The organism is Pseudomonas sp. M1 (assembly GCF_022760135.1).
GTDB classification, from domain to species: Bacteria; Pseudomonadota; Gammaproteobacteria; order Pseudomonadales; family Pseudomonadaceae; genus Pseudomonas; species Pseudomonas citronellolis.
Map to the genome: position 1 here is coordinate 4,994,733 of NZ_CP094343.1, position 55,553 is coordinate 5,050,285.

Sequence of the window (55,553 nt, forward strand, 5' to 3'; positions counted from 1 at the left end):
GCGTCGATGGCCGCCAGCATGGCTTCCAGGTCATGCCCCCAGTCTTTCGCCGGCACCGCCCTGCCCTCGGCGCCGACGGCCTGGGTGGAGATCGGGTAGACGGCGAAGGCGTACTGGCTGAACACGGCGTTCAGGCCCGGCGCCAGGTAGGCGCGGGCGACTAGGTCGAGGATGTCGTTGGAGCCGTTGCCGAGGGTCACCTGGGCAGTGGTCACTCCGCAGCGGGCGGCCAGCTTGCTCTTCAGCTCGAAGCCGTTGCCGTCGGGATAGCGGGTCATTTCCGCCAGTTCGCCGCGGATCGCTTCCAGCACCTTGGCGCTGGGGCCCAGCGGGTTTTCGTTGCTGGCCAGCTTGACGATCTTCGCCGGGTCCAGGTTCAGCTCACGGGCCAGTTCGTCCACCGGCTTGCCCGGCACGTAGGGCGAGAGTTTCTGTACGCCCGGCTGGGCCAGGGCGAGGAAGTCGCAAGACATTTTTTCAGCTCCGCTGGAGCTGAAAGCCGAAAGCTGGAGGCTTGAAGCTGGAAGCGACCGCGCGACTCCAACTTCCAGCTTCGGGCTTCCGGCTTCCAGCCGCTTGTTAGAGTACCGCCTTGGGATAGGAGCCCAGCACCTTCAGCGCCACGGCTTCGCTGTTGATCTTCTCCAGCACGTCCTTGATCAGCGGGTCCTTGTGGTGGCCGACGAAGTCGATGAAGAACACGTAGGTCCACTTGCCGCTGCGCGACGGGCGGGTCTCGATGCGCGTCAGGTCGATGCCGTTGGTGTGGAACGGCACCAGCAGTTCGTGCAGCGCGCCGGGCTTGTTGCGCATGGAGACGATGATCGAGGTCTTGTCGTCGCCGGTCGGCGGCACTTCCTGGTTGCCGATGATGAGGAAGCGCGTGGAGTTGTCCGGGCGGTCCTCGATCTTCTCGTGCAGCTTGTCCAGGCCGTACAGGCTGGCCGCCATGTCGCCGGCGATGGCCGCGCTGTTCCACTCGCTCTTCACCCGCTTGGCGGCGTCGGCGTTGCTCGGCACCGCCACGCGCTCGACGTTCGGGTAGTGCGCGTCCAGCCACTTGCGGCACTGGGCCAGGGACTGGGCGTGGGAATAGATGCGGGTGATGCTGTCGGTCTTGGTGTTCTCGCCCACCAGCAGGTGGTGGTGGATGCGCAGCTCGACCTCGCCGCAGATCACCATGTCGTGCTCGAGGAAGCTGTCCAGGGTGTGGTTGACCGCGCCCTCGGTGGAGTTCTCCACCGGCACCACGCCGAAGTTCACCGCGCCGGCGGCCACTTCGCGGAACACTTCGTCGATGGCCGCCATCGGCGTGCTGATCACCGCATGGCCGAAGTGCTTGAGCGCCGCGGCCTGGGTGAAGGTGCCCTCGGGGCCGAGGTAGGCGACCTTGAGCGGCTGCTCCAGGGCCAGGCAGGAGGACATGATCTCGCGGAACAGCCGCGCCACTTCCTCGTTGCCCAGCGGCCCCTTGTTCAGTTCCATGATGTGCTTGAGCACCCAGGCCTCGCGCTCGGGCCGGTAGAACACCGGCTTCTCGCCCTCGGCCAGGGACTGCATCTTCACCCGCGCCACGTCGGTGGCGCAGCGGGCGCGTTCGCTGATCAGCTCGAGGATCTTCTCGTCGAGGCTGTCGATGCGTACGCGCAAAGCCTTGAGCTGGTCAGCGTCGCTCATCAGCCGTGCTCCTTCTCGAACTCGGCCATGTAGGCTACCAGGGCCTCGATGGCGTCCAGGCCCAGGGCGTTGTAGATGGAGGCGCGCATGCCGCCCACCGAACGGTGGCCCTTGAGGTTGAGCAGGCCACGGGCGTCGGCGCCGGCGAGGAAGGCCTTGTCGAGCTTCTCGTCGGCCAGGCGGAAGGGCACGTTCATCCAGGAACGGGCGCTGGGCTGGATCGGGTTGGTGTAGAAGTCGCTGGCGTCGATGAAGGAGTACAGCAGGTCCTTCTTGGCGCGGTTGCGCTGCTCCATGGCCTCGACGCCGCCCTGCTCCTTCAGCCACTGGAAGACCAGGCCGGAGAGGTACCAGGAATAGGTGGCCGGGGTGTTGTACATGGAGCCGTTGTCGGCGGCGACCTTGTAGTTGAGCATGGTCGGGCAGATGCTGCGGGCGCGGCCGAGCAGGTCTTCGCGGACGATGACCACTACCAGGCCGGAAGGGCCGATGTTCTTCTGCGCGCCGGCGTAGATCAGGCCGAACTTCGACACGTCGACCGGGCGCGAGAGGATGTCCGAGGACATGTCCACCACCAGCGGCACGTCGCCGACCTGCGGAATCCAGTCGAACTCCAGGCCGCCGATGGTCTCGTTGGACGCGTAGTGCAGGTAGGCTGCGTTCGGCGTCAGGTTCCACTCGTTCTGCCCGGGAATGGCGAAGTAGTCGTACTTGGAGGCGCTGGCGACCACGTTGACGTTGCCGAAGCGGCGCGCTTCCTCGATGGCCTTCTTCGACCAGATGCCGGTTTCCACGTAGTCGGCCACGCCGTCTTCGGGCAGCAGGTTCAGCGGGATCTCGGCGAACTGCTGGCTGGCGCCGCCCTGGAGGAACAGCACCTTGTAGTTCGACGGCACGCCCATCAGGTCGCGCAGGTCCTGCTCGGCCTTCTCGGCGATGGCCACGTAGTCGTCGCTGCGGTGGCTCATCTCCATGACCGACAGGCCCTTGCCCTGCCAGTCGAGCAGCTCTTCGCGGGCGCGCTCCAGCACCTCGGTGGGAAGCGCAGCTGGACCTGCGCAGAAGTTATAGGCTCGCTTGCTCACATCCACTCTCGCTAATCAGTCTTCGCTGGCCTGCGGCGCTTCCTCGGCCGCGGCTTCGCCTGCTTCTTGATTCTCGTCGAACGCTTCGTCGTCCACGACCTCGCCCTCGACCACGGTCGGCTCCTGCACCCGCTCCAGGCCCACCAGGGTCTCGTCGGCGGCCAGCTTGATGAGGATCACGCCCTGGGTGTTGCGGCCCGCGCCGCGGACTTCGTCGACGCGGGTGCGGACCAGGGTGCCCTGGTCGGAAATCAGCATGATCTCCTCGCCGTCCAGCACCTGCACGGCGCCCACCAGCTTGCCGTTGCGCTCGTTGATGACCATGGCGATCACGCCCTGGCCGCCACGGCCGCGACGCGGGTAGTCGGCCAGCGGGGTGCGCTTGCCGTAACCGCGTTCGGAGGCGGTGAGGATCTGCGCCTCGCGGCATTCGGGGATCAGCATGGAGATGATGCGCTGGTCTTCGGCCAGGCGCATGCCGCGCACGCCACGGGCGTTACGGCCCATGATGCGCACCTTGCTTTCCTTGAAGCGGATCACCTTGCCGGCGTCGGAGAACATCATCACGTCCTTCGAGCCGTCGGTGATGGCGGCGGCGATCAGCGAGTCGCCCTCCTCCAGCTTCAGCGCGATCAGGCCGTTGGAGCGCGGCTTGGTGAACTGGATCAGCGGGGTCTTCTTCACGGTGCCCTTCATGGTGGCCATGAAGATGTACGCGCCGGTCGGCTCGTCCTGGCTGAAGTCGGCGTCGTCGCCCTCTTCGGCCTCTTCGGCTTCCACCACTTCGGCGACCTGCTCGGCGACCACGTCGTCGTCATCGCCTTCCTCGCCGGCGAACTGGGCGCGCACGGCTTCCAGGTCGATCTGCAGCATGGCGGTGATGCGCTCGCCCTCGTCCAGCGGCAGCAGGTTGACCAGCGGACGGCCGCGCGCGGTGCGCGAGGCTTCCGGGATCTCGAAGGTGCGCAGCCAGTAGACCTTGCCCTTGCTGGAGAACAGCAGCAGGGTGGCGTGGCTGTTGGCCACCAGCAGGTGTTCGATGTAGTCCTCGTCCTTCACTCCGCTCGCCGACTTGCCCTTGCCGCCGCGGCGCTGGGCCTCGTAGGCGGCCAGCGGCTGCGACTTGGCGTAGCCGCCGTGGGAGATGGTCACCACGCGCTCTTCCTCGGTGATGAGGTCGGCGATGGTCAGGTCCACCTGGGAGGCGACTATCTCGGTGCGGCGGGCGTCGCCGAACTCGGCCTTGACCTTCTCCAGCTCCTCGCGGATGACTTCCATCAGGCGCTGCGGGTTGGTCAGGATGCGGATCAGCTCGCCGATCAGGGTGAGGATTTCCTGATATTCGGACAGGAGCTTCTCGTGCTCCAGGCCGGTCAGGCGGTGCAGGCGCAGTTCCAGGATGGCCTGGGCCTGCTCCGGCGACAGGTAGTACTTGCCCTCGCGCAGGCCGTACTGCGGGTCCAGGTCTTCCGGACGGCAGGCATCGGCGCCGGCGCGCTCGACCATGGCTTCCACCGCGCTGGATTCCCAGGGGGTGGCGATCAGGCGTTCCTTGGCCTCGGCCGGGGTCGGCGAGGTCTTGATCAGCTCGATCACCGGGTCGATGTTCGACAGCGCGACCGCCTGGCCTTCGAGGATGTGGCCGCGCTCGCGGGCCTTGCGCAGCTCGTAGACGGTCCGCCGGGTCACCACTTCGCGGCGGTGGCGGATGAAGACTTCGAGCATGTCCTTGAGGTTCAGCGTGCGCGGCTGGCCGTCGACCAGGGCCACCACGTTGATGCCGAACACGCTCTGCAGCTGGGTCTGGGCGTAGAGGTTGTTCAGCACCACCTCGCCGACTTCGCCGCGGCGCAGCTCGATGACCACGCGCATGCCGTCCTTGTCGGACTCGTCGCGCAGTTCGGTGATGCCCTCGATCTTCTTCTCTTTCACCAGCTCGGCGATCTTCTCGATCAGCCGCGCCTTGTTCAACTGGTAGGGCAGCTCGGTGATGATGATCTGCTGGCGGTTGCCGCCCTTCTCCATGTCCTCGATATCGGCGCGGGCACGGATGTAGATGCGCCCGCGGCCGGTACGATAGGCCTCGATGATGCCGGCGCGGCCGTTGATGATGCCGGCGGTCGGGAAGTCGGGACCGGGGATGTACTGCATCAGCTCGTCGACGGACAGCTCGGGGTTGTCCATCAGCGCCAGGCAACCGTCGATCACCTCGCCCAGGTTGTGCGGCGGGATGTTGGTGGCCATGCCCACGGCGATGCCGCTGGAACCGTTGACCAGCAGGTTGGGGATCTTGGTCGGCATGACCGCCGGGATCTGCTCGGTGCCGTCGTAGTTGGGCACCCAGTCGACGGTTTCCTTGTCCAGGTCCGCCAGCAGCTCGTGGGCCAGCTTGGCCATGCGCACTTCGGTGTAGCGCATGGCCGCGGCGTTGTCGCCGTCCACCGAACCGAAGTTGCCCTGGCCGTCCACCAGCATGTAGCGCAGCGAGAACGGCTGGGCCATGCGCACGATGGTGTCGTACACCGCGGTGTCGCCGTGCGGGTGGTACTTACCGATCACGTCGCCGACCACACGGGCGGATTTCTTGTAGGGCTTGTTCCAGTCGTTGCCCAGTTCGCTCATGGCGTACAGGACGCGGCGGTGCACGGGCTTGAGGCCATCGCGTGCATCGGGCAGGGCACGACCGACGATCACGCTCATGGCGTAATCGAGGTAGGACTGTCGGAGTTCGTCTTCGATGTTGACCGGGAGGATTTCTTTGGCCAGTTCGCCCATGAGAAGCCTGGTTCCTTTTGCAGATGGAACTCCGCCTCGCCCGTCCCGAGCCCGGCGGAGTGCGACAGCGCCATCAGAACGCCATCGACTCACAACAAATCAACGACTTAGGTCAATGATCCGCGCAATCGACGGGGCCAGAAAAAGGCCCCACTGAGAACCGTCGGAGCTTACCACAAGCCAGGGGGAACACCTATCCCCGCCGGGCGCCCTCAATGCAGGCGCTTGCGGCTCATCAACTGGGCCATGCGCTCGGTGTCCGGACGCTCGACCACGCCGCGTTCGGTCACGATGGCATCGATCAGGTCGGCCGGGGTCACGTCGAACACTGGATTGTAGGCATCCACCTCGGCCGCCATCCGCTTGCCGCCGATTTCCAGGAGTTCGCGGCCGTTGCGCTCTTCGATGGGGATGTCCTCGCCGCTCTCCAGGTTCATGTCGATGGTCGAGCTGGGCGCCACCACCATGAAGCGCACGCCGTGGTGCATGGCGTTGATCGCCAGCTGGTAGGTGCCGATCTTGTTCGCCACGTCGCCGTTGGCGGTGATGCGGTCGGCGCCGACGATGACCCAGGTGATGCTCTGGGTCTTCATCAGGTGCGCCGCCGCGGCGTCGACATTCAGGGTGACCGGCACGCCCTCGTTGGCCAGCTCCCAGGCGGTCAGGCGCGCGCCCTGCAGCCAGGGGCGCGTCTCATCGGCGTAGATGCGCTCGACCAGGCCCTCCAGGTGCGCCGCGCGGATCACCCCCAGGGCGGTGCCGAAGCCGCCGGTGGCCAGGGCGCCGGTATTGCAGTGGGTGAGGATCTTCTGCGGGCCGGAGTGCTGCTTGCGGATCAGCTCGACGCCGAGCTGGGCCATGGTCAGGTTGGCCTCGCGGTCGCTCTCGTGGATGGCGATGGCCTCGGCTTCCAGCACCTGCAGCGGGTCGTCGCCCGGCTTCAGGCGTTCGAGGCGCTCGCGCATGCGGTTCAGCGCCCAGAACAGGTTGACCGCCGTGGGCCGCGATTCGGCCAGCACGCGGAAGTCGTCCTCCAGGGCCTCGCGCCAGGCGCCGCCGTTGTTCAGGCGGGCCTGCAGGCCCAGCACCAGGCCGTAGGCCGCGGCGATGCCGATGGCCGGAGCGCCGCGCACCACCATCTGGCGGATGGCCTCGGCAACGCCGGCGGCGCTGTCGTAGCTCAGCCAGGTTTCCTCCAGCGGCAGCAGGCGCTGGTCGAGCAGACGAAGGGTGCCCTTGCGCCAATCAATGGCCGTGACCCGCTCGGCCGCCAACAGTCGCTCACGCATGGAACACCTCGTTCTTCTATCAGGTCCGGGCGCGCCGGGCGGCGCGCCGATATCGAGCCCGGCCAGGGCCGGGAAAACCCGCGAGTATAACGAGCCGCAGGCCAAGGTGCTCGGGTATACTGCCGGCCACCCGTTCCCGCGCCGCAGGAAGCGCCCCATGCCCGACGCCAAAGCCCCTCTCGACCTGCTTCTGCTGCCGACCTGGATAGTCCCGGTGGAACCCGCCGGCGTGGTCCTGCGCGACCATGCGCTGGGCATCCGCGACGGCCGCATCGCCCTGCTCGCTCCGCGTGCCGAGGCCCTGCGCCAGCCGGCGGCGGAAACCCGCGAGCTGCCGGGCATGCTGCTCGCCCCGGGCCTGGTCAACGCCCACGGACACGCTGCCATGAGCCTGTTCCGCGGCCTGGCCGACGACCTGCCGCTGATGACCTGGCTGCAGGAGCACATCTGGCCGGCCGAGGCGAAATGGGTGGACGAGGACTTCGTGCGCACCGGCAGCGAGCTGGCCATCGCCGAGCAGATCAAGGGCGGCATCAGCTGCTTCTCGGACATGTACTTCCACCCCCGGGTGACCTGCGAGGCGGTGCACGACAGCGGCATCCGCGCCCAGGTGTGCGTGCCGGTGCTGGACTTCCCCATGCCCGGCGCCCGTGACGCCCAGGAGGCGATCCGCCAGGGCGTGGCGCTGCACGACGACCTCAAGCACCACCCGCGCATCCGCGTGGCCTTCGGCCCGCACGCCCCCTACACGGTCGGCGACGACAAGCTGGAGAACGTGCTGATGCTGGCCGAGGAACTCGACGCCGGCATCCAGATGCACGTCCACGAGACCGCCTTCGAGGTCCAGCAGGCCCTGGAGAAGAGCGCCGAGCGCCCGCTGGCCCGGCTGCACCGCCTGGGCCTGCTGGGGCCGCGCTTCCAGGCCGTGCACATGACCCAGGTGAGCGACGAGGACCTGGAGCTGCTGGTGGAAACCAACAGCTCGGTGATCCACTGCCCGGAATCCAACCTCAAGCTGGCCAGCGGCTTCTGCCCGGTGGAACGCCTGTGGCAGGCCGGGGTCAACGTCGCCATAGGCACCGACGGCGCGGCCAGCAACAACGACCTCGACCTGCTCGGCGAGACGCGCACCGCCGCCCTGCTGGCCAAGGCGGTAGCCGGCCAGGCCACCGCCCTGGACGCCCACCGCGCGCTGCGCATGGCCACCCTGAACGGCGCCCGCGCCCTGGGCCTGGAGCAGGAAATCGGCTCTCTGGAGCTGGGCAAATCCGCGGACCTGGTGGCCTTCGACCTCTCCGGGCTGGCCCAGCAGCCGGTCTACGAGCCGGTTTCGCAACTGATCTACGCCAGCGGCCGCGACTGCGTGCGCCACCTGTGGGTCAGCGGCAAGCAGCTGCTGGACGCCGGCCGCCTGACGCGCCTGGACGAGGGCCGCCTGGCCGCCGAGGTCGGCGCCTGGGGCCGGCGCATCGCCGGCGCCTGAACACTGCCGGGCGCGGCTGCGACAATCTGTCATGCCGCGCCCATCCGCCGCGCGAAGCTGGCATCATAGTCGGCCTGCGCGCCACGATTTCCCATGATTTGCAACGAAGGTACGCCATGAGCAACGTCGACCACGCCGAGATCGCCAAATTCGAGGCACTGGCCCATCGCTGGTGGGACCGCGAGAGCGAGTTCAAGCCGCTGCACGACATCAACCCGCTGCGCGTCAACTGGATCGACGAGCGCGCCAGCCTGGCCGGCAAGAAGGTGCTGGACGTCGGCTGCGGCGGCGGCATCCTCAGCGAGGCCATGGCCCAGCGCGGCGCCACCGTCATGGGCATCGACATGGGCGAGGCGCCGCTGGCGGTGGCCCAGCTGCACCAGCTGGAATCCGGGGTGCCGGTGGAATACCGGCGCATCACCGCCGAACAGCTGGCCGAGGAAATGCCCGGGCAGTTCGACGTGATCACCTGCCTGGAGATGCTCGAGCACGTGCCCGACCCGGCCTCGGTGATCCGCGCCTGCCACAAGATGGTCAAGCCCGGCGGCCAGGTGTTCTTCTCCACCATCAACCGCAACCCCAAGGCCTACCTGTTCGCCATCGTCGGCGCCGAGTACGTCATGCGCCTGCTGCCGCGCGGCACCCACGACTTCAAGAAGTTCATCCGCCCCTCCGAGCTGGGCGCCTGGTCGCGCGATGCGGGCCTGGCGGTCAAGGACATCATCGGCCTGACCTACAACCCGCTGACCAGGCACTACAAGCTGGCCGACGACGTCGACGTCAACTACATGATCCAGACCCTGCGCGAGGAATGACGGCGATGCAGCTCAGAGCGGTTCTCTTCGACATGGACGGCACCCTGCTGGACACCGCGCCGGACTTCATCGCCGTCTGCCAGGCCATGCTCGCCGCCCACGGCCGCCCGCCGATCGACGCCCAGCGCATCGCCGACGTGGTCTCCGGCGGCGCCCGCGCCATGGTCGCCGCGACCTTCGACATGGACCCCGAAGCCCCTGGCTTCGAGACGCTGCGCCAGGAATTCCTCGACCGCTACCAGGACCACTGCGCGGTCTACAGCCGCCTGTACGACGGCATGCCGGAGCTGCTGGAAAGCATCGAGCGGGCCAACCTCATCTGGGGCGTGGTGACCAACAAGCCGGTGCGCTTCGCCGAGCCGATCATGCAGCAGCTGGGCCTGGCCGAGCGCTCGGCGGTGCTGGTCTGCCCGGACCACGTGACCAACAGCAAGCCCGACCCGGAGCCGCTGCTGCTGGCCTGTAGCCAACTGGGCATCGACCCGGCGCAGGTGCTGTTCATCGGCGACGACCTGCGCGACATCGAATCCGGCCGCGCCGCCGGCACCAAGACCGCGGCGGTGCGCTACGGCTACATCCACCCCGAGGACAACCCCGCGCACTGGGGCGCCGACGTGATCGTCGACCACCCGCGCGACCTGCTGGCGGTGCTCGACCGCGCGCTTTGTTCCTGTTGAGCTTGAAGCTGGAAGCCTGAAGCCGGAAGCGCTCCGCCGCTCGACTTCAAGCTTCCGGCTTCAGGCTTCCAGCGCTCCCAAGGAGTTTCCATGTTCGACTATTCCGCCCGCCCCGACCTGCTCAAGGACCGGGTGATCCTGGTCACCGGCGCCGGCCGCGGCATCGGCGCCGCCGCCGCGCGGGCCTATGCCGCCCACGGCGCAACCGTGCTGCTGCTGGGCAAGAGCGAAGAAAACCTCAACCAGACCTACGACCAGATCGAGGCCGCCGGCCACCCGCAACCGGTGGTCATCCCCTTCAACCTGGAAACCGCCCAGCCGCACCAGTACGACGAGCTGGCGGCGACCATCGAGAAGGAATGCGGCAAGCTCGACGGCCTGCTGCACAACGCCTCCATCCTCGGCCTGCGCTCGCCCATCGAGCAGATCTCCGGGGAAAACTTCATGCGCGTCATGCAGGTCAACGTCAACGCGGTGTTCATGCTGACCCACGCCATGCTGCCGCTGCTCAAGCTGGCCAGCGACGCCTCGGTGATCTTCACCTCCAGCGGCGTCGGGCGTAAGGGCCGCGCCTACTGGGGCGCCTACGCGGTGTCCAAGTTCGCCACCGAGGGCCTGATGCAGGTGATGGCCGACGAGTGCGACGGCACCAACGCCGTCCGCGCCAACAGCGTCAACCCCGGCGCCACCCGCACCAGCATGCGCGCCATGGCCTACCCGGGCGAGAACCCGGCGAACAACCCGGCGCCGGACGAGATCATGCCGGTCTACCTGTACCTGATGGGCCCGGACAGCATCGGCGTCAACGGCCAGGCCTTCGACGCCCAGGCCTGACCGGCGCGGGGCGGCGCGACAGCCGCCCCGCCGGTTTTCCGACTACGCCCGAGGAAATCCCCCACGCATTCCTCGGAAAGTTCGCCATCATTTTGACATCCCACCCTCCGGAGCACTCCCAGCCTACGGAACCAAGCCCGCGCCAGACGGTCCCTTGAGCCGTCAGAACAGAACTTTTCGCGGGTTGGCACGAAAATAGCTCAGCCCTCACTGTCGCCGTTTTGCGCCAGAGGTCGCCACGCGTCATGGCCCCGCCCAAGCAGTCCAACACCATCGATTTCGATACCGCCAAGCTCCAGCGCCTGAGCCAGGTCGAGAGCGGCCGCCCGCGCGGCCGGCGCCCGGCCAGCCTGACGGACGTGCGCCGGCAGCTCGCCGTGCAGTTGCAGACCAGCCTCGAGATCGAACGCGTCCTGGGCCTGTTCTTCCAGGAGATCCAGGCGCTGCTGCCGCTGGACTACCTGAGCTACCAGAACGGCAGCGCCGACCTGCGCCTGGAGTTCGGTGAAGCGGCCAGCCACGGCGCCACCTACAACCTCAACCATGCCGGGGAATACCTGGGCGAGCTGGCCTTCCGCCGCCGCCGCCCCTTCGACGAAACCGAGCTGGGCCAGCTGGAAAGCCTGATCGCCAGCCTGCTCTACCCGCTGCGCAACGCCCTGCTCTACCGCGCGGCCATCCAGGCCGCCCTGCGCGACGCGCTGACCGGCACCGGCAACCGCATCGCCATGGACCAGGCCCTGGGCCGCGAGGTCGAGCTGGCGCGGCGCAGCCTGCAGCCGCTGTCGGTGCTGATGCTCGACCTGGACCACTTCAAGCGCATCAACGACCAGTATGGCCACAGCCACGGCGACGAAGCCCTGCGCTGCGTGGCCAGGGCGATCAAGGCCAGCCTGCGCAACGTCGACATGGTCTTCCGCTTCGGCGGCGAGGAATTCCTCGTGCTGCTGTCCAACACGCCCAGCAGCAGCGCCGCCCAGGTCGGCGAAAGGCTGCGGCATGCCATCCAGGAGCTGGACTTTGCCGTCGATGGCAAGCCGGTGCCGCTGTCCGTCAGCCTCGGCTGCGCCACCCTGATCGCCGGCGAGCGCGTCGACGACCTGCTGCACCGGGCCGACGCCGCGCTCTACGCAGCCAAGCGCGACGGCCGCAACCGCCTGGCCTGCGCTGGCTGAGCGGACTTTCCGGAAGGCGAAAAAAAGGGCTCCGCGGAGCCCTTTTTTCATGCCTGACGCTTAGCGCTTGAAGCCCGGACGCATGCCGTCGCCGGCCGGCTGCGGGCGGCGCTTGTTCAACGGCTTGCGCGCCACCGGCTTGGACGGGCGCTCGTCACGCTCGGCGCTCGGCTTGGCCGGACGCGAACGCGGCGCTTCGCCGGCCGGGGCCTTGCCACGGCCTTCCGGACGCGGCGCGCGGGCCGGGCGCTCGGAATCCTGGCGCGGACCACGGGCCGGACGCTCGGAATCCTGGCGCGGACCGCGAGCCGGGCGATCGGAATCCTGACGCGGGCCACGGGCCGGACGGTCCGAATCCTGGCGCGGGCCACGAGCCGGACGATCCGAGTCCTGGCGCGGACCACGAGCCGGACGGTCGGCATCCTGGCGCGGACCACGGGCCGGGCGATCCGAATCCTGGCGCGGACCACGAACCGGACGATCAGAGTCCTGACGCGGCCCTCGGGCGGGACGCTCGCCGGCCACCGGACGCGGACCACGGGCCGGGCGCTCGCCGCCGAAGGATTCCTTGCGCTGGCGGTTGCCGCGACCGGCATCCGGGCGCTCGCTGCGCGCCAGCGGCTTGGCCAGCTTGCGCTGCTGGCGTTCGAGCTTGTCCTTGGCCTTGGTGGTCATCTCCGGCAGTTTCACCGGCTTCAGGCCAACCTCCTCGCTGAGGATATCCAGTTCGCGCTGGTCCATCTCGCGGTAGCGGCCCATGGTCAGCTCGGAGGTGAGGAACACCGGGCCGAAGCGCACGCGCTTCAGGCGGCTCACCACCACGCCCTGGGATTCCCACAGGCGGCGCACTTCGCGGTTGCGGCCTTCCATCACCACCACGTGGTACCAGTGGTTGAAGCCTTCGCCGCCGGGCGCCTGCTGGATGTCGCTGAACTTGGCCGGGCCGTCTTCGAGCATCACGCCGGCTTTCAGGCGCTCGATCATCTCTTCGTCGACTTCGCCGCGCACGCGCACGGCGTACTCGCGGTCCATCTCGTAGGACGGGTGCATCAGGCGGTTGGCCAGCTCGCCGTCGGTGGTGAACAGCAGCAGGCCGGTGGTGTTGATGTCCAGGCGGCCGACGTTGATCCAGCGGCCGCTGCGCAGGCGCGGCAGGCGGTCGAACACGGTCGGGCGGCCTTCCGGGTCGTCGCGGGTGCAGACCTCGCCCTCGGGCTTGTTGTAGATCAGCACGCGGCGCACGTGCTCTTCGGCCTGCTCGCGGCGGATCAGGTGCTCGTCGACGGCGATGGCGTCGTGGCCTTCCACGCGCTGGCCGAGGCTGGCGACCACGCCGTTGACCTTGACCCGGCCTTCCTCGATCCAGGCCTCGACGTCACGGCGCGAGCCGACGCCCAGACGGGCCAGGACCTTCTGCAGCTTCTCGCCGGCGGGGGAAATTTCGGTGGTTTCGTGCGTGTCGTTCATCTGGGCACCTCCCGGTGTGTCATGCAACGAAGAAAAAGGTCGCGCATCATACGCGCTTGGGCGCGGCAAAGCACCGTCCGTGATCGGGAAAGCCTAGCCGCTTTTGCCATTTGCGCCGCTTTCAGGGGGAAACCGAGTTGAGCGACGAATCCGCCTTCACCGGCGCCAAGCTGGCGCTGTTCCACGACGGCCACCTGGTGGTCTACCTGCGCGACGAGAAACCCGGTATCCCCTTCCCCGGCTGCTGGGACTTTCCCGGCGGTGGCCGCGAAGGCCAGGAAACCCCGGCCGAATGCGCGTTGCGCGAGTTGGAGGAGGAGTTCGCCATCCGCCTGGGCCAGGAGCGCATCGAATGGCAGCGCCGCTACCGCGCCACCCACGGCCCGGCGCCCTGGGCCTGGTTCCTGGTGGCGCGGCTGCGGGCGGCGGAGTTCGCAGCGATCCGCTTCGGCGACGAGGGGCAGTATTGGCGGCTGATGGCGGTGGAGGAGTACCTCGGGCTGGATGAGGGGGAAGCGGTGCCCTATCTGCAGGAGCGGTTGCGGGATTATCTGGAGGGGATTGTTTCGTAGGAGCGAGCTTGCTCGCGAACGGGGTTTCCCGGTGGCGTAGGTGCCGGGTTTAAGAGCACCCTCTCCCCAGCCCTCTCCCTGAAGGGAGAGGGGGCCGTTCGGCGTGCTTGGGAAGTCAGGCGTCAGCCGGAAACCACAGGACCACTCGGGGACCTCAGCAGGCAGAGGACAGTCCCCTCTCCCTTCAGGGAGAGGGTTAGGGAGAGGGAGCGGAGTCAAACCCCACGTCGGTACAACCGACGAGTACCGTTCGCGAGCAAGCTCGCTCCTACGAAGAGCCCCCCCATAAAAAAACCCGGCACAAGGCCGGGCACGTCCGATCGTGGGACAGCTCAGTGTGATTCGAGCAGCGCCAGGGCCTCGCGCGACAGGCGCTCGACCTCAGCCCAGTCTCCGCTGGCGACGGCGGCCTTGGGCAGCATCCAGGTGCCCCCCACGCACATCACGTTGTCCAGGCGGTAGTAGTCGTTCAGGTTGTCCGGTCCTACCCCGCCGGTGGGGCAGAAGCGCACTTCCGGGAAGGGGCCGGCGAAGGCCTTGAGCGCTTCCACGCCGCCGCACACCTTGGCCGGGAACAGCTTGAAGCGGCGCAGGCCGTGGCGGTAGGCGGCCATGATCTCGGAGGCGGTGGCCACGCCGGGCAGCAGCGGCACCGGGCGGCTCACCGCGTGCTGCAGCAGTTCCTCGGTGCAGCCGGGAGTGACGATGAACTGCGCGCCGGCCTCTTCCGCCTGGCGGAAGGTTTGCGGGTCCAGCACGGTGCCGGCGCCCACGCACAATTCCGGGCGCTGTTCGGCCAGGGTGCGGATGGCGGTCAGGCCCAGCGGGGTGCGCAGGGTCACTTCCAGCACGGTGATGCCGCCGGCGGCCAGGGCGTCGGCCATGGGCAGGATGTCCTGCTCGCGATCGATGGTGATCACCGGCAGGATGCGGGCGCGCTCGGCGAGGGCGTCGATGCGCTGGATGTGGGATTCGAGACTCATGTTGCGGTAACTCCGTGCCTCAGGGGCACCAGTGGATCGACAGGGGAGCGCGGAGGAAGGCGCTCACCGGCATGCTTGCTTCGTCTTCGGCGGCCAGCGCGGCCTTCAGGGTGGCCAGCTTGGCCTCACCCTGGATCGCCAGCAGTTGCACCCGCGAGGCGGCCAGCAGCGCGCGGCTGAGGGTCAGGCGCTGGTGCGGCACGCTCGGCGCCCAGGCCGGCAGGCAATGGCGTGCGCCGGCCGGGTCGAGGGCCTCGGCCAGGCCGGGGCTGGCCGGGAACAGCGAGGCGGTGTGGCCGTCGTTGCCCATGCCCAGCACCAGCACGTCGATGGGCAGGGCCAGCTCGGCGACCTGGCGGTCGGCGATGGCCGCTGCTTCCTCCAGGCTCGGCGCCGAGTGATACAGGCCGCAGAACAGCGCCTTGGCCGCCGCGCCCTTGAGCAGGTGGCGGCGCACCAGGCCGGCATTGCTGTCCGGGTGGACTTCCGGCACCCAGCGCTCGTCGGCGAGGGTCACGGTCACCTTGTCCCAGTCGAGGACTTCGCCGCTCAGGGCTTCTAGGAAAGCCACCGGGCTGCGTCCGCCGGACACCGCCAGCAGCGCGCGGCCGCGCTCGGCGATGGCCCCGCGCAGTTGTTCGGCCACATTGGCGGCCAGGCCGCGGGCCTGCGCCACCGGGCTTTCCCAGGCCGTCCAGCGCACGCCGGCCGGCAGTTTCAGATCAATGGTCGCCATACCAGTCCTTCCCGTCTCTCGCGATCAGCGCCACGGCCGCCTGGGGTCCCCAGGTGCCGGCGGCGTAGGGTTTGGGGGCGTCGCCCAGGCGTTCCCAGCCGGCGATCAGGTGGTCGCACCACTTCCAGGCGAACTCCACTTCGTCCTTGCGCACGAACAGGTACTGGTTGCCCTGCATCACTTCCAGCAGCAGCCGCTCGTAGGCATCCGGCACGCGCGCGGCCTGGTACGCCTCGGAGAAGCTCAGCTGCAGCGGCCCGGTGCGCAGTTGCATGCCCTTGCCCAGGCCCTGGTCCTTGGTCATCACCTGCAGGGAGATGCCCTCGTCCGGCTGCAGGCGGATGATCAGGCGGTTGCTGATCAGCGAGCGCTGCTCCGGGGCGAAGATGTAGTGCGGCGGGTTCTTGAAGTGGATGACGATCTGCGACAGCTTCTGCGGCATGCGCTTGCCGGTGCGCAGGTAGAAGGGCACGCCGGACCAGCGCCAGTTGCGGATGTCCACGCGCAGGGCGACGAAGGTCTCGGCGCCGCTCATGCGGTTGGCGTGTTCCTCTTCCAGGTAGCCGGGCACCGCCTTGCCGTCGATGAAGCCGGCGGTGTACTGGCCGCGCACTACGCGGCCGGCCAGTTGCTCCGGCGGGATCGGCTCCAGCGCGCGCAGCACCTTGACCTTCTCGTCGCGGATGCTGTCGGCGGAGAGGTCGCTGGGCGGGTCCATGGCGATCAGGCAGAGCAGTTGCAGCAGGTGGTTCTGCACCATGTCGCGCAGCTGGCCGGCCTGGTCGAAGTAGCCCCAGCGGCCTTCGATGCCGACCTTCTCGGCCACGGTGATTTCCACGTGGGAGATGTGGTTCTGGTTCCACTGCGTCTCGAACAGGCTGTTGGCGAAGCGCAGGGCGATGAGGTTCTGCACCGTTTCCTTGCCCAGGTAGTGGTCGATCCGGTAGATGCGGTTCTCCGGGAAGAACCTGGCCACCGCCTCGTTGACCTCGCGGGACGACGCCAGGTCGTGGCCGATGGGCTTCTCCAGCACCACCCGGGTGCGCTCGGCCAGGCCGAGGGCGGCGAGGTTCTCGCAGATGCCGCCGTAGACCGCGGCCGGGGTAGCGAAATAGGCCACCAGCGGCAGGCCGGCGGGCACCGCGTCGCGCAACGCCGGGTAGGACGCGGCGTCGAGGAAGTCCATGCTCAGGTAGCTCAGGCGCTGCTGGAAGCGCGCCCAGACGGCGTCGTCCCATTCACGCGCCGGCACGGCCAGGCGCAGGCGCTTCTCGACGGTGGCCAGGTGGGCGGCGGGGTCGCCCTCGTCGCGGGCCAGGGCGAGGATGCGAGTGTCGCCGTGGAGCAGGCCTTCACGGTCGAGCTGGTAGAGGGCGGGGATCAGCTTGCGCAGGGCGAGGTCGCCCAGCGCGCCGAACAGCGCCAGGGTGCAAGGCAGAACGCGGACATCAGGCATTTGTTGTTACCAAACAGATTTTGAGGAACATTTGCCGAATACACCGAGCCATTAAGGCAAAAATGTAGTAATTAAACAACATATTTTTCCCAAGATGCGGTCCTGTTGGTCGTCTGCCGACCTGACGTTAGGATAGCGCCGCTGGCCGCAGGTACGTCCCCGGCCGTCGATTGCCCCGCCGGGGCCACCAAGGAGAACGGATGAAGAACCTGCTGGAGCAGATCCAGACGCGCCTGGAAGACTTGAACAAGGCCGAACGCAAGGTCGCCGAGGTGATACTGCAGAACCCGCAGCAGGCCACCCGCTTCAGCATCGCCGCGCTGGCCCAGGCCGCGAGCGTCAGCGAACCGACGGTGAACCGCTTCTGCCGTTCCTTCGGCATGAGCGGCTACCCGGAGCTGAAGATCCAGCTGGCGCAGAGCCTGGCCAGCGGCGCGGCCTTCGTCACCCAGGCGGTGGCCGAGGACGACGGCCCCGAGGCGTACACGCGGAAAATCTTCGGCAGCACCATCGCTTCGCTGGACGCCGCCTACAAGCTGATCGACCCGCGCGCGGTGGACCGCGCCGTGGACCTGCTGATCCAGGCCCGGCAAATCCACTTCTTCGGCCTAGGCGCCTCCAGCTCGGTGGCGCTGGATGCGCAGCACAAGTTCTTCCGCTTCAACCTGGCGGTGTCGGCGCAGAGCGACGTGCTGATGCAGCGGATGATCGCCTCGGTGGCGCACACCGGCGACCTGTTCGTGGTGATTTCCTACACCGGCCGCACCCGCGAGCTGGTGGAGGTGGCGCGCCTGGCGCGGGACAACGGCGCCTCGGTGCTCGGCCTGACCGCGGCCGATTCGCCGCTGGCCAAGGTCTGCACCCTGACCCTGGACATCCCGCTGCCGGAAGACACCGACATCTACATGCCGATGACCTCGCGGATCATCCAGCTGACGGTGCTCGACGTGCTGGCCACCGGCGTGACCCTGCGCCGCGGCGTGGACTTCCAGCCGCACCTGCGCAGGATCAAGGAGAGCCTGGTGCCGACACGCTACCAGCTGGACGAGGAAGACTGACGCCCGAGGGAGAGGCCTCTGTAGGAGCGAGCTTGCTCGCGAACGAACCCCGCAGCGGAGTCTGTTCGCGAGCAAGCTCGCTCCTACGAAAAGCGTTGTGCAGGTCCGCGGCTCAGACCAACCCGGCCTTCAACCGCAGGCGCATGCGCTCGCCCTGGGCCAGGATCAGGCCGCCGGGGCGGTAGCCGGCGGCGCCGATGCACAGGAAGCGGTCGGCCTCGCCCGGCTCCACCTGCTCCACCGCGCGGCTGCCAGGGTGCCAGATGACGCTGCCGGCGGCGGCGTTCTTGTCGATGCGCAGGCGGCGCTGCCAGCCGGCGTCTTCCAGCACCAGCGCACCGGTGTTGTACAGCACCTGCTTGACCGCGCCCCGCGGCGTCCAGGTATTGGGCAGCGGCGCAGCCGGGCGCTGGCCGCCCTCCAGCTCCATGCCGTGGACCACGCTGCGGCGCAGCGAGCCGATGCGCCAGTAGGGTTGCAGGGCGAAGCTGAACAGGCAGTCGCTGTCGTCCTCGTGGTAGCTGGACAGTTCCATCTCCAGCTCGCGGCCCAGGCGCGCGTCCAGGCGCACGTGCCAGTCCTCGATGTCCAGTTGCCAGCTCACCTGCACCAGGCTCTCGTCGGCGTGGGCGTCGAGCAGGCGCCATTCGCGCTGGCGGGCCCAGCCGTGGGGCGGCCAGTCGGGCTCGCTGGGATGGCTGCCGAACCACGGCCAGCACACCGGGATGCCGCCGCGGATGGGCGCCGTGCTCAGCGCCGGCCACTGGCTGGAACACCACAGCATGGAGCGCTCGCCCTGGGGCCGGAAGTGCAGCAGTTGCGCGCCCTGGCGGCTGAAGACCGCCTGGCACAGGGGATGATCGATCAGCAGCAGGTCGCGGCGCTGGAAGCGCACCCAGTCGAAGGGGCGCTTGGCACGCATGGAATGGAAGAAGCGCTGCAGCGGATGCTCGAGCATTGTCCGGAGGTCCTGAATCAATCCCTTCCCGGACGCTCCCGGGGCATGACATCTATGTAGTTTTACTACACGTTGGTGAAAAAAGCGCAGATTCTACCTGAAAAGCATAGAACCCCAGTCACATGTCCGGATTTTTTCGTCCTGGGCCGGTCACGTAGGGCGGATAACGCCTACGGCGTTATCCGCCGTCTGGCCTCGCTGCCCGGCGGCTACCAGGTTGACCTGGGCGCTGGCCGTGGCCCGGCGTATCGGCGGATAACCGCGAACGGTTATGCGCCCCACGAACAAAAAGCCCGCCCCGATATCGGCGGGCGGGCCAAGTACAGCAGCACCTCAGGAGCGTGTCGTTTGGCGTATCAGAAGCTGGACTGGATCTTCAGGCCGGCGACCAGGGCGTTGTCCACCTCGTAGACGCCGCCGGGATGCTTGATGTACTGCAGGTTCGGCCGCACCGTCAGCCAGTTGGTGACATGCACGCCGTAGTACAGCTCGGCGTCGTATTCGCTGTGCTGCACCGGCTGGAACAGCGGGTTGTCGTAGTCGTCGATGCCGGAGACTTCGTTGATCTGCTTCTGGTGTTTGGTCACGTCATCGTTGATGTGGATGCGCGCCACCGCCAGGCCGATATCGTCTTTGGGCCGCGCGTCGAACAGGCCTTTGTAGACCATGCCGACCTGCTGGTAGTTGTCGATGCTGTTGGTCGCCTGGTCATGCACGGTGAAGTTGGCGAACAGGCTCAGGCCACGCGAGGCGTCGCCGTCGTGCGCGGTGACCTGCTGCTGCGCCACCACCCACCAGCCGTGCTTGCTGCCGTGGGACTTGAAGGCGTTGCCGGTCAGCGCCTGGGGCTGGCCATCGACGTCCTCGTAGACGTCGTCGGCCTTGGCGGTGCTGTAGTAGTAGCCCAGGCGGTATTCGCCCGGCAGCCCGCCGACCTTCGGCGACCACACCAGCTCCACCGGCAGGATCGCGCCCTTGGTGCCGCTGCCGCTGAGCTTGAAGCCGTTGCCGGTCTCCAGGTTCGAGGGGTTCTGCTCGTAGGCGCCGACCTGCACGAAGAACTCGGGGCTCAGGTTGTACTTCACCCGCAGCGCCCACTGCGCCACCGGCCAGTTGTACCAGATGCCGCCCACCCAGTTGCCCACCTGGGAGCCGCAGAAGGCCAGGTTCTGGAAATCACAGGGGAAGCTGTTGAAGTCCTCGCCCTCGCCGAACTGGCCGACCTTGATGTCCAGGGCGTCGTCGAGGAAGGTCTGCTTGTACCACATCTGCGTCAGCCGCCAGGTCTGGCCGCGGCCCCAGACTTCCTGCACCGAGCTGAGCTGGCCGGCGCGCGGGTCGCTGATACGGTCGTTGGAGAGGTTGTTGCCGCTGCGCTCGGTCACCGTCAGCTGGAACTCGGCGCCGTGCCAGCCGAGGATCTTCTGCAGGTCCAGGTGGGCGCCCAGCGCCCACTGGTCGGTGTAGCGCGCGGTCTTGTCGTCGTTGTAGCCGCCGTGCAGGTTGCCCGCGGCCTCGCCGACGTAGTCCAGCTTGAAGTCGTAGCCCTTCTCCAGCAGCTCGCTGCGGGTGCCGCCCCAATCCCCCAGGCCCCACTTCGAATCGGCGGAGAAGGCCTCGTCGGCGCAGGCCAGGCCATTCAGGCCGACGGCGCCCAGGGCGAGCAGGCAGCCCAGGGCGGGCCGGATCTTGTTGTTCTTATGCATTGCTGACGTCCTCGTTGGTGAAATGCCTTGCGGCGTTCAGTGCTTGTGCCGGGCCAGCGGGGTGACCTTGGCCTCCCCCGCCCCGCCCGGCGCCTTGCGCAGGCGCTCGCCGCTGCCCGCGTCGAACAGCAGTACCCGCGCCGGGTCCAGGCGCAGTTGCAGGGTCGAGCCCAGGGCCGGCGCGGCGTCCGGGGCCAGGCGGCAGCAGACCTTGGCGCCGTTGAGGGTGACGAAGGCCAGGGTGTCCGGGCCGGTAGGCTCCAGCACTTCGACCTCGGCGCGCACGTCCACCAGGCCGTTGCCGTTCTCGGCCACGCCGATCTGTTCCGGACGCACGCCGAGGATCAGCTCGCGGCCTTCGGCCACTTCGGCGTCCAGCTCCAGCGGCAGCTCGCAGCGGTCCTGGCCGCTGTCCAGCAGGCCGACCAGGCGGCTGCCCTGGCGCTGCACGCGCAGCGGGATGAAGTTCATCGGCGGCGAGCCAATGAAGCTGGCGACGAACAGGTTGGCCGGGTCGTTGTAGATCTGCTGCGGGGTGCCGAACTGCTGGACGATGCCGTCCTTCATCACCGCCACCTTGTCGCCGAGGGTCATGGCCTCGATCTGGTCGTGGGTGACGTAGACCGTGGTGGTCTTCAGGCGCTGGTGCATCAGCTTGATCTCGGTGCGCATCTCCACCCGCAGCTTGGCGTCGAGGTTCGACAGCGGCTCGTCGAACAGGTAGATCTTCGGCCGCCGCGCCAGCGCCCGGCCCATGGCCACGCGCTGCTGCTGGCCGCCGGAGAGCTGCGAGGGCTTGCGCTGCAGCAGGTGCTCGATCTGCAGCAGCTTGGCCACCCGCGCCACCTCTTCGTCGATGGCCGCCTGGGGCAGCTTGCGGATCTTCAGGCCGAAGGCGATGTTCTCGCGCACCGTCATGGTCGGGTACAGCGCGTAGGACTGGAACACCATGGCGATGTCGCGGTCCTTCGGGCTCATGCCGCTGATGTCGCGGCCATCCACCAGGATGGCGCCGCCGCTGATGTCCTCCAGGCCGGCGATGCAGTTCATCAGCGTGGACTTGCCGCAGCCGGAGGGGCCGACCAGGATCAGGAACTCGCCGGACTCGATCGCCAGGTCGATGGACTTCAGGGTGTCCGCCAGGCCGCTGCCGTAGGACTTGTGCAGGTTGCGCAGTTCGAGTGTTGCCATGTCCGATTACCCCTTGACCGCGCCGGCGGTCAGGCCGCGCACGAAATACTTTCCAGCCAGTACGTAGACGATCAGCGTCGGCAGCGCGGCGATCATCGCCGCGGCCATGTCGACGTTGTATTCCTTGACCCCGGTGCTGATGTTCACCAGGTTGTTCAGCGCCACCGTGATCGGCTGGGCGTCGCCGCTGGCGAACACCACGCCGAAGAGGAAGTCGTTCCAGATCTGGGTGAACTGCCAGATCAGGCAGACCATGACGATGGGCGTGGACATCGGCAGGAGGATGCGCGTGAAGATGGTGAAGAAGCCGGCGCCGTCGAGCCGCGCGGCCTTCACCAGGGCATCCGGGATGGCCACGAAGTAGTTGCGGAAGAACAGCGTGGTGAAGGCCAGGCCGTAGATGCAGTGGACCATCACCAGGCCCGTGGTGGTGTTGGCCAGGCCCAGCTTGCCGAGGGTGAAGGACATCGGCAGGAGGATCACCTGGAACGGCAGGAAGCAGCCGAACAGCAGCGCGCCGAAGAACAGCTGCGAGCCGCGGAAGCGCCACATGGACAGCACGTAGCCGTTCAGCGCGCCGATGAAGGTGGAGATGAGCACGCCGGGGACGGTGATCTTCACCGAGTTCCAGAAGAAGTCGCCCACCGCGCCCCAGGCCTTCGCCCAGCCGATCAGGGTGAACACTTCCGGCAGCGCCAGCAGGTTGCTGTTGCGGATGTCCTCGGGGCTCTTGAAGCTGGTCAGCAGCATCACCAGCAGCGGGATCAGGTACAGCGCCACGGCGCCCCAGAGGGTGGCGTGGACCGCCAGGCGGCCGAGGCTGGGCTTGAAGGTCGCGTCACGCATGGCGCTTGCCTCGCAGTTCGGAATACAGGTAGGGCACGACTATGGCCAGCACCGCGCCGAGCATCAGCATCGCGCTCGCCGCGCCCAGGCCCATCTGGCCGCGGGTGAAGGTGTGGGCGTACATGAACATCGCCGGCAGGTCGGAGGAGTAGCCGGGGCCGCCGGCGGTCATGGCGGCGACCAGGTCGAAGCTCTTGATGGCGATGTGCGCGAGGATCATCAGCGCGCTGAAGAACACCGGGCGCAGGCTCGGCAGGACGATGCGCAGGTAGATGGTCGGCAGGCTCGCGCCGTCCACCTGGGCGGCGCGCACGATGGCCGGATCGACGCCGCGCAGGCCGGCGAGGAACAGCGCCATGACGAAGCCCGAGGCCTGCCACACGGCGGCGATCACCAGGCAGTAGACGACGCGCTGCGGGTCCACCAGCCAGTCGAAGCGAAAGCCCGTCCAGCCCCAGTCGCGCAGCAGCTTGTCCAGGCCCAGGCCGGGGTTGAGCAGCCACTTCCAGGCGGTGCCGGTGACGATCATCGACAGCGCCATGGGGTACAGGTAGACGGTGCGGATGAAGCCCTCGCGGCGGATGCGCTGGTCCAGCAGCACGGCGAGCAGCACCCCGAGCAGCAGGCAGATGGCGATGAACAGGCCGCCGAACAGCAGCAGGTTGCGGCTGGCCACCCACCAGCGGTCGTTGTCCCACAGGCGCAGGTACTGGCCGAGCCCGGCCCAGCTGTAGCTGGGCATGAAGCGCGAATTGGTGAAGGACAGCAGCAGCGTCCAGCCGATGTAGCCGTACACGCAGACCAGCACCACGAGCATGCTCGGGGCCAGCACCAGTTTCGGCAGCCAGAGCTGCAGGCCGTCGAGCAGCGAGGCGCGCGGGGCCGCCGCGGGGGTGAAGGTGGGGTTTTCTGTCGCCATGGGTCTTCCCGGGTGCGAGTGAAGCCGTCCGGGCCATGGCGATGGCCCGGAGTGGGTCGGCTAGGAGTGGGGCGGCGCCTGGCGGAAGGCGCCGCGCGGCTTACTGCGCCGCCGCCTCGATGGCCGCGTAGAGCTGCTGGGCAGCCTTCTGCGGGTCCGCGGCGGGGTCGTTGAAGAAGTTGGTCACCACGTCGAAGATGGCGCCCTGCACGTAGCTGGAGGCGGCCATGCTGTGGGCCATGCTCGGCACCAGGGTGCCGGCCGCGGAGGCCGCCTTGAAGTCCTTCATCGACTGCTGGGCGCAGGCGTCGAAGGGCGCCATGTCGGCGTCCAGGCGCACTGGGATGGAGCCCTTGGCCAGGTTGAAGTCCTTCTGGAACGCCGGGTCGAGCACCGCGCGGGCCAGGTCTTCCTGGGCCTTGCGGTTCTCGGCGTTGCTCAACTTGAACATCACCAGGGAGTCGATGTTGTAGTCGAAGTCCTTCTGCGTGCCGGGGAACGGCAGGCACTGGTAGTCCTTGCCGGCGACCTTGTTGGCGGCGGTGAACTCGCTCTTGGCCCAGTCGCCCATGATCTGCATGCCGGCCTTGCCGTTGATGACCATGCTGGTGGCGACGTTCCACTCGCGCCCGGCGGCGTCGGCGTCGATGTAGCCGCGCAGTTTCTTCAGCGCGCTGAACACCTCGACCATCTGCGGCCCGGTGAGGGTGGCCTTGTCCTGCTCGACGAAGGCCTTGCGGTAGCCGTCCGGGCCCATCTTGCTGAGCACCAGGTTCTCGAACAGGGTGCCGTCCTGCCAGGGCTGGCTGCCATGGGCCAGGGCCACGAAGCCGGCGGCCTTGAGCTTGTCGGCGGCGGCGAAGAACTCGTCGAGGGTGGTCGGCGGCGTGGCGCCGGCCTTCTTGAAGACCTCGGGGTTGATGTACAGCCAGTTCACCCGGTGCACGTTGACCGGCACGGCGACGTAGTCGCCCTGGTACTTCATGACCTGCGCCACCTGCGGCGGCAGCAGTTGGTCCCACTTGCCCTCGGCGGCGACCTGGTTGAGGTCGGCGAGCAGGCCGAGCTGGCCCCACTCCTGGATGTCCGGCCCCTTGATCTGCGCGGCGGCCGGCGGGTTGCCGGACACGGCGCGGGTCTTCAGCACGGTCATGGCGGCCTCGCCACCGCCGCCGGCGACGGCGAAGTCCTTCCAGGTGTGGCCCTTGGCCTGGACGAGTTTCTTCAGGGTTTCGGCGGCGCGCGCTTCGCCGGGGGAAGTCCACCAGTGCAGGACTTCGACTTCGCCGGCATGGGCCGGGGTGGCGAGATAGAGCGAGGACAGACAGACAGCGGCGGAAAGGCGGCGGAGCGCATTCATGGGGAAGGACCTGTTCTTGTTATTCGGGGCAAGTCTGCGCTTGCGGTAGTCCGAGTCTATCCAAGGCATTTCCTGCTCCGGGTAACGAAGGGATGGAGGATTGTCACGGGGTGGTGACATTTGGGGGTTGGTTGGGTTGGGGTTGAAGAGCCAAGAGCCCCTCTCCCTAACCCTCTCCCTGAAGGGAGAGGGGACTGGTTCTGAGTGGCTGTATGTCCTGAGTCATCCTGATAGTCGAATGTTGCCGGCGAGCGCCATCGCCTCGCTTCACTCCGAGCTGCCCCCTCTCCCGTCAAGGAGAGGGGCTGGTCCTGAGGGGCTATATGTTCGGCGTCATCCTGATAGCAAGGTGTTGCCGGCTAACTCCATGATTGCAGCCCGCGCCGAACGGCCCCCTCTCCCTTCAGGGAGAGGGATGGGGAGAGGGTTGCGGACTCGAATCGAGCGCCAAGCGTATCGCCTCCAGCACCGAATCCATCCTCAACAACACGTCATGGTTCCAGAACCGTAGCACCTGGAAACCTCGGGCGCTTAGCCAGGCATCTCGCTCCAGATCGGAAGCAGAGCCCAGGTGCTGGCCGCCGTCCAGTTCGATCACCAGCATTCTTTCCAGGCAGATGAAGTCGACAATGTAGTGGCCTACCACTTTCTGGCGCTTGAACTTCAAATCCATGAAGCGGTGGCCGCGGAGTTGTTGCCAGAGGGCCCGCTCAGCGTCGGTCTGGTCCTTGCGGAGTTGGCGGGAGAAGTCTCGGTATGACGGCATCCTTGATCTCCTTTTTTGTGAGATCAGGGAAGTTACTCGGCCTTGGTTGAAGAGCCCCTCTCCCCAACCCTCTCCCTGAAGGGAGAGGGGGCTGTCCTCTGCAAGGCGCAATCATGGAGCACGCCGGAACCTTCTGAGCTGAGGAAAGGAAGCGTCTTTACTCGACCACCAACCTGGGCAACCGCAACGTCACCCGCAGCCCCCCTTCCCGCCTGTTCTGCAAACTCACCTCCCCGCCATGGGTATGCGCGATATTCCTGGCGATCCCCAACCCCAACCCATAGCCCTGCCCCCGCTGCGACAGGCGCACCCGCGGTTCGAACACCTGCTCCAGGCGCTGTTCCGGCACCCCGGGCCCCTCGTCGTCGACGTGCACGACCAGCGCTTCCAGGCCGTCCTCGACCTGTACCTGCGCGCGTTCGCCGTACTTCAGGGCGTTGTCCAGCAGGTTGCCGATGCAGCGGCGCAGGGCCAGGGGCTTGCCGGGATAGGGTTCGCCCGCCTCCCCCAGCAGCTTCACGCGGCCGTCGGCCAGGTAGGGGCCGGCTACGTGCTGCAGCAGCTGGTTGACGTCCACCGGCTCGATGTTCTCGTGGATGTCGGTGTCCTTCACGCATTGCAGGGCGCCCTTGACCAGCAGTTCCAGCTCGTCGAGGTCCTGGTTGAGCTTGTCGCGCTGCGGCTCGTCGTCGAGCAGTTCGACGCGCAGGCGCAGGCGGGTGATGGGCGTACGCAGATCGTGGGAGATGGCGCTGAACAGCTGGCCGCGCTCGCTGAGGTAGCGGTCGATGCTCTCGCGCATGGTGTTGAAGGCGCGGCTGACTTCCACCAGCTCGCGGGCGCCGCGCTCTTCCAGCGGCGCCGCCGGGCTGCCCAGGGCGACTTCGCGGGCGGCGCGGGCCAGGCGTTTCAAGGGGCGGCTCTGCTGGTGCACCAGCAGGCCGGCGAAGAGCAGCAGCAACAGGCTGGTCAGGCCGATGGAGAGCAGTTGCTGCGGCTGCAGCGCCTCCGGCTCCAGGCTGACGTAGGGAGCCGGCATCAGGCTGGCGATGTAGAGCCATTCGTTCTCGCCGATGCGGATCTGCGTCACCAGCACCGGCGGGTTCACCGGCTCCAGGGTCAGCGCGTAGTGGGCCCAGGAGCGCGGCAGTTCCTCCAGCTTCAGCTGGCTGTTGAACAGGCGCAGGTCGTCCGGGGCGACGAACTCCACTTCCAGCTCCACGTCCTTGCCCAGCTTCTGCTGCAGCACGTCGCGGACGATGTCCAGCACCGCCTGCTTGTTCGGCGTGTCCGGCAGGCTCTGCATCTGCAGCGGGCGCTCGTTGAGCGAGACGAAGAAGCGCGTGCCGCCCATGCTGCGCAGCTGGTCCAGCACCAGCGGGCGGTAGCCGATGGGCAGCGAGCGGAAGTAGCTGACGCTGGCGGCCATGGAATAGGCCAGGCTGCGCGAGCTGGTGAGCAGGCCCTCGCGCTGGCTGGAGCGCAGGTGCGAGAGCCAGAACAGGCTGGACAGGCCCTGGGCGACGAGGATCGCCAGCAGCGTCAGCAGCAGCATGCGCCCCAGCAGCGAGCGCGGGACCAGCGGCCAGCGCCGCCGCTCGCCCATCACAGCCCCAGGTGCGGGCGGACCTGCGCCGCCAGCAGGTAGCCGCTGCCGCGCACGGTCTGGATCAGCCGCGGCGCCTTGCCGGTGTCGCGCAGGCGCTGGCGCAGGCGGCTGACCGCCATGTCGACGATGCGCTCCAGCGGCATCACCTCGCGGCCGCGGGTGGCGTTGGCGATGGTGTCGCGGTCGAGGATCTGCTGCGGGTGGTCGAGGAACAGCTTGAGCAGGGCGAAGTCGGCGCCGCTGAGGAAGAACTCCTCGCCGTCCTCGTGGAACAGCCGGTGGCTGACCGTGTCCAGGCGCCAGTCGTCGAAGGCCAGCACCTCGCCGCCGCGCACCTGGGTGAACTGCGCGCGGCGCAGCAGGGCCTTGATCCGCGCCAGCAGCTCGCGCGGGCTGAAGGGCTTGCCCAGGTAGTCGTCGGCACCCAGCTCCAGGCCGATCACCCGGTCGGTTTCGTCGGAACTGGCGGTGAGCATGATCACCGGCATGCAGGCCAGGCGCTGGTGCGAGCGGATCCAGCGGCACAGGCTGAAGCCGTCCTCGTCGGGCAGCATCACGTCGAGGATGGCCAGGGCGGCCTCATCTGCCAGCAAGGCCTGGCGGAAGGCCGCGCCGTCGGCGGCGCTGCGCACCTGGAAGCCGGCGCGGCTCAGGTAGGTTTCCAGCAGCTCGCGGATTTCCTGGTCGTCATCCACCAGCAGGATGGATTTGGCGGGTGCGTTCACGGGGCATCCCTTGTTGTTGTTCCAGTGGTTGCCGTTCTGGTTCAGGCTTTTGCCTGCAGCGCCTGCTCCAGGGCCACGCCGGCGCCGAACAGGCCCGGATGGCTGGCGGTCATCACCCATACCGGCACCTGGCTCAGGTAGGGGCCGCTGGTCTTGCCGCGGGTGCAGAAGGCCTCGGCGAAACCGCTGCGCTGGAAGCGTTCGAGGAAGCGCGGGACTATGCCGCCGGTGATGTACACGCCGCCCAGGGCGCCGACCGTCATCACCGCGTTGCCGGCGACCCGCGCCAGCCACACGAAGAAGTGCTCCAGCACCGCGTCGCAGTAGGCGTCGCCGGCCAGGGCGCGTTCGCCGATCTGCGCCGCGGAGAGCGCCAGCGGCTCGATGCCGTCGACCTTGCAGCTGGCCTGGTAGATGTTCTCCAGGCCGCTGCCGGAGAGCGCGCGCTCGGCCGAGACGTGGCCGTACTTCTCGCGCAGCTGCTGCCAGATGGCGAAGTCGCGCTCGCCGGTCACCGGCAGGTCGACGTGGCCGCCCTCGCAGGGCAGCACGTCCCAGCCGCCGCCGGGCAGCGGCACCAGGCTGCCGACGCCCAGGCCGGTGCCGGGGCCGATGATCAGCTTGGCGCGGCCCGGCAGGGCCTGGCCGTCGCGCACCTGCACCAGGTCCTCGCCGCCCAGGCGCGAGGCGGCCCAGGCCATGGTGCTGAAGTCGTTGACCAGCAGCAGGTGGTTCAGGCCCAGCTCGGCGCGGAAGGCCTCGCGCCTGATGACCCAGTGGTTGTTGGTGAAGCGGAAGTCCGCCTCGCCCACGGGACCTGCGCAGGCCAGGCAGACGCTGTGGATGGCGCCGAGCGGCTGGCCGACGCGCTGCAGGTACTCCAGCACGGCGTCTTCCGGGCGCGGGTAGTCGGCGCAGGCCAGCACCTCGATGGCCTCCAGGCGCTGCTCGCGCCAGAGGGCGAAGCGGGCGTTGGTCCCGCCGATATCGCCGACCAGCGCGATGCCGGTCGGTGCTTGGGATTTGTTGTTGGAATTCATCGCAAGCTCGGGCAACTGAAAGGTTTGAGCGGGTTCCGGGAGGCGAATGCTCCGCCAAGCATAGCCCCTACCGCAAGCTGTCCAGCTCGGCGGTGAAGGCGCAGGCGCCCTGCTCCGCGGAGCTGAACGACTGGCGCATGAAGGCGAACAGCTCGCGGCCCATGCCGCTGCCGTCGTCCTCGGGCAGCGGCGCCAGCGGGCGGGCCTGCCATTCGGCAGCATCGACCAGCACGCGCAGCTCGCCGGTGGTGCCGTCGACGCGCACCACATCGCCATCGCGCAGGCGCGCCAGCGGGCCGCCGGCGCTGGCTTCCGGGGATACGTGGATCGCCGCCGGCACCTTGCCGGAGGCGCCGGACATGCGCCCGTCGGTGACCAGCGCCACCTTGAAGCCGCGGTCCTGCAGCACGCCGAGGAAGGGCGTGAGCTTGTGCAGTTCGGGCATGCCGTTGAAGCGCGGGCCCTGGAAGCGCACCACGGCGACCAGGTCGCGCTCCAGCTCGCCGGCCTTGAAGGCCGCGGCCAGGCTGGCCTGGTCGTGGAAGATGCGCACCGGCGCCTCGACCACCTGGTGTTCGGCGGCCACGGCGGAAACCTTCATCACGCCGCGGCCGAGGTTGCCTTCCATCAGGCGCAGGCCGCCCTCGGCGGAGAACGGGCGCGACAGCGGGCGCAGGATGTCCTCGTCCAGGCTGTCGGCCGGGCCTTCGCGCCAGACCAGCTTGCCACCGTCGAGGAAAGGCTCCTGCAGGTAGCGGCGCAGGCCCTTGCCGACCACGGTCTGCACGTCTTCGTGGAGCAGCCCGCCGTCGAGCAACTGGCGGATCAGGAAGGACATGCCGCCGGCGGCCTGGAAGTGGTTGATGTCGGCCTGGCCGTTGGGATAGATGCGCGCCAGCAGCGGCACTATCTCGGAGAGTTCGGCCATGTCCTGCCAGCTCAGCTGGATGCCGGCGGCTTGGGCGATGGCCAGCAGGTGCAGGGTGTGGTTGGTGGAGCCGCCGGTGGCCAGCAGGGCCACCACCGAATTGACGATGGCGCGCTCGTCGATGACCTCGGCCATGGGCACGTACTGGCCGTTTTCCGGGGTCAGGCGGCTGGCCTGGCGCGCGGCCTCGCGGGTCAGCTCGTCGCGCAGCGGGGTGTTCGGGTTGACGAAGGAGGCGCCCGGCAGGTGCAGGCCCATCACTTCCACCAGCAGTTGGTTGGTGTTGGCGGTGCCATAGAAGGTGCAGGTGCCCGGCGCGTGGTAGGAGGCCATCTCCGAGGCCAGCAACTGCTCGCGGCTGGCCTTGCCCTCGGCGTAGAGCTGGCGCACCGCGGCCTTCTCCTTGTTGGAAATGCCGGTGGGCATGGGCCCGGCGGGGACGAACACCACCGGCAGGTGGCCGAAGCGCAGCGCGCCGATCAGCAGGCCGGGGACGATCTTGTCGCACACGCCCAGGCACAGCGCGGCGTCGAACATGTTGTGGGACAGCGCGATGGCGGTGCCCATGGCGATCACGTCGCGGCTGGCCAGGGACAGCTCCATGCCCGGCTCGCCCTGGGTCACGCCGTCGCACATGGCCGGCACGCCGCCGGCGAACTGGCCCACCGAGCCGATCTCGCGCAGGGCGTCCTTGATCAGCGCCGGGAAGCGCTCCAGCGGCTGGTGCGCCGAGAGCATATCGTTATAGGCAGAGACGATGCCGACGTTGGCCTGGTTCATCAGGCGCAGCGCCTGCTTGTCGTGCTCGCCGCAGGCGGCCACGCCGTGGGCCAGGTTGCCGCAGGGCAGCGTGCCGCGGTGCGGGCCCTTGGTGGCGGCGGCCTTGACCATGGCGAGGTAGCGCTGGCGGGTGGCGGCGCTGCGTTCCTGGATGCGACGGGTGACTTCGAGCACGCGCGGGTGCATGGCAGCATTCTCCTGCAGACTAACGATTGTTGTTTTTACAACATAATCATCGATTAAAGGATATTTACTTTTGTTTGACGAAAAAATTTAATGGTTTTTACCACAAAAACACAAAAGAGACGACCTCCATGACCATTCGCCTGGCGATCAACGGGTTCGGCCGCATCGGCCGCAACGCCCTCCGCGCCCTTTATACTGCCGACTACCGCCAACAGCTCGAAGTGGTGGCCATCAACGACCTCGGCGACGCCGCCATCAACGCCCACCTGCTGCAGTACGACAGCGTCCACGGGCGCTTCCCCGGGCAGGTCGAGCACGACGACGACAGCCTGACGGTGAACGGCGACCGCATCGCCGTCACCGCCCTGCGCGACCCGGCGCAGTTGCCCTGGAAAGGTTTGGACGTCGATATCGTCCTGGAGTGCAGCGGACATTTCACCCTGCGCGACAAGGCCGCCGCGCACCTGGCCGCCGGCGCGCGCAAGGTGATCGTCTCGGCGCCGGGGGCCGGCGTCGACGCCACCATCGTCCATGGCGTCAACCACGAGCTGCTGCGCGCCTCGCACCAGATCATCTCCAATGCCTCCTGCACCACCAACTGCCTGGCCCCGGTGGCCCAGGTGCTGCACCGCGAGCTGGGCATCGAACAGGGCCTGATGACCACCATACACGCCTACACCAACGACCAGAGCCTGTCCGACGTGTACCACGGCGACCTCTACCGCGCGCGCTCGGCCACCCAGTCGATGATCCCCACGCGCACCGGCGCCGCCGAGGCGGTGGGCCTGGTGCTGCCGGAGCTGGCCGGCAAGCTCACCGGCCTTGCGGTGCGGGTGCCGGTGATCAACGTCTCGCTGGTGGACCTGACCGTGCAGGTCGGCCGCGACACCACGGTCGAGGAGGTCAACCAGTTGTTCAGGATAGCCAGCCAGGGCTCGCCCATCCTCGGCTACAACAGCCAGCCGCTGGTCTCGGTGGACTTCAACCACGACCCGCGCTCGGCCATCTTCGACGCCAACCACACCAAGGTCAGCGGCCGGCTGCTGAAGGTCATGGCCTGGTACGACAACGAATGGGGCTTCTCCAACCGCATGCTGGACAACGCCCTGGCGCTGTGGCGGGCGCCGGCCTGAGGCGCGGCGGTGAACGCGGTTATCCGCCGTTGGCCCGGAACACCGTTGCGTCGGCCAACGACGGGGCCCCTGTAGGAGCGGGCCCTGCCCGCGATTCGCGCGCAGGGCGCGCTCCTACAAATGGGTCCGGAGGTGGGCATGACGTAGGAGCAACTGTCTTGCCGGCTACACCGCGAGGCTCTTCGTAGGAGCGGATCTTATCCGCGAACCGCGCCGATATGCCCGGCTATCGCGGACAAGGTCCGCTCCTACGCCCGAGCATCCCCGTAGGGCAGATAACCGCTGGCCTAGCGGTATTTGCGCCGCCCCTGCGCCTGCAGCACCAGCAGGCGCATGTCGGCTTCGGCCAGCACCGCCAGGCGTTCGGGCTTGTCGAGTTTCTTCCAGGCCTTGACCTCGGCGCGGCTGCGGCCGCAGCCGCGGCAGATGCCGTCGTCGAATTCGCAGACCTTGATGCAGGGATCTTTCACGGGGCCTCCCGATGGGTCGCGCACACCTCCACCATGGGGATATGCCGGGCCTACTTGAAGGCACAGGCGACGAAAGGTCCAACGCAGAAAAGACATCGCCCCGATTGGCCGGGCCAATCGGGGCGATATCGTGGTTCGGCACGCCGGCTCAGAGCAGGGTGAACTGGCTTTCCTTCACGTCGTCCGAGTCCAGGCCGATCATCACCTTGAACTCGCCCGGTTCCGAGGCGTAGCGCAGGTTGCTGTCGTAGAAGCGCAGGTCTTCCTCGCGGATCGGGAATTCCACCACCTTCGACTCGCCCGGCTGCAGCATGACCTTGCGGAAGCCCTTGAGCTCTTTCACCGGGCGGCTGATGGAAGCCACCTCGTCGCGCAGGTACAGCTGCACCACGGTCTCGCCGGCGCGCTTGCCGGTGTTCTTCACCGTCACCCGCGCCTTGAGGGTGTCGCCCTTGTGCATCCGCGGGCTGGACAGCTGCACGTCGGAAACGCTGAAGCGGGTGTAGCTCAGGCCGTAGCCGAAGGGGTACAGCGGGCCGTTCTGCGAGTCGAAGTAGCGCGAGGTGTACTTGTTCGGGTGCTCGTGGTCGAACGGGCGGCCGGTGTTGAGGTGGTTGTAGTAGATCGGGATCTGCCCCACCGAGCGCGGGAAGGTCATCGGCAGCTTGCCCGAGGGGTTGTAGTCGCCGAACAGCACGTCGGCGATGGCATTGCCGCCCTCGGTGCCGCTGAACCAGGTCTCCAGCACCGCGTTGGCGTTCGCGGTTTCCCAGCGCAGGTCCAGCGGGCGGCCGTTCATCAGCACCAGCACCAGCGGCTTGCCGGTGGCCTTCAGCGCCTTGAGCAGGTCGTACTGGCTCTGGGCGATGTGCAGGTTGGTCTTGCTCGACGCCTCGTGGGCCATGCCCTGGGCCTCGCCGATCGCCGCCACGATGACGTCGGCCTGCCTGGCCTTGGCCACCGCCTCGTCGATCATTGCCTGCGGGCTGCGCGGGTCGATCTTCACGTCCTCGTTGTATTCGTTGAGGTACTTGATGATCTCTTCGTCGTTGGTGACGTTGGCGCCCTTGGCATACAGCAGTGCAGCCTTGCCGCGGGTGGCATGGCCCATGCCTTCGAGCAGCGTCACCGCCTGGAAAGCCTTGCCGGCGGCGGACCAGCTGCCCATGACGTCGCGCTTGCTGTCGGCCAGCGGGCCGACCAGGGCGATGGTGCCGCCGCGCTTGAGCGGCAGCACGTCGCCTTCGTTCTTCAGCAGCACCATCCCGCGGCGCGCCACGTCGCGGGCCTCGGCGCGGTGCAGGCGGCTCTCGGCGTCGGTGTCGAGCGGGTCGGCGCCCTGCAGATAGCGGTACGGGTCCTTGAACAGGCCCATGTCCCACTTGGCCGCCAGCACGTCGCGGCAGGCGCGGTCGATGTCGGCCTGGCTGATGGCGCCGGCCTTGAGCAGCTCCGGCAGTTCCTTGCCGTAGAGGTCGTCGTTCATGTTCATCTCGACGCCCGCGGTCATCGCCAGGCGCGCGGCCTCGCGCGGTTCGCCGGCGACGCCGTGCTTGATCAGCTCCATGACCGCGCCGTGGTCGCTGAGCAGCACGCCCTTGTAGCCCCATTGCTTGCGCAGCACGTCCTGCAGCAGCCACTTGTTGGCGGTGGCCGGCACGCCGTTGACGCTGTTCAGCGAGACCATCACCGCGCCGGCGCCGGCGTCGATGGCCGCGCGGTACGGCGGCAGGTAGTCCTGGAACATGCGCGGCAGGCTCATGTCCACGGTGTTGTAGTCGCGCCCGCCCTCGCCGGCGCCGTACAGGGCGAAGTGCTTGACCCCGGCCATGATGGTGCCCGGCTGGTCCAGGCCCTTGCCCTGGTAGGCCTTGACCACGGTTTCGGCGATGCGGCTGACCAGGTAGGTGTCCTCGCCGAAGCCCTCGGACACGCGCCCCCAGCGCGGGTCGCGGGCGATGTCGACGGTGGGCGAGTAGGTCAGGTTGAGGCCGTCGGCGCTGGCCTCCAGGGCGGCGATGCGCGCGCTGGTGGCGACCGCGTCCATGTCCCAGCTGGCGGCCAGGCCCAGGCCGATGGGGAACACGGTGCGATGGCCATGGACCACGTCGTAGGCGAAGAACAGCGGGATCTTCAGGCGGCTGTGCATGGCCGCGTCCTGCAGGTCGCGGATGCCCGGGCGGACCACGGTGTTGAAGATGGCGCCGGTGGTGCCGGCCTTGATCTCTTCCAGCAACACCGGCTTGGGATGGTCGGGGCCGACGCTGACCAGGCGCAGCTGGCCGATCTTCTCGTCCTGCGTCATCTGCTGCATCAGCTGGCTGATGAAGGCGTCCTTGGACTGCCCCGGCAGCGGAACCGCCGGCCCCTCGGCAGCGAGCAGGGAGACGCTGTTCAACCCCAGCAGGAGGCCGAGGCAGAGGTGTGTTCTCTTCATTATGTATGCGCACTCAGTGGCCCGCGCCAGGGCGGCGGCCGACTGTTGAATGTTGGAAGGTTCGATGACGGCCATGCCCGGCGCTGTTCCGGCGGCTCCCCCAGGTGCTGCCGCCGGCGCCCGTGCGGCGCGGCACATAAGGTCGTCCCGCGCGCGGCGGAAGTCAACGGTTGAAAGCTTTCAGGGGCGGCGCCCCGACTTTCGGATGCGCGAATCAGTGGTCGCGTTCCCTGGCCATGGCCTCGAGTTCCTCACGCATGGCCTCGGCCAGGGCGCGCTCCTCGTCGTATTCGTCGGCCTCGGGCACTGGCGCGGCGGGCTCTGCGGCGGGTTCCGGGGCAGCCTCGACGGCATCGTCGGGCGCTGTCGGCAAGGCTTCTTCGGCCGCTGCGGGGTCGTCCGTAGCCTCGTCTTCGGCGACCGGCGGCGGTTCGATCAGGTCGTCGAAGTCGGTCTTCAGGCCCTGCTCCATTTCGTCCAGCTCGGCCAGCAGGCTGCGGAAGCTGGTTTCCTCGGGCTTCTCCTCCGGCGCCGCGGGCTCCGGCTCTTCGCCGGCTTCGCGCAGCGCCTGGTCGGCCAGGGCCTGGATCGACGCCGGCACGTAGTCCTCGTCGAGGATCGGGCTGGGCAGGTGGACCGGCACCAGTTGCACGTCTTCCGGCTCGGCTTCCATCTCGCGCAGCTCGGCCAGCGGCGGCAGTTCTTCCAGGCTCTTGAGGTTGAAGTAGTCGAGGAAGGCGCGGGTGGTGGCGAGCATCGCCGGGCGCCCCGGCACCTCGCGGTAGCCGACGATGCGGATCCACTCGCGCTCCATCAGCGTCTTGATGATCTGGGTGTTCACCGCCACGCCGCGGATTTCCTCGATCTCGCCGCGGGTGATGGGCTGGCGGTAGGCGATCAGCGCCAGGGTTTCCAGCAGCGCGCGGGAGTAGCGCTGCGGGCGCTCCTCCCACAGCCGGCCGACCCAGGGCGAGAGCGGCTCGCGGATCTGCAGGCGGTAGCCGCTGGCCACTTCCTTGAGCTCGAAGGCACGCCCGGCGCAGGACAGCGACAGGATCGCCAGGGCATCGCGGAACTGCTGCGGCTCCGGGCGCTCGGCCTCCTCGAACAGCTCGCCGAGGCGTTCCAGCGACAGCGGCCGGCCGGCGGCCAGCAGGATGCCTTCGAGCAGGGTCGCCAGTTCGTGGGGGTCGGAGAGGTTCATCGGGTCGCTCGGTTCGGGTTGCGGGAATCGCCGGTCTGGCGGGAAAACTACTCAATGCGCGGCGCCAGGGCAACGCCGGGGGCTCAGAGCGGCTCGTCGTCCAGCTCGGCCGGGTCAGCTGTCTCGTCGAAGCCGCCGTCCTCGAAGGTCGGCTCCGGCGCCGGTGCCTCGGTCTCCTCGAACACGCCTTCGTCGCCCTCCTCCAGGGCCTCGACCGGTGCCGCGCCCTCCTCCACCTCGATGCGGGCGCGCACGTGGATGGGCGCGAAGGCCTGGTTCTGCACCAGCTCCACCAACTGTTCCTTGACCAGCTCCAGCACCGCCATGAAGGTCACCACCACGCCCAGGCGGCCTTCCTCGATGCGGAACAGCTCGATGAAGGGCACGAAGCCGGCGTCCTTGAGGCGTTCGAGGATTTCGCTCATGCGCTCGCGGGTGGAGAGCATCTCGCGGGTCACCTGGTGGCTCTCGAACAGGTCGGCGCGGCGCAGCACCTCGGCCATGCACAGCATCAGCTCCTGCATGTCCACCTGCGGCAGCAGCTTGCGCGCCTTGGCCTCCGGCGCCGCCACGGTCGGCACCACGTAGTCGCGGCCCTGGCGCGGCAGGCCGTCGAGGTCTTCGGCGGCCTGCTTGAAGCGCTCGTATTCCTGCAGGCGGCGGATCAGCTCGGCGCGCGGGTCTTCCTCGTCCTCCTCGGTCTCGGCCGAGCGCGGCAGCAACATGCGCGACTTGATCTCGGCGAGCATGGCGGCCATCACCAGGTACTCGGCGGCCAGCTCCAGGCGCACCGACTTCATCAGCTCGACGTAGGTCATGTACTGGCGGGTGATTTCCGCCACCGGGATGTCGAGGACGTCGATGTTCTGCTTGCGGATCAGGTACAGCAGCAGGTCGAGCGGGCCTTCGAAAGCTTCGAGGAAGACTTCCAGGGCGTCCGGCGGGATGTACAGGTCCTGGGGCAGCTCGGTGACCGCCTCGCCATAGACGAGCGCCAGCTGCACCGGTTCGCGATATTCGGTGGGGCTGGGCGGGGTTTGCGGCTCGTTCAGGTCGCTCATCGGCCTCTCGTCGGGCGGGGCGGGCTCAGGGCGGCATTATCCCTGCTTTTCAGCGGCGATGGTGAGGGAATTGGACGGAATGGCACCCACCCACACCATCCCCTGTAGGAGCGCGCCCTGCGCGCGATTTCGCGGGCAGGGCCCGCTCCTACAGGCTGCCGTGAAGCACGGTATTCCTCCCCCGTAGGAGCGGACCTTGTCCGCGATAGCCGGAACCTCCGGCGTGATTCGCGGATGAGATCCGCTCCTATGCGGCCCCACCCAGGCCATTCCCCTGTAATTGGATGGACTCACCCTCACCGAGGCGTCGAGGCGCCACGGTGGCGGTCTAAGAAGCCACCGACAGTGAGGGTGAGTCCATGAAAAAGCATACGACGATGAATAAGCCGGTGTCTGCAACCGATGTATCGGTGTGCACGACAGTCGCCGTGGATCTGGCGAAAAAGGTCTTCCAGGTGGCGGGGGAAGACGCCCAGGGTCAACTGGCATACGAACAGCGAATCAAGTCGCGTGAAGCGTTTCAGGTGTTTCTGCAGAAGCTGCCGGAGGGCGTGACGGTGCTGATGGAGACCGGTCCTGGAGCACAAGCCTGGGCCCGGCTGCTGCAGGCGCAGGGCAACCCGGTGCGTATCCTGCCGGCCCAGCGGGTGGCCGAGCACCGGAGCGGAGCGAAGAATGATCGCAATGATGCCCACGCCATTCTGCGGGCGGGCCGGGATAGCAGTATTGCGTCGGTGCCGGTGAAGAGCGTCGCGTTACTGGCGATGCAGGCCTGGCACCGTGTCCGGCGGGGCTATGTGCGGCGGCGCACCGCCATGGGTAATCAGATCCGCGGGCTGCTGCTGGAGCAGGGTATCGCCCTGGCGCAGGGGGATGTGGGCTTGAAGCAAGGTGTCACCCGGGTGCTGGAAGACGCCCGCCAGCCGTTGCCGGATCTGCTGCGCGAGCTGATCGACGAGATGCTGAACGAATGGCAACGGCTGGGCGAGCGTATCGCCGCGCTGACCGGGCGCCTGGAAGCCTGTGCCGCCGCCGACCCGACAGCGAAACGGCTGATGACGGTACGTGGTATCGGTCCGATCACGGCCACGGCCTTGCTGGCCAAACAGGTCGAGCCGGAGCGTTTCGCCAATGCGCGTCAGTTCGCTGCCTACTTCGGCATCGTGCCCGACCAGCACAGCAGCGGGCAGAAGGTAAGGCTGGGCAAGATGACCAAACGTGGCGACGCCTATGTGCGCAGCCTGATGGTCGTGGGCTCGCATGCGGTGTTGAAGCAACTGCGGCCCGATTCCGAACACCCGGACGATCGGCGCCTGCAGCGCTGGCTACAACGTCTGGGGCGCAAGGGCGCGGCAGTACGACTGGCCAACCGCAACCTGCGTATCGCCTGGGTGCTGCTGTGCAGCGAACAGACCTACCAGCGCAAGCCGAATGCTTGCCGGGAGATGGAAATGAGCCACTGATCAACGAGTTCCCGCCAACGGGGCGCCAAGTCGCTCCAACCCTTGCTGAAGAACATTGACCCCTGGTCAGACCGTCGCGGATCGATGCCTACGCTCCTACCGGCCTTCGAGGCCTCTTTGTAATCGGCATTCCGCGGGCTTACCCAATGTTGGCCAGAAGCCCGACGTGGCTTCCTCGAACAGGCCTAATACATAGATGCAGTCGGGTTTTCATGTTCAAAAGCGGGTTGACGGTGGGGGTGAGTCCATACATAGGAGCGAGCTTGCTCGCGAACCGCATGGCACCGCGTTTGTTCGCGAGCAAGCTCGCTCCTACGAAAAGCCATGCTCGCCTGCAACGCAGCCGGGCCACCTAGCGGTACACCAGCCCCATGGCCTGGCGCACTTCCACCAGAGTCTCGCGCGCCGCTTCGCGGGCGTGTTCGGCGCCCTCGGCGAGGATGCTGCGCACCAGCTCGGGGTTGTCCTCGTAGTCCTGGGCGCGCTCGCGGATCGGCGCCAGTTCCTGGTTGATCGACTCGATCAGCGGCCGTTTGCAGTCCAGGCAGCCGATGCCGGCGCTGCTGCAGCCCTCCTGCACCCACTGGCGGCAGGCGTCGTCGGAGTAGATCAGGTGCCACTGCCACACCGGGCAGCGCTGCGGGTCGCCCGGGTCGTTGCGCCGCACCCGCGCCGGGTCGGTGGGCATGCGCGCGATCTTCTCCTCCACCTCCGCCGGGCTTTCGCGCAGGCCGATGGTGTTGTCGTGGGACTTGGACATCTTCTGCCCGTCCAGCCCCGGCATGCGCGAGGTGCTGCCGACCAGCGTCTGCGGCTCGGGCAGCAGCACGCGGCTGCTGCCCTCCAGGTAGCCGAACAGCCGCTCGCGGTCGCCGAGGGTCAGGTTCTGCTGCTCCTTGAGCAGCGCCCGCGCGGTTTCCAGGGCATCTTCGTCGCCCTGCTCCTGCCAGGCCTTGCGCAGGCTGCCGTAGAGCTTCGAGGTCTTCTTGCCCAGGCGCGCGACGGCGGCCTGGGCCTTGTCCTCGAAGTCCACCTCGCCGCCGTAGAGGTGGTTGAAGCGCCGCGCCACCTCGCGGGCGAACTCGACGTGGGCCAGCTGGTCCGAGCCCACCGGCACCAGGCCGGCGCGGTAGACCAGGATGTCCGCCGCCTGCAGCAGCGGGTAGCCGAGGAAGCCGTAGGTCGACAGGTCCTTGTGGCCGAGCTTTTCCTGCAGCTCCTTGTAGGTCGGCACCCGCTCCAGCCAGGGCAGCGGGCAGATCATCGACAGCAGCAGGTGCAGCTCGGCGTGCTCGGGCACCTGGGACTGGATGAAGAGGGTCGAGGCGCTGGGGCTGACGCCCACCGCCAGCCAGTCCACGGCCATGTCGCGGACGTGCTGGCGGATCGGCCCGACGTCGTCGTATTCGGTGGTCAGGGCATGCCAGTCGACGATGGAGAAGAAGCATTCGTACTCGTGCTGCAGGCGCACCCAGTTCCGCAGCACGCCGTGCAGGTGGCCCAGGTGCAGGCGCCCGGTAGGGCGCATGCCGGACAGCACACGGCGCTGGGATTCGACATTGCTCAAGCGCGGGACCTCGGCAAGGGCGGCAGTATGGAAGAGCGCTTCAGGCGTAGGCCTCGAAGGGGGCCGGGTCGCCGCAGCCGACGCGGATCACCTCCGGCTCCTCGCCGGTGAGGTTGATCACCGTGGAAGCCTCGACGCCGCCGTAGCCGCCGTCCAGCACCAGGTCCACCTGGTGCTCCAGCGCGCCGCGCATCTCATAGGGGTCGCTCATCGGCTCGGTCTCGCCGGGCATGATCAGGCTCACGCTCATCAGCGGCTCGCCCAGCTCCTGCAGCAGCGCCTGGGCGATCGGGCAGGCCGGCACGCGCAGGCCGATGGTGCGGCGCTTGGGGTGCAGCAGCATGCGCGGCACCTCGCGGGTAGCGTCGAGGATGAAGGTGTAGGGCCCCGGCGTGTGGGCCTTGAGCAGGCGGAACAGACGGGTGTCGACCTTGGCGTACAGGCCCAGTTCGGACAGGTCGCGGCACACCAGGGTGAAGTTGTGCTTGTCGTCGAGCTTGCGCAGCCGGCGGATGCGCTCCACCGCGCCCTTCTCGCCCAGGCGGCAGCCCAGGGCGTAGGAGGAATCGGTGGGATAGGCGATCACCCCGCCCTGGCGGACGATCTCCACCGCCTGCTTGATCAGGCGTGGCTGGGGGTTTTCAGGATGGACCTGGAAGAACTGGCTCATGAAGTCTCCTCGAGGGCCCGGGCCGCGCCGGCGAAGCGCGTCCACAAGGGCGGAAGGTCGTCCGGCACGGGCCGGTACAGCCCCAGCTCCGACCAGTCGCTGGGGCCGTGGAAATCGCTGCCGGCGCTGACCAGCAGGCCGAATTCGCGGGCCAGGATGCTCAGCACGCCGACCTGCTCGGCCGGCTGCAGGCCGTTGACCACTTCGATGGCATGGCCGCCGGCGTCGATGAAGTCGGCGATCAGCTTGCGCCGCTTGGTGCGGGTGAAATCGTACTGGTAGGGGTGCGCCAGGCTGACCCAGGCCCCCGCCGCGCGCAGGGTGCCGACCGCCTCGGCGAGGCTCGGCCAGTGCTGCTTGACGTCGCCCAGCTTGCCGGCGCCCAGCCACTTGCGGAAGGCTTCGGCGCGCTCGGCGACATGGCCGGCGCGCACCAGGAACTCGGCGAAGTGCGGCCGCGCCGGGGCGTTTTCGCTGTCGCCCAGCTCGCGCTGGATGGCCCGCGCGCCCTCGAAGGCGCCGGGCATGCCCTTGGCTTCCAGGCGCCGGCCGATCTCCTCGGCGCGCGCCCAGCGCCCGCGGTGCAGGTCGTCCAGGGCGCGAACCAGCGGCTCGGCGGCACTGTCGAAGGCGTAACCCAGGACGTGGATGGTCGCCCCGCCCCAGGTGCAGGACAGCTCCACGCCGTTGACCAGGGTCACCCCCAGTTCCTCGGCGGCGGCGCGCGCCTCGGGCAGGCCCTCCAGGGTATCGTGGTCGCTCAGGGCGAGCAGGCGCACGCCGCGCTGGTGCGCGCGGGCCACCACGGCAGCGGGCGGCAGCTGGCCGTCGGAGGCGGTGCTATGGCAATGCAGGTCGACACGCATGGGCATACCGGGACGGGTTTTACTTCTGTATAGACGCTGCGCGGCGGCGATTCACGGCGTGCGAGCGCAACGGCACGAGACGGGTGACTATTTCAGTTCTTCCGCAGGTTGGTATTATGCCGCCACAACTGGGCTCTGGCTGCCGTAATGAAGCAATTCATCGATTTCATCCCCCTCATCCTGTTCTTCATCGTCTACAAGCTGGACCCGCGCACGGTCGAACTCGCCGGACACTCCTTCAGCCTGGGCGGCATCTACAGCGCCACCGCGGTGCTGATCGCCTCCTCGGTGGTGGTCTACGGCGCGCTGCTGATCAAGCAGCGCAAGCTGGACAAGGGCCAGTGGCTGACCCTGGCCGCCTGCCTGGTGTTCGGCGGCATGACCCTGGCCTTCCACAGCGAGACCTTCCTCAAGTGGAAGGCCCCGGTGGTCAACTGGCTGTTCGCCCTGGGCTTCCTCGGCAGCACCCTGGTGGGCGACCGCCGGCCGCTGATCCAGCGCATCATGGGCCATGCCGTGCACCTGCCGGAACCGATCTGGCAGCGCCTGAACCTGGCCTGGGTGCTGTTCTTCGTGTTCTGCGGCTGCGTCCAGCTGTTCGTCGCCTTCACCTTCGAGCGTTTCTGGGTGGACTTCAAGGTCTTCGGCAGCCTGGGCATGACCCTGCTCTTCCTGATCGGCCAGGGCGTGTTCCTGGCCCGCCACATGCACGACGCCCCAACCGGCGAAAAGCCCAAGGACTGACATGCTCTACGCAATCATCGCCCGCGACATCACCGCTTCCCAAGAACGCCGCCTGGCCGCGCGGCCGGCGCACCTGGCCCGCCTCGAGCTGCTCAAGGACGAGGGCCGCCTGGTCCTGGCCGGGCCGCACCCGGCCATCGACAGCCCCGACCCGGGCGCGGCCGGCTTCACCGGCAGCCTGATCGTCGCCGAGTTCGAGTCGCTGGCCGCCGCCCAGGCCTGGGCCGATGCCGACCCGTACCGCGCCGCCGGCGTCTATGCCGAAGTCGTGGTCAAGCCGTTCAAGAAAGTCCTGCCGTAAACCGGCGAGCGGCGGCGTACGGACAACGCCGCATGGCCGGACACACAGGCCCGGCCCCGCGACCGGACAGCGCCCGGAGCGCGGTGCCCGGCGGCTCATCAGCGTACAAGGAGTTCCGATGTCCCGACGTCATCTGCTGCCCCTGCTGTTCTGCCTGAGCCTGCCGCTCGCCGCCCACGGCGAGGAGCCCGCCACCGACCCCGGCGCCGGGCCAGCCCCCTCCGCCACGCCGGCCCCGGCCAGCGACGACCTCGCCCAACTGCAACAGCGCCTGGACGAGAGCGAGAAGCAGCGCACCGACCTCGCCGCCCAGCTGCAAGGGGCGGAAAGCGCCGTGGTGGGCCGCCTGCGCCAGGAAAACCAGCGCCTGAAGCTGCAACTGCGCGAGCTGCAGGCCCAACAACCGCCGCGCCTGCTCAGCGACGAGCAGACCTGGTTCGCGACCGGCGGCGCCGTCGCCCTGGTCGCCTTCGTCCTCGGCGCCCTGAGCCGCGGCCGTCGCCGCCGGCGGCGCGAATGGATCAACTGAAAGAAGCCCGAGCAATGAGTGAGCTGCTGCTGATCGACGACGACCGTGAACTGTGCGAACTGCTGTGCACCTGGCTGACCCAGGAAGGCTTCAGCGTGCGTGCCAGCCACGATGGCGGCGCGGCCCGTAGCGCCCTGGCCAGCCGCACGCCGGACGCCGTGGTGCTGGACGTGATGCTGCCCGACGGCAGCGGCCTGGAGCTGCTCAAGCAGCTGCGCAGCGAGCACCCCGACCTGCCGGTGCTGATGCTCTCCGCCCGCGGCGAGCCGCTGGACCGCATCCTCGGCCTGGAGCTGGGCGCCGACGACTACCTGGCCAAGCCGTGCGATCCGCGCGAACTGACCGCGCGCCTGCGCGCCGTGCTGCGCCGCAGCCACCCGGCGCAGCCCAGCGCCCAGGTCGAACTCGGCGACCTGAGCCTGAACCTGGCCCGCGGCGTGGCCAGCGTCGCCAGCCAGGAGGTCAGCCTGACGCTGTCCGAGAGCCGCATCCTCGAAGCGCTGCTGCGCCAGCCCGGCGAGCCGCTGGACAAGCAGGCCCTGGCGCAGATCGCCCTGGGCCGCAAGCTGACGCTCTACGACCGCAGCCTGGACATGCACGTGAGCAACCTGCGCAAGAAACTCGGCGCGCACCCGGACGGGCGTCCGCGCATCCTCGCCCTGCGCGGGCGCGGCTACTTCTACGCGCCCTGAGCGAACGGCCGGGAACCCCGCCCCAGAGCGGTAGACGCAATCTTTACCGAAGCTTTACCCGGCCCTGACCGCCCTTGACCTTGCCATCCCTAGACTGGGCACATCCGGTTCAGAAACCGGTCCACGAAAGGAGAAGATTCATGCGCAAGACCCTCACCGCCCTGATGTTCGCCGCCGCCCTGCCGACCCTGGCCATGGCTGCCACGCCGGTCCCGACCGATACTCCGCCGCCGCCCGCCCATATGATGGGCGGCCACATGAAGGACGGCCACGGCCCGCGCGGCGGCTGGAACGGCCCCTTCAAGGCCCTGAACCTGAGCCCCGAGCAGCGCCAGCAGGTCGGCAAGCTGATGGGCGACTCGATGAAGAGCCGCCACGACATCACCGACAAATACCTGAGCAAACTCTCGGCCGCCGACCAGAAGGCCATGCAGGACGAGCTCAAGGCCAGCCACGACAAGACGCAGAAGGACATCCGCGCGCTCCTGACGCCCGAACAGCAGAAGAAGTTCGACGAGCTGAAGAAAGAGCGCGAGCAGCGCAAGGCCGAATGGGCCGAGTTCCAGCAATGGAAAGCGCAGAAGGATGGCAAGACCAACTGATAGCGCCAGCCACCCGGGCGCCGGGCTCACCCCCGGCGCCTCGGCGTGCCCGCGCCCCTGACCCGAAACGGACATGCGACTGAACCGAAAGACCATGCGCTCGCTCTTCTGGCGAATCCTCGCCGCCTTCTGGCTCGCCCTGCTGCTGGTTGCCGGCCTGTCCATCCTGCTCGGTCGCGCGCTGAACCAGGACACCTGGATCATCGCCCGCTACCCCGGCATGCACGACCTCGCCCAGCAATGGACGCGGCTCTACGAGAACCAGGGCCCCGCCGCCGCCCAGCAGTTGCTGGAGCAACGCCGCCGCGACTACGACCTGTCGGTGCAGGTGCTCGACGAAAGCGGTCAGCGCCTGGTCGACGGCACCTACCTGCCGCGCCCGCCACGGCGCAACAACGACGAAGGTTTCGACCGCCGGAACCTGCCGCGCTTCCCCTGGCGCCAGCTCAGCCAGGAATACACCAGCGCGGAAAGCGACCACACCTACCTGTTCATCTACCGGATTCCCCACGGCGCGCTGGAAGCCTGGCACCGCGGCAGCCTGCTGTGGCCGCTCAGCGCGCTGGGCATCGCCCTGGTGGTGCTGACCATCTTCAGCCTGCTGGTGACGCTTTCCATCACCCGCCCGCTCAATCGCCTGCGCCGCGCCGTGCACGACCTCGGCCAGACCGCCTACCAGCAGGACAGCCTGGCGCGCCTGGCCCGCCGCGGCGACGAGCTGGGCGTGCTGGCCCGCGACTTCAACCGCATGGGCGCGCGCCTGCAACGGCTGATCAGCAGCCAGCGCCAGCTGCTGCGCGACGTTTCCCACGAACTGCGCTCGCCGCTGGCGCGCCTGCGCATCGCCCTGGCCCTGGCCGAGCGCGCCAGCCCCGAACAGCGCGCCAGCATGTGGCCGCGCCTGGAGCAGGAGTGCGACCGCCTGGAAGCGCTGATCGCCGAAATCCTCGCCCTCGCCCGCCTGGACGCCGAGCCCGGGCCGACCAGCCGCGTCGAACTGCTGCCGCTGCTCGAACGCCTGCGCGAGGACGCCCAGCTGCTTTCCCCGGAACAGCACATCCAGCTGCGGGTTCCCGCCGACCTGGCCCTGGATGGCTGGCCCGACATGCTCGAACGGGCGCTGGACAACCTGCTGCGCAACGCCCTGCGCTTCAACCCGACGGACAAGCCGCTGGAAGTCGAAGCCGACAGCGACGGCGCCGTGCTGCGCGTGCGCGTGCGCGACCATGGCCCGGGGGCCGACGCCGAGCACCTGGCGCAACTGGGCGAACCCTTCTTCCGCGCGCCCAACCAGGACAGCCCCGGCCACGGCCTGGGCCTGGCCATCGCCCGCCGCGCGGTGGAGCGCCACGCCGGCCGCCTGCGCCTGGCCAATCATCCCGACGGCGGTTTCGTCGCCACCCTGGAAATACCGCTGGCGCGCCACGCTGCCTGACCTCGGAGCCCGATCATGAACCTAGCCGCCGAATACCTGCCGTCCCCCACTCCGGCCCTGCCGTTGGCGGCCGCCGGCCTGCCGCGCGAGCGCCCGCGGGACGAGCCGCAGAGCCTGGTGCTGGCGGTGGAACTGGGGCTGCTGGCGCAGCGCTGGCGGCGCCGCTGGCCGGAACTGCGCCTGAGCCTGCCGCGCGGCGGCACCTGGCCGCTGCACAGCTGGCCGCAGGCGCTGCACGAAGCCCTGGATGAATTGCTGGATACCGCGGTGGAATGGCAGCAGGACGCCGCCATCGTGCTGGAACCGCGCCTGGAGCGCGGCCTGCTGCGCCTGGATCTGGGCGGCACCGACGAACAGGCCCGGCGCTGGCTGCCCCGGGCCCTGCGCGCCGCCCAGCGCCTGGCCGCCTGGCAGGGCGGCCGGCTGCTCTGGCGGGCCGGCGGGGCGCGCTGGAAAGTCCGCCTGAGCCTGCCGCTCAGCCCCGCCAGGCGCTGACGAAGGCCGCAGGGTCCAGCGGCGCCGGCTGGCGCAGCTCACCCATGGGCGTGCCCAGGTAGATGAAGCCGACGATGCGCTCGTTGGCCGCCAGGCCCAGGCCCTGGTGCACGACTGGATCGAAAGCCATGGCGCCGGTGCGCCACATGGCCCCCAGCCCCTCGACGAACGCCGCCTGGACGATGCCGTAGGCGGCACAGCCGGCGGCCAGCATCTGCTCGATCTCCGGCACCTTGGGGTGCTCCTGCAGGCGCGCGATGGCCACCACCAGGGTCGGCGCGCGCAACGGCATGGCGCGGGCCTTGGCCAGCGCCTCGGGGCTGGCGTCGGGTTGCTCGGCGCTCAACGCGCGGGCGAACAACTCACCCAGCTGCTGGCGCGCCTCGCCTTCCACCGTGAGGAAGCGCCACGGGCGCAACTGCCCATGGTCCGGCGCGCGCAAGGCAACGCGGAACAGCCGCTCGAGCTGCCCGGCAGTGGGCGCCGGCTCGCCCAGGCGGGCATGGGATACACGGTTGACCAGCGCTTCGTAGGCCTCCATGGGCTACCTCCTGTACACACAAGGACGGCCATTGTAGTCGCAAAGGCTTCTCATCTGCCTGCTCACCTGCAGCCAGGGTGCTTCGTATCCGTGTAGGAGCGAGCTTGCTCGCGAAGGGGGCTTGCCGGCGACTCCCGTGTTTCGGATTGACGCCCTTCCCTCTCCCCAACCCTCTCCCTGAAGGGAGAGGGGGCTTGTCCGTGCCGAGAGAAGGAATGGTTTCAGCCGGAGGCCTTCGGAATTGCCGGCTGACTCAGGACTGTCAAAACGCACCGAACGGTCCCCTCTCCCTTCAGGGAGAGGGTTAGGGAGAGGGGCTCTCGGGATAAACACCAGCGCTCGCCGATGAGCCCCCTTCGCGAGCAAGCTCGCTCCTACAGGGAGCCCAAAGTCATGCGCCCACAGTCAAGCCACCCGCTCCGGCGACGGCGTGATGATCGGCTGCAACGGCGGCGTCAGCGGCGGCAGGCCGTAGGCGGCGCGGGCCGTGTCGCAGTTGGGGTTGTGCTGGCCGTCGACCCAGGAGGCCTCGAACTCCCGGCAGGTGCTGGATCGCTGCTCGTAGACCGTGCAGCGCACGCCGCAGCCGACCTCGCCCAGCAACCCCACGCAGCGCACCGGCTTGGCCTCGGTGCCGCGCATGGCGGCATGGTACGGGCCGACCTGCACCACCAGGTCGTCGGGTACGTTGCCGCCGGCGGAACGGCACTCGCCCCAGTAGAAGGACACACGGAAATGCGCGCAGCAGGCGCCACAGTTCAAACACGGATTGTCGATGGACATGATGTGCGAATGCACCAGAAGAAACCGGCGAGCGCCGGCGGGCAGCGCAGAATTCTAGCGATTGCGCAGCCGTTGTGAAGAGCCCTCCGGCGCGCTGCGCATCGCGCCGAGGGCAGGTACAATGGAGGGTTCATGTCCATCGAGTCCGCTTCATGGCGCTGCCGACACTACGCACCCTCGGATACATCATCGGCCTGTTCCTGATCACCCTGGCGGTGGCCATGCTGGTGCCCATGGCCACCCTGCTCTACTACCACCGCCCGCAGGAACTCTCGCCCTACATCTGGTCGAGCCTGATCACCTTCAGCGCCGGCCTCGGCCTGGTCCTGCCCGGCCGCCCCGAGCAGGCCCACCTGCGCCCGCGGGACATGTACATGCTCACGGTCTCCAGTTGGGTGATCGTCTGCTTCTTCTCCGCCCTGCCCTTCATCATCGCCCGCCACATGAGCGTCACCGACGCCTTCTTCGAGAGCATGTCGGGCATCACCGCCACCGGCTCGACGGTGCTTTCCGGGCTGGACAACATGTCGCCGGGCATCCTCATCTGGCGCTCGATGCTGCACTGGCTGGGCGGCATCGGCTTCATCGGCATGGCGGTGGCGATCCTGCCGATGCTGCGCATCGGCGGCATGCGCCTGTTCCAGACCGAATCCTCGGACCGCAGCGACAAGGTCATGCCGCGCTCGCACATGGTCGCCAAGTACATAGTCGCGGTGTATGTCAGCATCACCATCCTCGGCACCCTGGGCCTGTGGTGGGCCGGCATGGGCCTGTTCGATTCGCTCAACCACGCCATGTCGGCGATCTCCACCGGCGGTTTCTCCACCTCCGACCAGTCCCTGGCCAAGTGGCACCAGCCGGCGGTGCACTGGGTGGCGGTGGTGATCATGATCCTCGGCAGCCTGCCCTTCGCCCTCTACGTCGCCACCCTGCGCGGCCATCGCAAGGCGCTGCTCAAGGACAGCCAGGTGCACGGCTTCATCGGCCTGCTGGTATTCACCTGGCTGGTGATGGGCACCTGGTACGCCTTCAATTCCGACCTGTCCTGGCAGGACGCCTTGCGCATCGTCGCGGTGAACGTCACCTCGGTGGTCACCACCACCGGCTTCGCCCTGGGCGACTACAGCCTGTGGGGCCACTTCTCGATCATGGTGTTCTTCTACCTGGGCTTCATCGGCGGCTGCTCCGGCTCCACCGCCGGCGGTTTGAAGATCTTCCGCTTCCAGGTCGCCTACATCCTGCTCAAGGCCAGCCTGTACCAGCTCATCCACCCGCGCGCGGTGCTGCGCCAGAGCTACAACGGCCACCGCCTGGACGAGGAGATCGTGCGTTCGATCCTGACCTTCTCGTTCTTCTTCGGCGCCACCGTCGGCGGCCTGGGCCTGGCCCTGACCTTCCTCGGCCTGGACTGGATGACCGCGCTGACCGGCGCCGCCAGCACCGTCTCCGGCGTCGGCCCGGGCATGGGCCCGGTGATCGGCCCCTCGGGCAACTTCTCGTCCCTGCCGGATGCCGCCAAGTGGCTGCTGTGCGCCGGCATGCTCGCCGGGCGCCTGGAGATCCTCACCGTGCTGGTGCTGTTCACCCCGGCCTTCTGGCGCCACTGAGGCGCGTCAGCCGAGGATGCCGGCGGCGATGTTGATGCTCAGGCCGAGGATCGCCGTGTTGTACAGGAAGCAGATGATCGACTGCGCCAGGGCCACCCGGCGCAGCGCCGGCGAGGCGATGGCCACGTCCGAGGTCTGCACGGCGACGCTGAGGGTGAAGGAGAAGTAGGCGAAGTCCCAGTAGTCCGGCTGCCGCCCGCGGTCGGGGAACTGCAGCGGCGCCTCGCCGTCCGCCGCCGTGTAGAACATGCGCGCGTAGTGCATGGCGAAGATGGTCCCGATGAGGAACCAGGAGCCCAAAACCGTGCTGCCGGTGAAGGCGTAGCGCAGCAGCCGCTCGCTCCCCGGCAGCTGTCGCGCGCCGGCCAGCTCGTAGACGATCGCCACCAGGCTGGCGATGGCCGCGGCGCTGACCAGCACCAGCACTGCTTCGGCGTTCTCGTCCTCCACCTCGGCTAGCAGGCGGGCGTCCTCCGGCCGGGCGCTGATCGCCAACCCGGCGATCAGCGCGGTATACAGCCAGGCCATGCAATTCCAACCCACCAGCACGCGGATCATCGGCTCCAGCCGATAGCATGCCAGCGCCACCAGGGTCGCTATGAGCACCGCCGCGATCAACCGCGGATGCGCATGCAACAGGGAAAGATTCAGACGCATGTCGACATCCACCGCCCGAACCGGGACGGCTGGCAATACTCCAACGCAACGGGTGGGGCGGACATCGACGATTGGCTCCGAAGGCGGGTCTGAATGCAGACTAGCATGGCGCGCAGAGACAAATTGCCACTTGCCGAAGCCACTCCCTGCTCAGTAGTCTGCCGACGATTTTTCCCCGCCCCTCATGGACGAACCTATGCCAAGCATCCGCCTCAGCCCCTGGCTGCTGGGCCTGGCCCTGACCTGCAGCCAAGCCCTTGCCGACACTCCCGAGCAACTGTTTCAGAAGTTCGCCCAGTGCGATGACGGATTCTTCCGCGCCCTGCCCGCCGAAGCATCGGCACTGGCCAGCAACCTGACCCTCGCCGTCCATGATGGTGTCGCCTCGCCCAATGTCGGCGACCGTCTGCTCGAAGGCGGCCGCTACCAGGCCTTCGCCACGCCACTGGAAGTGCAAGGCGTGCGTCTGGTGGGCTACTACGACGAGGCCTCTTCGGTGAACGGCATGGGCGACTTCCTCTTCTGGGGCTTCGTCGCCGAGGGCTCGGTGGACGAGGTGCAGGAACGCCTGCGCCCATTGATCGTCGATGCCGGGCGCCTGACCAAGCGTGGCGAGAGCTGGGCCCGGGTGGAAATGCGCAAGGTCGGCGACCCCATGCTCAAGTGGCGCACCGAAGGTCTCGCCGGGGCCGGCGTGCCAACACCCTTCGGCCAGGTCGAGCGTGTCCTGCTGGTCGAGCCCGGCAAGGAACCGCCGTTCAACGGTCGGGTCAAGGTGATGTGCTCATTGCAAGGCACGGTCACGCCACCACTGCTACAGGTCTATCGCCCCGACCTGAACGCCCACCTGCTCGACTGACAAGGATGCCGCGATGAAGCTTTCACATTCCTCAATCGCCAGCCTGCTGCTGGTCTCGTCGCTGCTCGCCGGCTGCGCGAACAAGCCGCTCGACCCAAGGCTGGTGCCCTGCCGAGACGCCCTGAACCTGTATGACAGGAACGAGAACGTCAATACGCTCGCCATGGGCCGGCAGCTCTACGATCTGGCCGGCCAGTGCGTGGCGCAGAATCCTCCGAGTCCGAAGGTACTGCGCACCATGTACCTGATCCAGGCGGATGCGGCTTCGGAGCGGATGCACGACTATGCCAAGGCGATAACCGCCATGGAGAGCGCAATCCGCCTCAACAACGGAACCAATCCGCGAGACACCCTGACGCTGAGCCGCTATTACCGTCTCAATGGCCAGCGGGAGAAAGCCCTGGAACTGGTGCAGGGCAATATAGACAACGGTCTGGGCGAGACCGGCAAGGGCACCGGCTTCCACATGCCCACCTACTACCACCTGGGCCAGGCGCTGTACGACCTGGGCCGGTATCGCGAAGCCGCAGAAGCGTTCAGCGCCGGTCTGCGCCAGCAGAAGGACTATGCCTGGGCCTACTGGGAACGCGGTCGAGCCTATGACAGCCTGCAGCAGACGGACGACGCCCGTCGTGATTTCCAGCGTTTCGCCCAACTGGTGAACAAGGACTACATAGGTCCGGAACAACGCAGCAAGCTGGCGCAATACCAGATTCCACTATGAGATTGTCCCGGGGAGCGCAGGCTCCCCGCCTTCAGTAGACCGGCGGCCGCAGGCGCTGGGCGAATTCGTCGAGCTGCTTCTGTTCCTGTTTGTCGGCCAGCAGCCGCGCTTCCTCGCGGTAGCGTTCCACCAGCTTGCGCAGGCCTTCCAGGCGGGCGTACTTCTCCGACCAGGTGACACGCGCCTTCTCCACCACGTCCTGGTGCCAGGCCAGGCTGCGGTTCTGCTGCTCCACGGCGGTTTCCAGCTGCGCCAGGAAGCGCTGGTAGTCCAGCAGCCACTGGCCGCTGACGCCCTGGCGGCCGCGGTCGATCCACTGCTGCTGGTAGTCGGCACGGAAGCGCTCCAGCTCGGCCAGCTTGCGCTGCGCCTGGAGCAACTGGTTCTGCGCCAGGCCGAGCTGGCGCGCGGCCTCGCGTTCGGCCTTCAGGGCCATCTCCACGACAGGGGCCAGGCGGTCGGCACGGCGGTTCATGGCAGGCGGGCCTCAGGCATGATGCGGCAACCTCAACCGGCCTTGCCGGACAGCACGGTGTCCAGCAGCTGGGCGCTGTCTTCCAGGCTCTGGCTTTCGTTCAGGCCCTGGCGGAGGAACTGGCGCATCACCGGGAAGCGCTGAATGGCCAGGTCGGTCTCGGCATCGCCGCCGGCGACGTAGGCGCCGACGCTGATCAGGTCGCGGCTCTGCTGGTAGCGCGACCACAGCTGCTTGAAGCGCTGGGCGTGCTGCAGTTGCTCGGGGCTTACCACCTGGGGCATCACCCGGCTGATCGAGGCCTCGATGTCGATGGCCGGGTAATGGCCTTCCTCGGCCAGCCGGCGCGACAGCACGAAGTGGCCGTCGAGCACGCCGCGGGCGGAGTCGGCGATCGGGTCCTGCTGGTCGTCGCCCTCGCTGAGCACGGTGTAGAAGGCGGTGATCGAGCCGCCACCCTTCTCGCCGTTGCCGGCGCGTTCCACCAGGCGCGGCAGGCGGGCGAACACCGATGGCGGGTAGCCCTTGGTCGCCGGCGGCTCGCCGATGGCCAGGGCGATCTCGCGCTGGGCCTGGGCGAAGCGCGTCAGCGAGTCCATCAGCAGCAGGACGTTCTTGCCCTTGTCGCGGAAGTATTCGGCGATGCGCGTGCAGTACATGGCCGCGCGCAGGCGCATCAGCGGCGCGTCGTCGGCGGGGGATGCGACCACCACCGAGCGCTTGAGGCCTTCCTCGCCGAGGATGTGCTCGATGAATTCCTTCACCTCGCGGCCCCGTTCGCCGATCAGCCCGACCACGATGATGTCGGCCTTGGTGTACTTGGTCATCATGCCCAGCAGCACCGACTTGCCCACGCCGGTGCCGGCGAACAGGCCCAGGCGCTGGCCGCGGCCGACGGTGAGCAGCGAGTTGATCGAGCGGATGCCGACGTCCATGGGCTCGTGGATCGGCTCGCGCTTGAGCGGGTTGATGGTCGGGCCGTCCATCGGCACCCAGTCCTCGGCGCGCATCCCGCCCTTGCCGTCCAGGGCGCGGCCGACGCCGTCGAGCACCCGGCCGAGCATGGACATGCCCATGGGCAGGCGGCCGCTGTCGGGCAGCGGCACCACGCGGGCGCCAGGGGCGATGCCGGCGAGGCTGCCGACCGGCATGAGGAAGATCTTGCTGCCGGAGAAGCCCATGACCTCGGCTTCCACCTGCACCGAGTGGTAGCCGCTGTCGTTGATCACCATGCAGCGGCTGCCCACCGCAGCCTGCAGACCCTCGGCCTCCAGGGTCAGGCCGACCATGCGCAGCAGGCGGCCCTCCACCACCGGCTGCGCCGGCAGTTTGGCGGCTTCCATATAGCCTTCCAGGCGCTTGGCGAAACTTACCCGGTCAAGGCGCATCGGGCTGGTCCAGGTCGATGTGCAGGTCCGGCTCCAGGGCGTGGGTGGCCTGCTCGCGCTGCTGCTCGAAGAGTTGCTTGGTGATCTGCGCCAGGCGCGTCTCGATGCTGGCGTCGATGCGCGAATGCTCGGTCTCGATGCGGCAGCCGCCGGGCAGCAGCTGCTCGTCCTCGAGGATGCGCCAGCTTTCCTCGTGGCGGTCGCGCAGCGCCTTGACCAGTTCGAAGTCCTGCGGGTTGACGTGGATGCGCACGTTGTCGCTGCCCATCGGCAGTTGCTTGAGCGCCTCGCGCAATACCTGGCGCAGTTGGCTGGAGTCACCCTCCAGCTCGCGCTGGATGACCTGGCGCGCCACCTGGCCGACCAGGTTGACCAGCATCTGCTCGATCAGCAGGTCCTGCTCGGCGATGGGCTCGAACAGCTGGCCCATCAACGTCTCCAGGCCGGCCAGGCGCTCCTGCAGCGCCACCTCGGCCTCCTGTCGGGCCTTGAGCTGGCCGGCGTGGAAGCCGTCCTTCTCGCCGGTGGCGAAGCCTTCGTTGTAGGCGTCCTGGCGGATCGCTTCGAGTTCTTCGAGCGTCAGCGGTTTGACTTCCTCGACGGGGACTTCCTCCACCGCCGGGGTTTCCGGCGCCTCCGGCTCGGGCGCAGGCTCCGGCGGCCGTTCCACCACCGGGTCGAAGCTGGGCAGCGCCCAGCGGTCGAAGCCGGCGACGTCGCGCGCGCGAATCAGGCCATCGTGTTCCTCGCCCTTGGGTTTCGCGGGACCACTCACTTAGATCATCTCCTCGCCACCCTTGCCGCCGAGGACGATCTCGCCGGAGTCGGCCATGCGCCGGGCGATGGTGAGGATTTCCTTCTGCGCGCCCTCCACTTCGCTGACGCGCACCGGGCCGCGGGCCTCCAGGTCGTCGCGCAGCAGTTCGGCGGCGCGCTTGGACATGTTGCGGAAGATCTTCTCGCGGATGCCCTCGTCCGAGCCCTTGAGGGCCAGCACCAGCACGTCCGAGGAGACTTCGCGCAGCAGCGCCTGGATGCCGCGGTCGTCGACGTCGGCGAGGTTGTCGAAGACGAACATGAGGTCCTCGATCTGCCCGGAGAGGTCTTCGTCGACGTCGCGGATGGCGTCCATCAGGGCGCCTTCCACCGAGCTGTCGAGGTAGTTCATGATGTCCGCCGCGCGCTTCACCCCGCCCATGGTGGTGCGGGTGGCGTTGGCGTTGCCGGCGAACTGCTTCTCGAGGATCAGGTTGAGTTCCTTCAGCGCCGAGGGCTGCACGGTGTTCAGCGAGGACACGCGCAGGACGATGTCCAGGCGCACCTTGTGGTCGAAGTGGCTGAGCACTTCGGCGGCCTGGTCCGGGTCCAGGTAGGCGACGACGATGGCCTGGATCTGCGGGTGCTCGTAGCGGATGACGTCGGCCACCGCGCGCGGCTCCATCCACTTCAGGCTGTCCAGGCCGCTGGTGTTGCCGCCCAGCAGGATGCGGTCGATGAGGTTGTTGGCCTTGTCCTCGCCCAGGGCCTGGGTGAGCATCTTGCGGATGTAGCCGTCGGCGCCGACGCCCAGGCTGGTCTGGTCGCCGACTACCTCGACGAACTCGCTCATCACCTGCTCGACCTGCTCGCGATGCACGTTGCGCATCTGCGCCATGGCCACGCCGACCCTCTGCACTTCCTTCGGGCCCATGTGCCGCAGCACCTGGGCCGCGTCGGTCTCGCCGAGGGACAGCAGGAGAATCGCAGCCTTGTCG

At 68.1% G+C, this 55,553-nt stretch carries 52 protein-coding genes and 1 pseudogene (2 of these 53 cut by a window edge); 19 read left to right on the forward strand and 34 right to left on the reverse strand.

All coding sequences use genetic code 11. The annotated features are described in order from the left end of the window. The 5 genes from hisC to mtnA form a co-directional block, all read right to left on the reverse strand. A protein-coding gene (hisC, locus tag PM1_RS21910; RefSeq protein ID WP_009620962.1) for a histidinol-phosphate transaminase crosses the window boundary here: on the reverse strand, positions 1-473 show its 5' end (the start). Its footprint begins 640 nt before the window's first position; the window shows 473 of its 1,113 coding nt (coding positions 1-473); its start codon is at positions 471-473; its stop codon lies beyond the left edge, outside the window. Between the two features lie 106 nt (positions 474-579). Further along, entirely contained in the window at positions 580-1,677 is a 1,098-nt protein-coding gene (gene pheA / locus PM1_RS21915; protein ID WP_009620954.1) for a prephenate dehydratase, read from the reverse strand. Then, positions 1,677-2,762, reverse strand: a complete 1,086-nt coding sequence (gene serC / locus PM1_RS21920) for a 3-phosphoserine/phosphohydroxythreonine transaminase (RefSeq protein ID WP_009620953.1) — start codon at positions 2,760-2,762, stop codon at positions 1,677-1,679. The genes pheA and serC overlap by 1 nt, the downstream gene beginning before the upstream one ends. Positions 2,763-2,777: 15 nt before the next feature. Then, positions 2,778-5,537 (reverse strand): DNA gyrase subunit A, encoded by a 2,760-nt coding sequence (gene gyrA / locus PM1_RS21925; RefSeq protein WP_009620952.1) that lies wholly within the window; start codon positions 5,535-5,537, stop codon positions 2,778-2,780. 212 nt (positions 5,538-5,749) lie between these two features. Beyond that, entirely contained in the window at positions 5,750-6,826 is a 1,077-nt protein-coding gene (gene mtnA, locus PM1_RS21930) for an S-methyl-5-thioribose-1-phosphate isomerase (RefSeq protein ID WP_009620951.1), read from the reverse strand. Between the two features lie 157 nt (positions 6,827-6,983). Here mtnA and PM1_RS21935 point away from each other — a divergent pair, with 157 nt between their 5' ends. The 5 genes from PM1_RS21935 to PM1_RS21955 all read left to right on the forward strand — a co-directional run bounded on the left by PM1_RS21935 (position 6,984) and on the right by PM1_RS21955 (position 11,810). Next, positions 6,984-8,309 (forward strand): TRZ/ATZ family hydrolase, encoded by a 1,326-nt coding sequence (locus PM1_RS21935; protein ID WP_009620950.1) that lies wholly within the window; start codon positions 6,984-6,986, stop codon positions 8,307-8,309. A 116-nt stretch (positions 8,310-8,425) separates the two neighbouring features. Beyond that, positions 8,426-9,124: a bifunctional 2-polyprenyl-6-hydroxyphenol methylase/3-demethylubiquinol 3-O-methyltransferase UbiG gene (ubiG, locus tag PM1_RS21940; protein ID WP_009620949.1), complete on the forward strand. Its 699-nt coding sequence runs from the start codon at positions 8,426-8,428 to the stop codon at positions 9,122-9,124. After that, positions 9,121-9,801, forward strand: a complete 681-nt coding sequence (gene mupP, locus PM1_RS21945) for an N-acetylmuramic acid 6-phosphate phosphatase MupP (protein WP_134163311.1) — start codon at positions 9,121-9,123, stop codon at positions 9,799-9,801. Before ubiG ends, mupP begins: the two co-directional genes overlap by 4 nt. 90 nt (positions 9,802-9,891) lie before the next feature. Beyond that, a complete protein-coding gene (locus PM1_RS21950) occupies positions 9,892-10,635 on the forward strand; it encodes a YciK family oxidoreductase (RefSeq protein ID WP_009620945.1) in 744 nt (247 codons plus the stop codon). A 245-nt stretch (positions 10,636-10,880) separates the two neighbouring features. Further along, a complete protein-coding gene (locus PM1_RS21955) occupies positions 10,881-11,810 on the forward strand; it encodes a GGDEF domain-containing protein (protein ID WP_009620943.1) in 930 nt (309 codons plus the stop codon). A gap of 309 nt (positions 11,811-12,119) precedes the next feature. Here PM1_RS21955 and rluB read toward each other — a convergent pair. Beyond that, a pseudogene (rluB, locus tag PM1_RS21960) lies at positions 12,120-13,277 on the reverse strand (23S rRNA pseudouridine(2605) synthase RluB); the annotation flags it as partial. Between the two features lie 137 nt (positions 13,278-13,414). Between rluB and PM1_RS21965 the strand changes: the two are divergent. Beyond that, on the forward strand, positions 13,415-13,849 hold the full coding sequence (locus tag PM1_RS21965; RefSeq protein WP_009620939.1) for an NUDIX hydrolase: 435 nt from the start codon (positions 13,415-13,417) through the stop codon (positions 13,847-13,849). 332 nt (positions 13,850-14,181) lie between these two features. Here the strand turns inward: PM1_RS21965 and PM1_RS21970 are convergent, their stop codons facing one another. The 3 genes from PM1_RS21970 to zwf are packed head-to-tail and all read right to left on the reverse strand — an operon-like array spanning position 14,182 to position 17,024. Next, a complete protein-coding gene (locus tag PM1_RS21970) occupies positions 14,182-14,832 on the reverse strand; it encodes a bifunctional 4-hydroxy-2-oxoglutarate aldolase/2-dehydro-3-deoxy-phosphogluconate aldolase (protein WP_009620937.1) in 651 nt (216 codons plus the stop codon). Positions 14,833-14,851: 19 nt separating this feature from the next. Beyond that, a complete protein-coding gene (gene pgl, locus PM1_RS21975) occupies positions 14,852-15,568 on the reverse strand; it encodes a 6-phosphogluconolactonase (protein WP_009620935.1) in 717 nt (238 codons plus the stop codon). Next, on the reverse strand, positions 15,555-17,024 hold the full coding sequence (zwf, locus tag PM1_RS21980; protein WP_009620933.1) for a glucose-6-phosphate dehydrogenase: 1,470 nt from the start codon (positions 17,022-17,024) through the stop codon (positions 15,555-15,557). The genes pgl and zwf overlap by 14 nt, the downstream gene beginning before the upstream one ends. A gap of 200 nt (positions 17,025-17,224) precedes the next feature. Between zwf and PM1_RS21985 the strand changes: the two genes are divergently transcribed. Further along, complete coding sequence (locus tag PM1_RS21985) at positions 17,225-18,082, forward strand: MurR/RpiR family transcriptional regulator (RefSeq protein WP_009620931.1); 858 nt, start codon at positions 17,225-17,227, stop codon at positions 18,080-18,082. Positions 18,083-18,194: 112 nt separating this feature from the next. Here the strand turns inward: PM1_RS21985 and PM1_RS21990 are convergent, their stop codons facing one another. The 11 genes from PM1_RS21990 to edd form a co-directional block, all read right to left on the reverse strand. Next, on the reverse strand, positions 18,195-19,040 hold the full coding sequence (locus PM1_RS21990; protein WP_009620929.1) for a D-hexose-6-phosphate mutarotase: 846 nt from the start codon (positions 19,038-19,040) through the stop codon (positions 18,195-18,197). Positions 19,041-19,396: 356 nt separating this feature from the next. Next, positions 19,397-20,746 carry a carbohydrate porin gene (locus PM1_RS21995; RefSeq protein WP_009620927.1) on the reverse strand — a complete coding sequence of 450 codons (1,350 nt, stop codon included), beginning with the start codon at positions 20,744-20,746 and terminating at the stop codon, positions 19,397-19,399. A gap of 36 nt (positions 20,747-20,782) precedes the next feature. Then, on the reverse strand, positions 20,783-21,937 hold the full coding sequence (locus PM1_RS22000; protein WP_009620925.1) for an ABC transporter ATP-binding protein: 1,155 nt from the start codon (positions 21,935-21,937) through the stop codon (positions 20,783-20,785). A gap of 6 nt (positions 21,938-21,943) precedes the next feature. Continuing rightward, positions 21,944-22,783, reverse strand: a complete 840-nt coding sequence (locus tag PM1_RS22005; protein WP_009620924.1) for a carbohydrate ABC transporter permease — start codon at positions 22,781-22,783, stop codon at positions 21,944-21,946. Continuing rightward, entirely contained in the window at positions 22,776-23,702 is a 927-nt protein-coding gene (locus PM1_RS22010) for a carbohydrate ABC transporter permease (protein WP_009620923.1), read from the reverse strand. Before PM1_RS22010 ends, PM1_RS22005 begins: the two co-directional genes overlap by 8 nt. Positions 23,703-23,802: 100 nt before the next feature. Then, on the reverse strand, positions 23,803-25,062 hold the full coding sequence (locus PM1_RS22015; protein WP_024128253.1) for an ABC transporter substrate-binding protein: 1,260 nt from the start codon (positions 25,060-25,062) through the stop codon (positions 23,803-23,805). Positions 25,063-25,465: 403 nt separating this feature from the next. Beyond that, on the reverse strand, positions 25,466-25,828 hold the full coding sequence (locus PM1_RS22020; protein WP_009620921.1) for an endonuclease domain-containing protein: 363 nt from the start codon (positions 25,826-25,828) through the stop codon (positions 25,466-25,468). 157 nt (positions 25,829-25,985) lie between these two features. Next, a complete protein-coding gene (locus PM1_RS22025) occupies positions 25,986-27,434 on the reverse strand; it encodes an ATP-binding protein (RefSeq protein WP_009620920.1) in 1,449 nt (482 codons plus the stop codon). Beyond that, positions 27,434-28,162, reverse strand: coding sequence for a response regulator (locus PM1_RS22030; RefSeq protein WP_009620918.1), 729 nt, complete (start codon positions 28,160-28,162; stop codon positions 27,434-27,436). Before PM1_RS22030 ends, PM1_RS22025 begins: the two co-directional genes overlap by 1 nt. Positions 28,163-28,203: 41 nt before the next feature. Continuing rightward, positions 28,204-29,202: a glucokinase gene (locus tag PM1_RS22035; RefSeq protein WP_009620916.1), complete on the reverse strand. Its 999-nt coding sequence runs from the start codon at positions 29,200-29,202 to the stop codon at positions 28,204-28,206. Positions 29,203-29,269: 67 nt separating this feature from the next. Beyond that, positions 29,270-31,096: a phosphogluconate dehydratase gene (gene edd, locus PM1_RS22040; RefSeq protein ID WP_009620914.1), complete on the reverse strand. Its 1,827-nt coding sequence runs from the start codon at positions 31,094-31,096 to the stop codon at positions 29,270-29,272. A gap of 128 nt (positions 31,097-31,224) precedes the next feature. Here edd and gap point away from each other — a divergent pair, with 128 nt between their 5' ends. Further along, the gene (gene gap, locus PM1_RS22045; RefSeq protein ID WP_009620912.1) at positions 31,225-32,229 is read left to right on the forward strand and encodes a type I glyceraldehyde-3-phosphate dehydrogenase; all 1,005 of its coding nucleotides are present in this window, start codon (positions 31,225-31,227) and stop codon (positions 32,227-32,229) included. 287 nt (positions 32,230-32,516) lie between these two features. On the opposite strand, the gene PM1_RS22050 is transcribed toward gap, so the two are convergent. The 4 genes from PM1_RS22050 to PM1_RS22065 form a co-directional block, all read right to left on the reverse strand. Then, positions 32,517-32,699 (reverse strand): DUF1289 domain-containing protein, encoded by a 183-nt coding sequence (locus PM1_RS22050; RefSeq protein WP_009620910.1) that lies wholly within the window; start codon positions 32,697-32,699, stop codon positions 32,517-32,519. Positions 32,700-32,847: 148 nt separating this feature from the next. Next, entirely contained in the window at positions 32,848-35,136 is a 2,289-nt protein-coding gene (gene bglX / locus PM1_RS22055) for a beta-glucosidase BglX (protein WP_024128251.1), read from the reverse strand. 214 nt (positions 35,137-35,350) lie between these two features. After that, positions 35,351-36,340 (reverse strand): SMC-Scp complex subunit ScpB, encoded by a 990-nt coding sequence (scpB, locus tag PM1_RS22060; protein ID WP_009620906.1) that lies wholly within the window; start codon positions 36,338-36,340, stop codon positions 35,351-35,353. An 83-nt stretch (positions 36,341-36,423) separates the two neighbouring features. Then, entirely contained in the window at positions 36,424-37,272 is an 849-nt protein-coding gene (locus tag PM1_RS22065) for a segregation and condensation protein A (protein WP_161788524.1), read from the reverse strand. Between the two features lie 488 nt (positions 37,273-37,760). On the opposite strand from PM1_RS22065, the gene PM1_RS22070 reads away from it, so the two are divergent. Next, positions 37,761-38,864: an IS110 family transposase gene (locus PM1_RS22070; RefSeq protein ID WP_009620903.1), complete on the forward strand. Its 1,104-nt coding sequence runs from the start codon at positions 37,761-37,763 to the stop codon at positions 38,862-38,864. Positions 38,865-39,216: 352 nt separating this feature from the next. Here the strand turns inward: PM1_RS22070 and PM1_RS22075 are convergent, their stop codons facing one another. The 3 genes from PM1_RS22075 to PM1_RS22085 are packed head-to-tail and all read right to left on the reverse strand — an operon-like array spanning position 39,217 to position 41,967. Next, entirely contained in the window at positions 39,217-40,431 is a 1,215-nt protein-coding gene (locus PM1_RS22075; protein ID WP_009620902.1) for a tryptophan--tRNA ligase, read from the reverse strand. Positions 40,432-40,471: 40 nt separating this feature from the next. Then, positions 40,472-41,101 (reverse strand): L-threonylcarbamoyladenylate synthase, encoded by a 630-nt coding sequence (locus tag PM1_RS22080; RefSeq protein WP_009620901.1) that lies wholly within the window; start codon positions 41,099-41,101, stop codon positions 40,472-40,474. Further along, positions 41,098-41,967 (reverse strand): PHP domain-containing protein, encoded by an 870-nt coding sequence (locus tag PM1_RS22085; RefSeq protein ID WP_009620900.1) that lies wholly within the window; start codon positions 41,965-41,967, stop codon positions 41,098-41,100. Before PM1_RS22085 ends, PM1_RS22080 begins: the two co-directional genes overlap by 4 nt. A gap of 147 nt (positions 41,968-42,114) precedes the next feature. Here PM1_RS22085 and PM1_RS22090 point away from each other — a divergent pair, with 147 nt between their 5' ends. From PM1_RS22090 to PM1_RS22120, 7 genes are all read left to right on the forward strand, one after another. After that, the gene (locus tag PM1_RS22090; protein ID WP_009620899.1) at positions 42,115-42,711 is read left to right on the forward strand and encodes a septation protein A; all 597 of its coding nucleotides are present in this window, start codon (positions 42,115-42,117) and stop codon (positions 42,709-42,711) included. 1 nt (position 42,712) lies between these two features. Then, the gene (locus tag PM1_RS22095; protein ID WP_009620898.1) at positions 42,713-43,012 is read left to right on the forward strand and encodes a YciI family protein; all 300 of its coding nucleotides are present in this window, start codon (positions 42,713-42,715) and stop codon (positions 43,010-43,012) included. A 118-nt stretch (positions 43,013-43,130) separates the two neighbouring features. Continuing rightward, complete coding sequence (locus PM1_RS22100; protein WP_009620897.1) at positions 43,131-43,541, forward strand: hypothetical protein; 411 nt, start codon at positions 43,131-43,133, stop codon at positions 43,539-43,541. A gap of 14 nt (positions 43,542-43,555) precedes the next feature. Then, positions 43,556-44,233 (forward strand): response regulator transcription factor, encoded by a 678-nt coding sequence (locus PM1_RS22105; RefSeq protein WP_009620896.1) that lies wholly within the window; start codon positions 43,556-43,558, stop codon positions 44,231-44,233. A 140-nt stretch (positions 44,234-44,373) separates the two neighbouring features. Beyond that, positions 44,374-44,835: a Spy/CpxP family protein refolding chaperone gene (locus PM1_RS22110; protein WP_009620895.1), complete on the forward strand. Its 462-nt coding sequence runs from the start codon at positions 44,374-44,376 to the stop codon at positions 44,833-44,835. A 94-nt stretch (positions 44,836-44,929) separates the two neighbouring features. Then, positions 44,930-46,270, forward strand: a complete 1,341-nt coding sequence (locus tag PM1_RS22115; protein ID WP_009620894.1) for a sensor histidine kinase — start codon at positions 44,930-44,932, stop codon at positions 46,268-46,270. A gap of 15 nt (positions 46,271-46,285) precedes the next feature. Further along, complete coding sequence (locus tag PM1_RS22120) at positions 46,286-46,765, forward strand: hypothetical protein (RefSeq protein ID WP_009620893.1); 480 nt, start codon at positions 46,286-46,288, stop codon at positions 46,763-46,765. Here PM1_RS22120 and PM1_RS22125 read toward each other — a convergent pair. Next, positions 46,746-47,306 (reverse strand): nitroreductase family protein, encoded by a 561-nt coding sequence (locus tag PM1_RS22125; protein WP_009620892.1) that lies wholly within the window; start codon positions 47,304-47,306, stop codon positions 46,746-46,748. The two genes, PM1_RS22120 and PM1_RS22125, sit on opposite strands and share 20 nt — an antisense overlap. A gap of 405 nt (positions 47,307-47,711) precedes the next feature. Continuing rightward, complete coding sequence (locus tag PM1_RS22130; RefSeq protein ID WP_009620891.1) at positions 47,712-48,089, reverse strand: YkgJ family cysteine cluster protein; 378 nt, start codon at positions 48,087-48,089, stop codon at positions 47,712-47,714. A 152-nt stretch (positions 48,090-48,241) separates the two neighbouring features. Here PM1_RS22130 and PM1_RS22135 point away from each other — a divergent pair, with 152 nt between their 5' ends. Continuing rightward, positions 48,242-49,696, forward strand: a complete 1,455-nt coding sequence (locus tag PM1_RS22135) for a TrkH family potassium uptake protein (protein WP_009620890.1) — start codon at positions 48,242-48,244, stop codon at positions 49,694-49,696. Between the two features lie 6 nt (positions 49,697-49,702). On the opposite strand, the gene PM1_RS22140 is transcribed toward PM1_RS22135, so the two are convergent. Continuing rightward, entirely contained in the window at positions 49,703-50,353 is a 651-nt protein-coding gene (locus tag PM1_RS22140; protein ID WP_009620888.1) for a DUF1345 domain-containing protein, read from the reverse strand. 196 nt (positions 50,354-50,549) lie between these two features. On the opposite strand from PM1_RS22140, the gene PM1_RS22145 reads away from it, so the two are divergent. After that, positions 50,550-51,212, forward strand: coding sequence for a hypothetical protein (locus tag PM1_RS22145; protein WP_009620882.1), 663 nt, complete (start codon positions 50,550-50,552; stop codon positions 51,210-51,212). 13 nt (positions 51,213-51,225) lie between these two features. Next, positions 51,226-51,936, forward strand: coding sequence for a tetratricopeptide repeat protein (locus tag PM1_RS22150; RefSeq protein WP_009620878.1), 711 nt, complete (start codon positions 51,226-51,228; stop codon positions 51,934-51,936). 31 nt (positions 51,937-51,967) lie between these two features. On the opposite strand, the gene fliJ is transcribed toward PM1_RS22150, so the two are convergent. The 4 genes in view from fliJ to fliG are tightly spaced (at most 32 nt apart) and all read right to left on the reverse strand, a layout consistent with a single transcriptional unit that may run on beyond the window. Further along, positions 51,968-52,411 carry a flagellar export protein FliJ gene (gene fliJ / locus PM1_RS22155; protein ID WP_009620877.1) on the reverse strand — a complete coding sequence of 148 codons (444 nt, stop codon included), beginning with the start codon at positions 52,409-52,411 and terminating at the stop codon, positions 51,968-51,970. 32 nt (positions 52,412-52,443) lie between these two features. Continuing rightward, positions 52,444-53,799, reverse strand: coding sequence for a flagellar protein export ATPase FliI (gene fliI / locus PM1_RS22160; RefSeq protein WP_009620875.1), 1,356 nt, complete (start codon positions 53,797-53,799; stop codon positions 52,444-52,446). Further along, entirely contained in the window at positions 53,789-54,574 is a 786-nt protein-coding gene (fliH, locus tag PM1_RS22165; protein WP_009620874.1) for a flagellar assembly protein FliH, read from the reverse strand. Before fliH ends, fliI begins: the two co-directional genes overlap by 11 nt. Then, positions 54,575-55,553: the 3' portion of a flagellar motor switch protein FliG gene (gene fliG, locus PM1_RS22170; RefSeq protein ID WP_009620873.1), read on the reverse strand. It continues 38 nt past the right edge of the window; the window shows 979 of its 1,017 coding nt (coding positions 39-1,017); its start codon lies off the right edge, out of view — the gene reads right to left on this strand; its stop codon occupies positions 54,575-54,577.

What these genes read in the sequence shown, in the direction of transcription:
- pheA (WP_009620954.1), bottom strand. Translation starts at nt 1,677, where the DNA reads ATGAGCGACGCTGACCAGCTCAAGGCTTTGCGCGTACGCATCGACAGC.
- gyrA (WP_009620952.1), bottom strand. Translation starts at nt 5,537, where the DNA reads ATGGGCGAACTGGCCAAAGAAATCCTCCCGGTCAACATCGAAGACGAA.
- mtnA (WP_009620951.1), bottom strand. Translation starts at nt 6,826, where the DNA reads ATGCGTGAGCGACTGTTGGCGGCCGAGCGGGTCACGGCCATTGATTGG.
- PM1_RS21935 (WP_009620950.1), top strand. Translation starts at nt 6,984, where the DNA reads ATGCCCGACGCCAAAGCCCCTCTCGACCTGCTTCTGCTGCCGACCTGG.
- ubiG (WP_009620949.1), top strand. Translation starts at nt 8,426, where the DNA reads ATGAGCAACGTCGACCACGCCGAGATCGCCAAATTCGAGGCACTGGCC.
- mupP (WP_134163311.1), top strand. Translation starts at nt 9,121, where the DNA reads ATGACGGCGATGCAGCTCAGAGCGGTTCTCTTCGACATGGACGGCACC.
- PM1_RS21950 (WP_009620945.1), top strand. Translation starts at nt 9,892, where the DNA reads ATGTTCGACTATTCCGCCCGCCCCGACCTGCTCAAGGACCGGGTGATC.
- PM1_RS21955 (WP_009620943.1), top strand. Translation starts at nt 10,881, where the DNA reads ATGGCCCCGCCCAAGCAGTCCAACACCATCGATTTCGATACCGCCAAG.
- PM1_RS21970 (WP_009620937.1), bottom strand. Translation starts at nt 14,832, where the DNA reads ATGAGTCTCGAATCCCACATCCAGCGCATCGACGCCCTCGCCGAGCGC.
- pgl (WP_009620935.1), bottom strand. Translation starts at nt 15,568, where the DNA reads ATGGCGACCATTGATCTGAAACTGCCGGCCGGCGTGCGCTGGACGGCC.
- zwf (WP_009620933.1), bottom strand. Translation starts at nt 17,024, where the DNA reads ATGCCTGATGTCCGCGTTCTGCCTTGCACCCTGGCGCTGTTCGGCGCG.
- PM1_RS21985 (WP_009620931.1), top strand. Translation starts at nt 17,225, where the DNA reads ATGAAGAACCTGCTGGAGCAGATCCAGACGCGCCTGGAAGACTTGAAC.
- PM1_RS21990 (WP_009620929.1), bottom strand. Translation starts at nt 19,040, where the DNA reads ATGCTCGAGCATCCGCTGCAGCGCTTCTTCCATTCCATGCGTGCCAAG.
- PM1_RS21995 (WP_009620927.1), bottom strand. Translation starts at nt 20,746, where the DNA reads ATGCATAAGAACAACAAGATCCGGCCCGCCCTGGGCTGCCTGCTCGCC.
- PM1_RS22000 (WP_009620925.1), bottom strand. Translation starts at nt 21,937, where the DNA reads ATGGCAACACTCGAACTGCGCAACCTGCACAAGTCCTACGGCAGCGGC.
- PM1_RS22005 (WP_009620924.1), bottom strand. Translation starts at nt 22,783, where the DNA reads ATGCGTGACGCGACCTTCAAGCCCAGCCTCGGCCGCCTGGCGGTCCAC.
- PM1_RS22010 (WP_009620923.1), bottom strand. Translation starts at nt 23,702, where the DNA reads ATGGCGACAGAAAACCCCACCTTCACCCCCGCGGCGGCCCCGCGCGCC.
- PM1_RS22015 (WP_024128253.1), bottom strand. Translation starts at nt 25,062, where the DNA reads ATGAATGCGCTCCGCCGCCTTTCCGCCGCTGTCTGTCTGTCCTCGCTC.
- PM1_RS22020 (WP_009620921.1), bottom strand. Translation starts at nt 25,828, where the DNA reads ATGCCGTCATACCGAGACTTCTCCCGCCAACTCCGCAAGGACCAGACC.
- PM1_RS22025 (WP_009620920.1), bottom strand. Translation starts at nt 27,434, where the DNA reads ATGGGCGAGCGGCGGCGCTGGCCGCTGGTCCCGCGCTCGCTGCTGGGG.
- PM1_RS22035 (WP_009620916.1), bottom strand. Translation starts at nt 29,202, where the DNA reads ATGAATTCCAACAACAAATCCCAAGCACCGACCGGCATCGCGCTGGTC.
- edd (WP_009620914.1), bottom strand. Translation starts at nt 31,096, where the DNA reads ATGCACCCGCGCGTGCTCGAAGTCACCCGTCGCATCCAGGAACGCAGC.
- gap (WP_009620912.1), top strand. Translation starts at nt 31,225, where the DNA reads ATGACCATTCGCCTGGCGATCAACGGGTTCGGCCGCATCGGCCGCAAC.
- bglX (WP_024128251.1), bottom strand. Translation starts at nt 35,136, where the DNA reads ATGAAGAGAACACACCTCTGCCTCGGCCTCCTGCTGGGGTTGAACAGC.
- scpB (WP_009620906.1), bottom strand. Translation starts at nt 36,340, where the DNA reads ATGAACCTCTCCGACCCCCACGAACTGGCGACCCTGCTCGAAGGCATC.
- PM1_RS22070 (WP_009620903.1), top strand. Translation starts at nt 37,761, where the DNA reads ATGAAAAAGCATACGACGATGAATAAGCCGGTGTCTGCAACCGATGTA.
- PM1_RS22080 (WP_009620901.1), bottom strand. Translation starts at nt 41,101, where the DNA reads ATGAGCCAGTTCTTCCAGGTCCATCCTGAAAACCCCCAGCCACGCCTG.
- PM1_RS22085 (WP_009620900.1), bottom strand. Translation starts at nt 41,967, where the DNA reads ATGCGTGTCGACCTGCATTGCCATAGCACCGCCTCCGACGGCCAGCTG.
- PM1_RS22090 (WP_009620899.1), top strand. Translation starts at nt 42,115, where the DNA reads ATGAAGCAATTCATCGATTTCATCCCCCTCATCCTGTTCTTCATCGTC.
- PM1_RS22095 (WP_009620898.1), top strand. Translation starts at nt 42,713, where the DNA reads ATGCTCTACGCAATCATCGCCCGCGACATCACCGCTTCCCAAGAACGC.
- PM1_RS22100 (WP_009620897.1), top strand. Translation starts at nt 43,131, where the DNA reads ATGTCCCGACGTCATCTGCTGCCCCTGCTGTTCTGCCTGAGCCTGCCG.
- PM1_RS22105 (WP_009620896.1), top strand. Translation starts at nt 43,556, where the DNA reads ATGAGTGAGCTGCTGCTGATCGACGACGACCGTGAACTGTGCGAACTG.
- PM1_RS22110 (WP_009620895.1), top strand. Translation starts at nt 44,374, where the DNA reads ATGCGCAAGACCCTCACCGCCCTGATGTTCGCCGCCGCCCTGCCGACC.
- PM1_RS22115 (WP_009620894.1), top strand. Translation starts at nt 44,930, where the DNA reads ATGCGCTCGCTCTTCTGGCGAATCCTCGCCGCCTTCTGGCTCGCCCTG.
- PM1_RS22120 (WP_009620893.1), top strand. Translation starts at nt 46,286, where the DNA reads ATGAACCTAGCCGCCGAATACCTGCCGTCCCCCACTCCGGCCCTGCCG.
- PM1_RS22125 (WP_009620892.1), bottom strand. Translation starts at nt 47,306, where the DNA reads ATGGAGGCCTACGAAGCGCTGGTCAACCGTGTATCCCATGCCCGCCTG.
- PM1_RS22130 (WP_009620891.1), bottom strand. Translation starts at nt 48,089, where the DNA reads ATGTCCATCGACAATCCGTGTTTGAACTGTGGCGCCTGCTGCGCGCAT.
- PM1_RS22135 (WP_009620890.1), top strand. Translation starts at nt 48,242, where the DNA reads ATGGCGCTGCCGACACTACGCACCCTCGGATACATCATCGGCCTGTTC.
- PM1_RS22140 (WP_009620888.1), bottom strand. Translation starts at nt 50,353, where the DNA reads ATGCGTCTGAATCTTTCCCTGTTGCATGCGCATCCGCGGTTGATCGCG.
- PM1_RS22145 (WP_009620882.1), top strand. Translation starts at nt 50,550, where the DNA reads ATGCCAAGCATCCGCCTCAGCCCCTGGCTGCTGGGCCTGGCCCTGACC.
- PM1_RS22150 (WP_009620878.1), top strand. Translation starts at nt 51,226, where the DNA reads ATGAAGCTTTCACATTCCTCAATCGCCAGCCTGCTGCTGGTCTCGTCG.
- fliJ (WP_009620877.1), bottom strand. Translation starts at nt 52,411, where the DNA reads ATGAACCGCCGTGCCGACCGCCTGGCCCCTGTCGTGGAGATGGCCCTG.
- fliI (WP_009620875.1), bottom strand. Translation starts at nt 53,799, where the DNA reads ATGCGCCTTGACCGGGTAAGTTTCGCCAAGCGCCTGGAAGGCTATATG.